At 46.8% G+C, this 57,671-nt stretch carries 55 protein-coding genes (2 of these 55 running past the window's edge); 32 read left to right on the plus strand and 23 right to left on the minus strand.

From position 1 onward, the window contains the following. Together KO501_RS08615 and KO501_RS08620 are read right to left on the minus strand one after the other, a co-directional pair. Positions 1–1,696 carry the 5' portion of a phosphocholine-specific phospholipase C gene (locus tag KO501_RS08615; RefSeq protein WP_216029249.1) on the minus strand. 332 nt of this gene lie to the left of the window's left edge, so the window shows 1,696 of its 2,028 coding nt (coding positions 1–1,696); it begins with the start codon at positions 1,694–1,696; its stop codon lies beyond the left edge, outside the window. Between the two features lie 111 nt (positions 1,697–1,807). Further along, on the minus strand, positions 1,808–4,141 hold the full coding sequence (locus KO501_RS08620; protein WP_216029250.1) for a TonB-dependent receptor: 2,334 nt from the start codon (positions 4,139–4,141) through the stop codon (positions 1,808–1,810). A gap of 197 nt (positions 4,142–4,338) precedes the next feature. Between KO501_RS08620 and KO501_RS08625 the strand changes: the two genes are divergently transcribed. Both KO501_RS08625 and KO501_RS08630 read left to right on the plus strand, forming a co-directional pair. Continuing rightward, on the plus strand, positions 4,339–5,097 hold the full coding sequence (locus KO501_RS08625) for a DeoR/GlpR family DNA-binding transcription regulator (protein WP_216029251.1): 759 nt from the start codon (positions 4,339–4,341) through the stop codon (positions 5,095–5,097). Positions 5,098–5,167: 70 nt separating this feature from the next. After that, positions 5,168–6,475, plus strand: a complete 1,308-nt coding sequence (locus KO501_RS08630; RefSeq protein ID WP_216029252.1) for a DUF5690 family protein — start codon at positions 5,168–5,170, stop codon at positions 6,473–6,475. Between the two features lie 62 nt (positions 6,476–6,537). On the opposite strand, the gene KO501_RS08635 is transcribed toward KO501_RS08630, so the two are convergent. Next, a complete protein-coding gene (locus KO501_RS08635; RefSeq protein ID WP_216029253.1) occupies positions 6,538–8,658 on the minus strand; it encodes an exonuclease domain-containing protein in 2,121 nt (706 codons plus the stop codon). A 131-nt stretch (positions 8,659–8,789) separates the two neighbouring features. On the opposite strand from KO501_RS08635, the gene KO501_RS08640 reads away from it, so the two are divergent. Further along, a complete protein-coding gene (locus tag KO501_RS08640; protein ID WP_216029254.1) occupies positions 8,790–8,981 on the plus strand; it encodes a CPXCG motif-containing cysteine-rich protein in 192 nt (63 codons plus the stop codon). A 183-nt stretch (positions 8,982–9,164) separates the two neighbouring features. Continuing rightward, the gene (locus KO501_RS08645; RefSeq protein ID WP_216029255.1) at positions 9,165–9,458 is read left to right on the plus strand and encodes a high-potential iron-sulfur protein; all 294 of its coding nucleotides are present in this window, start codon (positions 9,165–9,167) and stop codon (positions 9,456–9,458) included. A gap of 58 nt (positions 9,459–9,516) precedes the next feature. On the opposite strand, the gene KO501_RS08650 is transcribed toward KO501_RS08645, so the two are convergent. From KO501_RS08650 to KO501_RS08685, 8 genes are all read right to left on the minus strand, one after another. Then, positions 9,517–10,887: a tetratricopeptide repeat protein gene (locus KO501_RS08650; protein WP_216029256.1), complete on the minus strand. Its 1,371-nt coding sequence runs from the start codon at positions 10,885–10,887 to the stop codon at positions 9,517–9,519. A 1-nt stretch (position 10,888) separates the two neighbouring features. Continuing rightward, positions 10,889–11,515, minus strand: coding sequence for an energy transducer TonB (locus KO501_RS08655; protein ID WP_252728267.1), 627 nt, complete (start codon positions 11,513–11,515; stop codon positions 10,889–10,891). A gap of 6 nt (positions 11,516–11,521) precedes the next feature. Beyond that, positions 11,522–11,929 (minus strand): biopolymer transporter ExbD, encoded by a 408-nt coding sequence (locus tag KO501_RS08660; protein ID WP_216029257.1) that lies wholly within the window; start codon positions 11,927–11,929, stop codon positions 11,522–11,524. After that, on the minus strand, positions 11,922–12,305 hold the full coding sequence (locus KO501_RS08665; protein WP_216029258.1) for a MotA/TolQ/ExbB proton channel family protein: 384 nt from the start codon (positions 12,303–12,305) through the stop codon (positions 11,922–11,924). Before KO501_RS08665 ends, KO501_RS08660 begins: the two co-directional genes overlap by 8 nt. Then, on the minus strand, positions 12,305–13,642 hold the full coding sequence (locus tag KO501_RS08670) for a MotA/TolQ/ExbB proton channel family protein (RefSeq protein WP_216029259.1): 1,338 nt from the start codon (positions 13,640–13,642) through the stop codon (positions 12,305–12,307). Before KO501_RS08670 ends, KO501_RS08665 begins: the two co-directional genes overlap by 1 nt. 1 nt (position 13,643) lies before the next feature. Then, the gene (locus tag KO501_RS08675) at positions 13,644–14,435 is read right to left on the minus strand and encodes a DUF3450 family protein (RefSeq protein ID WP_216029260.1); all 792 of its coding nucleotides are present in this window, start codon (positions 14,433–14,435) and stop codon (positions 13,644–13,646) included. 64 nt (positions 14,436–14,499) lie between these two features. Beyond that, on the minus strand, positions 14,500–16,722 hold the full coding sequence (locus KO501_RS08680; RefSeq protein ID WP_216029261.1) for a FepA family TonB-dependent siderophore receptor: 2,223 nt from the start codon (positions 16,720–16,722) through the stop codon (positions 14,500–14,502). A gap of 192 nt (positions 16,723–16,914) precedes the next feature. Beyond that, positions 16,915–17,685, minus strand: coding sequence for a transporter substrate-binding domain-containing protein (locus KO501_RS08685; RefSeq protein WP_216029262.1), 771 nt, complete (start codon positions 17,683–17,685; stop codon positions 16,915–16,917). A gap of 168 nt (positions 17,686–17,853) precedes the next feature. On the opposite strand from KO501_RS08685, the gene prmA reads away from it, so the two are divergent. From prmA to envZ, 11 genes are all read left to right on the plus strand, one after another. Further along, positions 17,854–18,735: a 50S ribosomal protein L11 methyltransferase gene (prmA, locus tag KO501_RS08690; RefSeq protein WP_216029263.1), complete on the plus strand. Its 882-nt coding sequence runs from the start codon at positions 17,854–17,856 to the stop codon at positions 18,733–18,735. A 224-nt stretch (positions 18,736–18,959) separates the two neighbouring features. Further along, complete coding sequence (gene dusB, locus KO501_RS08695) at positions 18,960–19,958, plus strand: tRNA dihydrouridine synthase DusB (RefSeq protein WP_216029264.1); 999 nt, start codon at positions 18,960–18,962, stop codon at positions 19,956–19,958. 29 nt (positions 19,959–19,987) lie between these two features. Next, on the plus strand, positions 19,988–20,281 hold the full coding sequence (gene fis, locus KO501_RS08700; protein ID WP_018982332.1) for a DNA-binding transcriptional regulator Fis: 294 nt from the start codon (positions 19,988–19,990) through the stop codon (positions 20,279–20,281). 88 nt (positions 20,282–20,369) lie between these two features. Further along, the gene (purH, locus tag KO501_RS08705) at positions 20,370–21,968 is read left to right on the plus strand and encodes a bifunctional phosphoribosylaminoimidazolecarboxamide formyltransferase/IMP cyclohydrolase (protein WP_216029265.1); all 1,599 of its coding nucleotides are present in this window, start codon (positions 20,370–20,372) and stop codon (positions 21,966–21,968) included. A gap of 211 nt (positions 21,969–22,179) precedes the next feature. Then, a complete protein-coding gene (locus tag KO501_RS08710) occupies positions 22,180–22,950 on the plus strand; it encodes a methyltransferase (protein ID WP_252728289.1) in 771 nt (256 codons plus the stop codon). 19 nt (positions 22,951–22,969) lie between these two features. After that, the gene (gene purD / locus KO501_RS08715; protein ID WP_216029266.1) at positions 22,970–24,259 is read left to right on the plus strand and encodes a phosphoribosylamine--glycine ligase; all 1,290 of its coding nucleotides are present in this window, start codon (positions 22,970–22,972) and stop codon (positions 24,257–24,259) included. A gap of 193 nt (positions 24,260–24,452) precedes the next feature. Next, complete coding sequence (locus tag KO501_RS08720; RefSeq protein ID WP_216029267.1) at positions 24,453–25,412, plus strand: ion transporter; 960 nt, start codon at positions 24,453–24,455, stop codon at positions 25,410–25,412. Between the two features lie 86 nt (positions 25,413–25,498). Next, positions 25,499–26,401 carry a phosphoribulokinase gene (locus KO501_RS08725; RefSeq protein WP_216029268.1) on the plus strand — a complete coding sequence of 301 codons (903 nt, stop codon included), beginning with the start codon at positions 25,499–25,501 and terminating at the stop codon, positions 26,399–26,401. 195 nt (positions 26,402–26,596) lie between these two features. Next, positions 26,597–27,844, plus strand: a complete 1,248-nt coding sequence (gene nhaD / locus KO501_RS08730; RefSeq protein WP_216029269.1) for a sodium:proton antiporter NhaD — start codon at positions 26,597–26,599, stop codon at positions 27,842–27,844. Positions 27,845–28,033: 189 nt separating this feature from the next. Beyond that, the gene (ompR, locus tag KO501_RS08735) at positions 28,034–28,759 is read left to right on the plus strand and encodes a two-component system response regulator OmpR (RefSeq protein ID WP_216029270.1); all 726 of its coding nucleotides are present in this window, start codon (positions 28,034–28,036) and stop codon (positions 28,757–28,759) included. 14 nt (positions 28,760–28,773) lie between these two features. Continuing rightward, on the plus strand, positions 28,774–30,087 hold the full coding sequence (gene envZ, locus KO501_RS08740; RefSeq protein WP_216029271.1) for a two-component system sensor histidine kinase EnvZ: 1,314 nt from the start codon (positions 28,774–28,776) through the stop codon (positions 30,085–30,087). Between the two features lie 16 nt (positions 30,088–30,103). Here the strand turns inward: envZ and KO501_RS08745 are convergent, their stop codons facing one another. After that, positions 30,104–31,426 carry a Na+/H+ antiporter NhaC family protein gene (locus tag KO501_RS08745; RefSeq protein WP_216029272.1) on the minus strand — a complete coding sequence of 441 codons (1,323 nt, stop codon included), beginning with the start codon at positions 31,424–31,426 and terminating at the stop codon, positions 30,104–30,106. 210 nt (positions 31,427–31,636) lie between these two features. Here KO501_RS08745 and KO501_RS08750 point away from each other — a divergent pair, with 210 nt between their 5' ends. Then, on the plus strand, positions 31,637–32,068 hold the full coding sequence (locus KO501_RS08750; protein ID WP_216029273.1) for a hypothetical protein: 432 nt from the start codon (positions 31,637–31,639) through the stop codon (positions 32,066–32,068). A gap of 46 nt (positions 32,069–32,114) precedes the next feature. Here KO501_RS08750 and KO501_RS08755 read toward each other — a convergent pair whose 3' ends face one another. From KO501_RS08755 to hslR, 3 genes are all read right to left on the minus strand, one after another. Then, on the minus strand, positions 32,115–33,683 hold the full coding sequence (locus tag KO501_RS08755; RefSeq protein WP_216029274.1) for a phosphoenolpyruvate carboxykinase: 1,569 nt from the start codon (positions 33,681–33,683) through the stop codon (positions 32,115–32,117). A 334-nt stretch (positions 33,684–34,017) separates the two neighbouring features. Further along, a complete protein-coding gene (hslO, locus tag KO501_RS08760; protein WP_216029275.1) occupies positions 34,018–34,923 on the minus strand; it encodes an Hsp33 family molecular chaperone HslO in 906 nt (301 codons plus the stop codon). Positions 34,924–34,946: 23 nt separating this feature from the next. Then, positions 34,947–35,351 carry a ribosome-associated heat shock protein Hsp15 gene (hslR, locus tag KO501_RS08765; protein ID WP_216029276.1) on the minus strand — a complete coding sequence of 135 codons (405 nt, stop codon included), beginning with the start codon at positions 35,349–35,351 and terminating at the stop codon, positions 34,947–34,949. A gap of 124 nt (positions 35,352–35,475) precedes the next feature. On the opposite strand from hslR, the gene gspC reads away from it, so the two are divergent. Genes gspC through KO501_RS08825 form a run of 12 tightly spaced genes read left to right on the plus strand, consistent with a single transcriptional unit; the run spans position 35,476 to position 46,871 of the window. Next, on the plus strand, positions 35,476–36,426 hold the full coding sequence (gene gspC, locus KO501_RS08770) for a type II secretion system protein GspC (RefSeq protein WP_216029277.1): 951 nt from the start codon (positions 35,476–35,478) through the stop codon (positions 36,424–36,426). 21 nt (positions 36,427–36,447) lie between these two features. After that, positions 36,448–38,499, plus strand: a complete 2,052-nt coding sequence (gene gspD, locus KO501_RS08775) for a type II secretion system secretin GspD (protein WP_216029278.1) — start codon at positions 36,448–36,450, stop codon at positions 38,497–38,499. A 2-nt stretch (positions 38,500–38,501) separates the two neighbouring features. Continuing rightward, entirely contained in the window at positions 38,502–40,067 is a 1,566-nt protein-coding gene (gene gspE, locus KO501_RS08780) for a type II secretion system ATPase GspE (protein ID WP_216029279.1), read from the plus strand. A 3-nt stretch (positions 40,068–40,070) separates the two neighbouring features. After that, a complete protein-coding gene (gene gspF, locus KO501_RS08785; protein ID WP_216029280.1) occupies positions 40,071–41,291 on the plus strand; it encodes a type II secretion system inner membrane protein GspF in 1,221 nt (406 codons plus the stop codon). Beyond that, positions 41,291–41,725, plus strand: a complete 435-nt coding sequence (gene gspG / locus KO501_RS08790; protein WP_216029281.1) for a type II secretion system major pseudopilin GspG — start codon at positions 41,291–41,293, stop codon at positions 41,723–41,725. The genes gspF and gspG overlap by 1 nt, the downstream gene beginning before the upstream one ends. Positions 41,726–41,738: 13 nt before the next feature. Next, the gene (gene gspH / locus KO501_RS08795; protein ID WP_216029282.1) at positions 41,739–42,377 is read left to right on the plus strand and encodes a type II secretion system minor pseudopilin GspH; all 639 of its coding nucleotides are present in this window, start codon (positions 41,739–41,741) and stop codon (positions 42,375–42,377) included. Then, positions 42,374–42,835: a type II secretion system minor pseudopilin GspI gene (gene gspI, locus KO501_RS08800; protein WP_216029283.1), complete on the plus strand. Its 462-nt coding sequence runs from the start codon at positions 42,374–42,376 to the stop codon at positions 42,833–42,835. The genes gspH and gspI overlap by 4 nt, the downstream gene beginning before the upstream one ends. Further along, entirely contained in the window at positions 42,832–43,464 is a 633-nt protein-coding gene (gspJ, locus tag KO501_RS08805; RefSeq protein WP_216029284.1) for a type II secretion system minor pseudopilin GspJ, read from the plus strand. Before gspI ends, gspJ begins: the two co-directional genes overlap by 4 nt. After that, on the plus strand, positions 43,461–44,447 hold the full coding sequence (gspK, locus tag KO501_RS08810) for a type II secretion system minor pseudopilin GspK (protein WP_216029285.1): 987 nt from the start codon (positions 43,461–43,463) through the stop codon (positions 44,445–44,447). The genes gspJ and gspK overlap by 4 nt, the downstream gene beginning before the upstream one ends. Next, positions 44,447–45,640 (plus strand): type II secretion system protein GspL, encoded by a 1,194-nt coding sequence (gene gspL, locus KO501_RS08815; protein WP_216029286.1) that lies wholly within the window; start codon positions 44,447–44,449, stop codon positions 45,638–45,640. Before gspK ends, gspL begins: the two co-directional genes overlap by 1 nt. Before the next feature lie 2 nt (positions 45,641–45,642). Continuing rightward, a complete protein-coding gene (locus KO501_RS08820) occupies positions 45,643–46,116 on the plus strand; it encodes a type II secretion system protein M (protein WP_216029287.1) in 474 nt (157 codons plus the stop codon). Continuing rightward, positions 46,116–46,871 (plus strand): type II secretion system protein N, encoded by a 756-nt coding sequence (locus tag KO501_RS08825; RefSeq protein ID WP_216029288.1) that lies wholly within the window; start codon positions 46,116–46,118, stop codon positions 46,869–46,871. The genes KO501_RS08820 and KO501_RS08825 overlap by 1 nt, the downstream gene beginning before the upstream one ends. Positions 46,872–46,911: 40 nt before the next feature. Here the strand turns inward: KO501_RS08825 and KO501_RS08830 are convergent, their stop codons facing one another. The 3 genes from KO501_RS08830 to yrfG form a co-directional block, all read right to left on the minus strand. Further along, a complete protein-coding gene (locus KO501_RS08830) occupies positions 46,912–48,288 on the minus strand; it encodes an NAD-dependent succinate-semialdehyde dehydrogenase (protein WP_216029289.1) in 1,377 nt (458 codons plus the stop codon). A gap of 182 nt (positions 48,289–48,470) precedes the next feature. Continuing rightward, positions 48,471–49,019, minus strand: a complete 549-nt coding sequence (gene yjjX, locus KO501_RS08835) for an inosine/xanthosine triphosphatase (protein WP_216029442.1) — start codon at positions 49,017–49,019, stop codon at positions 48,471–48,473. Next, positions 49,019–49,705: a GMP/IMP nucleotidase gene (gene yrfG, locus KO501_RS08840; protein WP_216029443.1), complete on the minus strand. Its 687-nt coding sequence runs from the start codon at positions 49,703–49,705 to the stop codon at positions 49,019–49,021. The genes yjjX and yrfG overlap by 1 nt, the downstream gene beginning before the upstream one ends. A gap of 71 nt (positions 49,706–49,776) precedes the next feature. Here yrfG and nudE point away from each other — a divergent pair, with 71 nt between their 5' ends. The 3 genes from nudE to KO501_RS08855 are packed head-to-tail and all read left to right on the plus strand — an operon-like array spanning position 49,777 to position 51,750. Continuing rightward, entirely contained in the window at positions 49,777–50,340 is a 564-nt protein-coding gene (gene nudE, locus KO501_RS08845; protein ID WP_216029290.1) for an ADP compounds hydrolase NudE, read from the plus strand. 4 nt (positions 50,341–50,344) lie between these two features. Further along, positions 50,345–51,178, plus strand: a complete 834-nt coding sequence (cysQ, locus tag KO501_RS08850) for a 3'(2'),5'-bisphosphate nucleotidase CysQ (protein ID WP_216029291.1) — start codon at positions 50,345–50,347, stop codon at positions 51,176–51,178. Beyond that, entirely contained in the window at positions 51,178–51,750 is a 573-nt protein-coding gene (locus KO501_RS08855; RefSeq protein ID WP_216029292.1) for a YceI family protein, read from the plus strand. Before cysQ ends, KO501_RS08855 begins: the two co-directional genes overlap by 1 nt. A 66-nt stretch (positions 51,751–51,816) precedes the next feature. On the opposite strand, the gene mdoH is transcribed toward KO501_RS08855, so the two are convergent. From mdoH to KO501_RS08870, 3 genes are all read right to left on the minus strand, one after another. Then, entirely contained in the window at positions 51,817–53,808 is a 1,992-nt protein-coding gene (mdoH, locus tag KO501_RS08860; protein WP_354667820.1) for a glucans biosynthesis glucosyltransferase MdoH, read from the minus strand. Beyond that, entirely contained in the window at positions 53,789–55,438 is a 1,650-nt protein-coding gene (locus tag KO501_RS08865) for a glucan biosynthesis protein G (RefSeq protein WP_252728270.1), read from the minus strand. Before KO501_RS08865 ends, mdoH begins: the two co-directional genes overlap by 20 nt. 270 nt (positions 55,439–55,708) lie before the next feature. Then, positions 55,709–56,215 carry a lactoylglutathione lyase family protein gene (locus KO501_RS08870; protein ID WP_216029294.1) on the minus strand — a complete coding sequence of 169 codons (507 nt, stop codon included), beginning with the start codon at positions 56,213–56,215 and terminating at the stop codon, positions 55,709–55,711. Positions 56,216–56,367: 152 nt separating this feature from the next. Here KO501_RS08870 and KO501_RS08875 point away from each other — a divergent pair, with 152 nt between their 5' ends. Next, a complete protein-coding gene (locus KO501_RS08875) occupies positions 56,368–57,255 on the plus strand; it encodes a LysR family transcriptional regulator (RefSeq protein WP_216029295.1) in 888 nt (295 codons plus the stop codon). A 1-nt stretch (position 57,256) separates the two neighbouring features. On the opposite strand, the gene KO501_RS08880 is transcribed toward KO501_RS08875, so the two are convergent. Then, complete coding sequence (locus tag KO501_RS08880; protein WP_216029296.1) at positions 57,257–57,484, minus strand: YheU family protein; 228 nt, start codon at positions 57,482–57,484, stop codon at positions 57,257–57,259. Positions 57,485–57,490: 6 nt separating this feature from the next. Continuing rightward, positions 57,491–57,671, minus strand: the 3' end of a protein-coding gene (locus KO501_RS08885) for a hydrolase (RefSeq protein ID WP_252728272.1). 884 nt of this gene lie beyond the right edge of the window; the window shows 181 of its 1,065 coding nt (coding positions 885–1,065); its start codon lies beyond the right edge, outside the window; the stop codon is at positions 57,491–57,493.

Genomic DNA, 57,671 nt, shown 5'->3' on the forward strand with positions numbered 1-57,671 from the left:
CACTATGTGGGGCAATCGTGTACCGTCTGGGAATCGCCTGTGTATCTAGCCTGTCGTAAACATGAAAAACCGCCGTGCGGTCGTTCTGGTTGGCCAGCGCGAGTGATAATTTATCCTTTTTTTCTGCCATAGTCACCGCTGTCTGGTAAAAGTTTTTACACTGGGGGCGCAGTCCTTTTTCCTGCTCTGGCCGGGTCGTTTGTTCCGGAATAACCGGCACAGTGCGGCCGGGAAGCGCACCGGCTAAACGGGCATCAATGCGGGGGTTCGGAAAAGCCGGTAAGACAGATTTATTGGGAGAGCTAAAATCGAAAGCACTCATAAAATCGCCACATACTGCTCGTCGCCAGGGCGAAATATTGGGCTCAGCAACGCCGAAGCGTTGTTCAAGAAAGCGGATCACTGAAGTATGATCCATGACATCCGAGCAGATATAGCCGCCCCGACTCCAAGGCGAAATGACATAAGCGGGCACCCGGGGACCAAGACCATAAGGGTTACCCATTAAGTCATCACGCTCCAGTTTTTTGTCGGCAATAGAAAAATGCAGATGATATTCACCATCAGTAGCAACCTGCGAAGTACCCGCAAAGCTACCGTCTGCCTTCATTGATGGAGGGGCGGGCGGCGGCATGTGATCGAAAAAACCATCATTTTCATCGAACATAATGAATAATGCGGTTTTAGACCACACATCCGGGTTCGCTGTCAGAGCGTCGAGTACGTCGGCAATGTAGGCGGCTCCCTGCGCCGGGCTGGAAGGCCCCGGATGCTCAGACCCTTCTGCAGTTGCAATGATGTACGATACCTGGGGCAGCGAATCCTTGCGGGCATCTTCCCGTAATTTGTCCAGCCCGCGGGTAGTTAGCGCCCGTTTGGCTAATTCGGTGTCACTGTCGGGTGTGTCAACGAAGGAATCCTGAAAAGCTTTAAAGCCCACCAATGGGTTGTCTGTGAAGTTATCCGCCATGTCCTGGTAAATGGTCCAGTCGATACCCGCTTCCTGCAGCCGCTCAACATAGGTTGTCCACAAATAGGGTTCAGGGTACCCCCCTTTTTCCGGCATGTTGTCATGGGAGTTGCCAATTGCCGGGCCGCCTTGTGTGGCATTGCCATCATTGGTGCCCGACCATAAAAACAAACGGTTTGTGTTGGTGCCGGTTTGTGATGAGCAGTGGTAAGCATCACACAAGGTGAACGCTTCAGCCAAGGCAAACTGAAACGGTATATCGTCTCGTTCATAGTAGCCCATTGCATGTAGATATTTGGCGTCCGGCCAGTGGCTCATGCGGCCGTGATCCCAAGCGTCCTGGGCGTCAGGCCAAGAGTGCGGTGTGCCGTCTACGCGCATATGGGCAAAATTCTGTCGGGTATTTAACGGAAATGGTGCAATCCATTCAGGCCCTTCACGGGTGGTATTATGTTGTAGAAACACATCTCTGTTCTGTTGTTTTTCCGTCGTTTTTGCCGGTGCGGGGTAGGGATCTGAAAAACCACGCACGCCACAGAAGGTACCAAAGTAATGATCAAATGACCGGTTCTCCTGCATCAGGATCACAACATGTTCCACATCGTTTATCGTGCCGGTTTTAACACTCGCCGGAATAGCAAGCGCTCTGGCGATGGAAGGAAATGCAGCAAACAGCCCAGAAGCTCCGGCTGCAGCAAGAAACTGACGACGATTAATATCGGCCATTTGACACCTTAAATGTATTTGCGAAAAAACACTCCCCATGGGGAGATTGGGGGAATAATAGCCGGGCGGTGTTACGATATGGTTTAACCGCCCGGTAAATACGCCAAATGATTAGAAATCAGCGCCCACTGTCAGCGTGACGGTACGTGGAGAGCCGGGATAAACACTATCAGTGCCGATCCCCAGTATGTACTCACGATCCAGCAGATTGTTAACGTTCAGACGAACATGCACTTCCTTTATTTGCGGAGCTACGTCCATTACGTCTAGACCGATATAGGCATCAACCACCTCGTAGGCAGGCGCTGTGGCCGAGTTTTCAAAGTTGATGTAACGATCGCCAATATGGCGCAGCGATAAACCTGTGCTCATCAATTCGCTCTTGTAATCCGCTGCTAGGGTGAAAAAGGTTTGTGGCCCACCGTAAACCTGATTGCCGGCAACAATGCCTGAATCGGCATCTAGGCCTGCATCACCGGTACCTAGATATTCAGAGTCATCGAAAGTATACGAACCCGTCAGGCGGATAGCGCCGGTTAGCTGATAAGACGCCAGCAACTCCACACCGCGGCTTTTCTGGCCACCCGCATTGATATAAGTGCCGTCGACTTCTTCTTTATAATCTATGCCTGCAAGCACTGTCGTGTCGAGTTCAATAATACGGTTGTCGAAGTTGATGTCGTAGAACGTAACCGCGGCTTTGAAATCACGGTTATCGAAACGGAAACCCAGCTCAATGTTATCAGAGGTTTCTGGATCGATTGTGCCTAGCTCGTTGTTCGACAAACCCGAATCGATAATACTTGGAGTAATCGACTTATAGTTTTCTGAATAGCCGGCAAACACTTCCAGACCTTCAAGTGGCGTAGTGTAAGTGGCACCGACATACAGTAGCGGATCAGAAGTATTGTCCAGCTGACCTATGCGATCGTCGTTGTAGAAATGCTCGACCGTGGTATCCAGCTGAAATTGCTTCACACCCACACTGGCCGTTAACGGGCCAACTTCCAGGTTTTCCTGAATGTAATACATCAGCTCTTTGGTGTTCGATTCGGTTTTATACTGCACCCAGTATGGTGTTCCACTAAATTCGATGCTGGTTTCAGGGTTATTGATCAGATGCCATTTACGCGTCACATCGGCATCGTAGTTTTCGTACCAGAAACCGGCACGCAGTGTGTGCGACACGTCACCTGTGGTAAAGGCGTAAGAGACATCACCGGTCAGGCCATAGCGACGATTAGAGTAATTTGATGTGCGATAAGAGCTAACTGGCTCCACATTACCTTCGTAGCAGTTAGGATCCTGGGCAGCATCCAGACCAAAACGGCCTGCACAGCCATCAATCAGGGTACCCGCTGTGGTGGTTCCCGCGTTGACGTAGTAGATATCGTCGCCTTCGTAGTCGCCATAAAGGGTGTCACCAGACAGCTCAGCTTCCAGCGTACCGTCGCCATCCACATCGGTCACATAAGGCGGGATCCAGTCGCCACGTCCATCCATTCGGTGGAAATAAGCAGCGGTGTTAAAGGCGAAATCACCGAAATCTTTATCCAGCTTCAGGCTATAGAACTTGTTTTCACGCAGTGCGCGCCAGCCTTCACGGTTATTTTCGTCAAGACTGGGAATACCGGTCCAGTTGGAATGAAGCGCGTCATGACGAGGATTTTCGTAATACTGTTCAAGTGATACATACTCGTATTCATTTTCATTCGAATCATTGAACGTTGCGAATGCGGTGAGGTTGTAGCCGTTGATTTCAGAAATCAGTTTACCGGTCAGGTAGTCTTTCTCTGTGGTCGCAGCATTGTCCCATACGTCTTTGTTTTCAGCCGACGAGCCACTGATGAAGAAATACGTATTCTCCATAATTTCACCCGAATCGTAGCGAAAGCGGTATTTGCTCGCATCCTGATCACCGGCCAAGTAATACACGCTGATGTTTTCTTCTGTCATCGGGTCACTGGTAATAAAGTTCAGCGTACCGCCGAGCGCTTCATTTGAGCGCGCGCTAATATCTGCGGTGCCTTGGCTCACTTCTACGGTTTCCAGATCGAATACGTCGATAAACTTGTTGGCTTTACTACCGCCGCCGTAACCCGAACCACCGTTTGGCAAGCCATCCAATGTGGTACCAATTTGGCCATTGCTCGTATTGAAGCCGCGCATGCGGATGTTAGTCATCCAATCAGAAGAACCAAAAGTGTCGGCTTCCTGAACGATAACCCCGGGTAATTCCTGCACCACCGTGTTGACTGAGGCGTTAGCAGGACGGCGGGAAATCATGTCCATTGATACGGTATTAGAAGCAAAGGTCTGCTTCTGGCCAATAACCACAATCTTTTCAGTTTGTGATTTTTCTGATTCTGTTTCCTGAGCAACGACGGCAGAACTTGCCATGGCCAGCATGAGGGGTGAAAGGGCAAAGCAGCAAAGCGTTTTCATTTCGTTTCCTTGTGAATAGTTTTACGTGTGATTTTTTGTTTGCGAGGACAATGCCCCCTTAAAGACCAGGTCAGCGTAGAGGTAAAATGTGACACTTTGTGTGAAATGATGTGACATTTTGTTGATTTATGTGGTTTTTGCTTGAGCGGTATCAGGATGTGGATATACTTAGTTGCACTAGAAAGCGAGGTATGAAGATGACAGACAGACAAACAGGGATCCTGGAATTAGTAGAATTACACCGCTCAATGTCGGTATCAGCACTCTCCAGACAGTTTGCGGTTTCTGAAGAAACTATCCGGCGTGATATTAAGCTGCTGGAGTCTGCCGGTCGGGTGGAAAAAATTCACGGCGGCGTGCGATTACCGGCTACGCAGCTAGAACCTCCTTACTGGCAGCGTGTGAATCGCAGTGGCAAAGTTAAAAAAATAATTGGCCTTAAAGCGGCGGACATGGTGGAAAAAGGCATGACCATTTTCATCGATAGTGGTACCACCAGTTTATGGCTGGCAAAGGCCCTCACCACCACGAAAAACTTAACCGTGATCACCAATTCACTGGAGGTGGCGGGAGAAATCGCCGGTAAACCCAACTGTAAGCTTGTTGTTGTGGGCGGTGTCATTGATATGGATTACCGAGCGGCGTTCGGCATAGAAGCCATCATGCAGGCTCAGCGCTACGTTCCCGACTTGCTATTTCTCTCTGCCGGCGGCATTTGTGCAAACCACGGATGGATGGATTTCAATAGCGATGAAGCGGATTTTAAACGCGCACTGCTGTTGCTGGCAAAGCACAGTGTTGTGATCGCAGACTCCAGTAAATTTGATAGCGCTGGCACTGTGCAGTTTGCGTCGCTGGCGCAAATCGATACGTTGGTTTGTGAGCAAATGCCGGGGGATTCACTAAAAAGTGCACTGAATGAGGCCAATGTAACCCTTATCCAAGCAGATAATTGACGCGTTGCATAAATTGTTCATATTCGGCCGCTAACATGGCGCTCACAATTCGTTATCGAGTATCTCAACCATGTTATTGCAAAGCCTGAAGCGCTTAGACAAGGAACGTTTGCTTTTCATCATCAGTGCATCTCTAGCTGCCTTTTCAACTTACTTCTGTATGTATGCCTTTCGAAAGCCCTTTGCTGTAGCCAGCTATGAACAGGCTGAAGGCATACTCGGACTCGACTTCAAAAGTGCACTCATCATTGCACAGGTTTTGGGCTACGCCCTGTCAAAATTTATTGGTATCAAAGTCATTGCTGAAATGACGGCAGCAAACCGTAGTCGAGCCATTCTCATGCTAGTCATGACCTCGCAAATTGCGTTAGTTGCTTTTGCCCTGTTACCTCATAACGGCAAACTGGTGGCGCTGTTTTTTAACGGTTTGCCGCTGGGGATGATTTGGGGGCTGGTATTTAGCTTTCTGGAAGGGCGACGAACCACCGAAATCCTTGCTGCTATTTTGTCTGTGAGCTTTATTGTTTCTTCCGGGATTGTAAAATCGGTGGGGTTATATCTCATGCTATACATGGATGTGAGTGAGTACTGGATGCCGGCCGCAACTGGCGCCTTGTTTACGCTGCCACTTTTTCTGTCAGTACGCTGGCTCGCGGCTACGCCGCCACCGTCAACACAAGATATTATAGTACGGCGCGCCCGCGAGCCTATGAATCGCAACGATCGGGTGCTATTCATTGGCCGTTACTTCAGCGGACTGTTATGCCTCACCATTGCTTATATGTTGCTGTCTTCCCTACGGGATTTCAGTGATAACTTTGCTGCCGAAATCTGGCAACATTTAGGGTATGGTGATGCCCCCGGCATTTTTGCCCTATCTTCAGTATATGTTTCCGTTGTGGTTCTGGCGCTGTTGGGCGCAGTGATGTGGATAAAAAACCATTTTCGTGCGTTGATGGTTAATCATTTTATCGTTGTCGTCGGGTTCGCGGGAATGGGTATAAGCTCGCTACTGTTTCAATTGAACGCGATCTCAGGTCTTAGCTGGATGATTTCCCTCACAAGCTGCATCTATCTGGCTTATGTACCGTTTAACTGCATTATCTTTGAGCGTCTGGTGTCTCTCGTTACTGTACGTGCTAACGCCGGGTTTCTGATCTACATAGCTGATGCTGCTGGCTACGCTGGCGGTGTAGCCATACTGCTATTTAAAAGCAGCTTTGACGGAGATATGAGCTGGATGGGCTTTCTCATTGATAGCAGCTATTTTGTATCGGTATCTGGAATGATGCTAGTTGCTGTGGCAGCCGCATATTTTCGCCGTCAGTTTATTCGCTCGTCGCGATCAGCCCAGCAAGAATTACCACAACTTTCTTAAACTGAATATGAGAGGCAAGCAGTCGTAACGCCACAACGTAGTGGGTAAAAACATTTAAATAATTAGACGCGCCCCTGGGTTATTTTTAATAGCTCAGCCGCCGCTTGGGCATCTGATAATGCGCGGTGATGCTGCTCCATTGCTATATCAAAATGATGGGTTAAAGCAGCCAATGAATAGGACGACAAGCCCGGAAAATGTTTGCGACTTTCTCGTACCGTACATAGCTTTGGACGACGATAGCTTTGTTCAAGGCGCGAAAATTCCTGTCGAACAAAGCCATAATCAAAATTCACATTATGGGCTACGAAAACACAATCTTGGGTAAACCTATCGATGGCATCAGCTACCTGTTCAAATACAGGCGCATCAGCCACCATAGCATTAGTGATGCCGGTTAAACGGGTAATCGCCCCCGGGATTGCTCGCTGTGGATTAATCAGCGATTGCCACTTATCTACCACTTCACCATTGACTAATTTCACCATGCCTATTTCAGTGATACGGTGATATTGGTTATTTCCCCCGGTGGTTTCAATATCCACAACCACATAAGGCTGATTGGGATCCCGATACCAATTAACCTGAGTTATCTGCACATCAAACCCTGCTTGTCGAAGCTTTTGAATGGTCACTAACTGGTTACGTCTTAATTGGTCGCCCGGCGCCTTTATTTCCTCAAAGCGCAGCAGCCCTTTTTCTAGCACTAAGATATCCGGAAAGCCATCTTTTAATTGCGCAAAATCCTCAGCCATGGCCCGTAAAATGGTCGTAATCTGGCTATAGCTTGCGTAGGTAAATAGCGCTTTTATTGGCTCCATAATTTCCGGGCTCCATAAAAACAAGCTATTGCCCTGACCATAATAGCGGGTCGCATTACTGACCACGTATTGATCCATGGCTTTGTTATCACCATAGGTGTTAAATAACCCCTCTATGTCGCTGGCAAACGTGGCATAAAAGCAATTGTCTTGTAAGCTTTTAGGCCTCTGGTCGAATTCTGTGACTAAACTGTCTTTTTCATAAAGAAGAGGCCAAAATACCAACCCGAATAAACTACGCCAAAGCCGATTTTCAGTGCGCCATGCAGCGGCGCCATGTCGCTTATACCAACCAATCACCCCTTGCTCCACCGACTGGTTCTGACTTTCGTCTAAATCAAGCTTTCGGGTAGCGCTACGCAGCATATCCGTTACCGTGCTGGTGCGTTTTTTATGGAATTTACGTAAATAAAAGTCTTCGGCAAAGGCCAACAATGTATCTGAAGCTGGGGTATCAATAATCGCCTCTAGTACCTTTTTTACCTCATCTTTTTCACCCGCTTTGTAGGCTTCTCTTAGCCATTTTTCTTTACAGTTATCTCCCGGTGCAGACTTTAAAAAGGTAAGTGCAAGTTGGCTATCAATCGCAAGCAACGCCACACCCAACTTAAAACAATATTTTTCCGCTAGGCGCTGAGCATTCGTCGACGTCACTTTAGGTTGCGTTTCTTGACCCTTAGCCACCAGCTCGCTCTCATTTAAGTAACTAAGATCGTCAATCCCCAAGCCGTAATAAAAGCCAGCCGCGGCATCGTCGGCAGAATCAAAATGGCTTTGTTCACCAGCCCCTTGTTCACGAGTACGCATCACGCCTAAATCCCGCAGTGAAAACTGATTTAAGCGACCTTTGGTGTTGCCAAAATAAACAAACAATAAAAAACGCATTACGCCATCAAAACGACAATACAAGTAATCATCAACCGGCAGCTTGGTAGGCCAACCGCTATGCTGGATACAGGTAAACAAGGTATTGAGTAGTGAGGCTTTTTTCGCTGTTTTATTAACAGTCGCTTGGGGATATTCGGCTAAGCAGCACAAAATATCCTCTTTTAACAACATGCCAGCTAAATCACGTTTCGGCGCTTCTTTCACACTACCAAACCAACCGTCATCTGTGAGTGAGTCAAGCTGCTGTCTAGGCGAAGGGATCTCTTGATAATTAAAGTGGGTGGCATTTATCACGCCATACTTTCTGTTCGCGGCACGCGCTACAATACATTGCTTCGGTTCAGATAGGGCGCGAAAAGCGTGAATAAAAGCCCAACTGTCGTTATCCAGTAACCCACCACTACAGCCCTCAAAGAAATTAAGAAACTCGTGGAAATGATCCAAATAATATTTTTCGGGCAACACTTTACGCATGATGATCTTCAATATACTGTACACTCGAACAGTGTATATTTGTACAGACCGACCAATCAAGTTAAATTAAGAGAATCCACCTAAGGGTATTGTCCGTATTCTTAATTACCTAATGCTTATTTGGAGCCCTTATGAGCCTGACTAGAACCATGTTATTTCATTGCCCCTATTGTATGGAGCCCAACGAAATAGAAGTGGATGAAACCAGCGATATTAACGTTATGCAGGTAATCGATTGTCAGGTTTGCTGCCAACCTATTGAAATGACAGTGACTGGTGATAGCGAGAACTTAACCGTTGATGTTAAACAAGAAAATGAATAATCACCCTCGGTAGCGAGATTAAAGATCCTTAATCTACATCAATTAAATGGTGTTTGAGTTTGGCAGATGCACCAGAGTAACGTATAAATACTTCATCAAAAACCTGCCCCTTGGCAGGTTTTTTACGTTTTAACAGTTAGTGAAAAACAATCATTATCGTTTACGCTTAACAGGAGCATGCTTATGAGTAACTTTAATCGGCGAGATTTTATTAAGTTGTCAGGGACATCACTGATCGGGATGACATTGGGCGGTGTTGCGCTAAAGGCTCAAGCTCAAGAAAAACTGTCTACCGATGATCCTACAGCCAAGACCCTGAAGTACACGCCGAAGTCCGAAGTAGCGGGAGCAGAATGTGCCAACTGCATGTATATTCAAGGTGAGGCAAGTGCAACACATCGCCCCTGTGCCATCTTCCCTGGCAAATTGGTTAATGCCAATGGCTGGTGTAGCGCATGGGTAAAACGTCCAGGCTAATCAATTCCCTGTTGGGCACGTCAGTGGAGCAGCTTGTCCACTGACGTTCAGCGCCCCCTTAGGAAGCGTTATTGACGATGTTCTCCAACGACTGAATATTACTAAGCAAATCGTTCCGACTTGGATTGTCTTTATAAACCTGCCTAAGTAGCGTCAATGCTTCTGCATAACTGCGTTGATTGATGGCTATCTGCGCCCGCCCTAACACGGCTCGGGTCTTATAGTCGGGTAGGGCTTCTGCTCGAAGATAATACATTTTCGCCCGTTCATCTTTATTCTGCTGTCGCAGCAAGCCTGCAAGGGTAAGCAGCGCATCACCATTAGCCGGTGAGGTCTTTAGCGCCGAAAGTAAGTACTTTTGTGCATTGGTTATTTGCTGTTTAGCCATAGCTAAATTGGCTTTCATGACGTTTAACGCCGCCTTAGACGCACTGGAAAACGCCTCACTATGGCTATCGCTAACCTCCACAAGCACAGACAAATTTTGCCAATCTTGATTAGCTACCAACCAGTTACCAATACTCAAAATGGCATCGCTACCATCTTTACCTGATGCCAATAAACTACCGGCATGGGTTTTCAACAATGTTACCGCGCGATGTGGACTTCCTGATCGTACGTGAAGTTTGGTTAGCATTACCAAATTAGCCACGTTCTTTTCACCCAGCGACACTGCCGTTTCCAAACTGCTAATTGCGGTCACATCGTCGCCGGCTTTCATGGCGATCTGACTTCTTTGCAACCATAAACGCCGATCATCCGGTTGGGCAGCAAGCATCTCATCAGCCAAAGATCTCGCCTGAGGCAGGGCATCACTTGCAATCAGCGCAAACAAAAGGCCTTGTTTCCACTGGTTATTATCAATATCCAGCATCATGGCATTTTGATAGGCGGCAATGGCACTGCGGGGGTGTTCGAGTTGTAAGTTTAAGTAACCAAGTTGCCCATACATCTGACTATCTGTCATGCCTAAAATAAGGGCCTGCGAAAGATGTTCCCTCGCTTTTGCATAATTTTGTTCTAGCATGTAAATCATGCTCAACCCACGCTGTGCCGCAGGCATAGAAGGGCCTTTTTTTAACGCGGCGAGAAAGTGTTGCTTAGCTTGCTCGTTTTGTTTTGCACTTAAAAACACCTGCCCCATCATTTCGTGAAGCATAGGGCTTATTTGTTCTTGAGCCTTAGCAAAAGCATCAAACGCGGTTATCACCGCCGTGTAATTTTGTGCATCGAGATCTTTTTGGACCTGACTAAAAAACTCCCCCTCTTGTCGATTAACCCGCGGTCTCGCTGTGTCACCTAATGGCTGCTTTAACGTGAAAGACCAATTGGGCTCATCAAGACTTACCGTAACGCTGGCCAAGGATGATGGGCTTAAAAAAGCCACTAATACCAATAATAATCCGTAATTTTGTTTGAGTGCGTTCATATTATGCTTCTATCTCCACCGGCCAAATAAATCTGGCTTTTACCGCCTCATGGGCTTTGTGTGGGGCAGTAAACTTACTGCCTCGTACAAAGCGGTGTATTTCTTTGTTAAGTTCATGATGAGGGTTATCCAGAATGCTAATTAAGGTTACATCTCCCTTCTCATCAATTAACACATCCAGCTTTATCACCACCTTGTTAATGCCGCGGCGTTTCAACTTCTTAGGAAAGTGTATTTTTACGGGCGTCAATAACGTGGGTTTATCGTCTAATTCACCGAGTCCGTATGCCTCCCAATCAATTTCTGGGGCTTCCCATTGTGGCTGACGCATGGCCACGTTAGGCATGTCCGGCTTATCAATGTCGATGGTAGGATCAATATGCATATCAGCCATAGACACAGCGGCACCAGCACCTTCTACTTGCATATTTACATCGGCTTGCTCTGTCACTTGCTGACTTTGTGGCGGCGGAGGTGGTGGCGGTTGTAACATGGCAATGTCTAGTTTACGTACCGTTAGTTCCGGGCTGTTATCGGCTGATAACATATAGCCAAGTGCAAGCACACCTAGCGATGCCCCCATTACGGCACCGCTTAACAGAAAAGCTGAAAGCTGTTGTTTCATCATTTATTCCTACATTTTCGCAGTGGCAATATTAACGTCAACAGCACCGGCCAGTTTGGCCGCATCAATCACTTCCACCAGCAACTCTGTGGGTACCATTTTATCAACTTGCAGTACCACCGGCCGGTCTTCTTTCACCAGCAATTGCTCTACTGTGCCGCGCACCCCGGCCACCCCAATATTGGCCCCGTCGTACACCACCTCACCACTACTGGTAATGGCGATAAGAATAGACATCTGGTCAAGTTTCTGGGCAGAAATAGCTTGGGGTTTATCCACCTCAACGCCGGTTTCTTTTACAAACACCGTAGAGACAATAAAAAAGATAAGCAGAATAAACACCACATCTAACAAGGGTGACATATCGATAGTCTGCATGGGCTGGGCTTCTAACCTGCGCTGTAATCTGCTAGCCATGTGTGAGTATCTCCGATTGCGGCTGGGGCAACTGCCCTTTTACCCAGGTTAAACATAGCCAGCCGGGAATGGCCATAACGAGTCCAAGCTGAGTGGTAAATAAGGCATCGGCGATCCCTGCTGACACGATCTGACTGTCAGCTCCTTCGGTCATCATACCGGTGAAGCTGCCTTCTAACCCCATAATGGTGCCTAACAGCCCCATTAGCGGCAACGCGCCAACCAGAACAGAAGGCAACATTAAAGGGGTCGATTCTATGGATTTTTCTGCGTGTTCAAACCGCGTAAAGTACAGCATCCAAATTTGCTGAAACGCAAACCAACCAACTATCACCATCGCCCAACATAGTGGGTTACCCATAAATAGCGTCATCATTAACCTGCTCCCGCCGGATGCCCTGAGCTCATCAATCCCTCTTCGTTATTCTTGTCCTTCCTTTCTTCAGCGCCATGATTTGCTGTATCGTCATCGTCGCCACTGAGTACCAGAGCAAAATTTTCCAATTCAGTGTAATACTGTCTGGCTTTTCGGCTTAATAGCGCATTTAAAATCAGGGCCGGAATGGCAACAATTAAGCCCAATTCTGTGGTCACCAATGCTTTGGCAATACCGCCAGAGATCACCTCAGGATCGCTGGAACCAAAAGAGGTCATCATCCGAAAGGTTTCTATCATGCCGCTGACGGTGCCTAGCAAGCCTAAAAGCGGTGCAACCGCGGCGGTAACCGCCACCGCGTTTATCCATTTATCCAGCTTTTGGCGGTCTTGCTGTAACTGAACAAACAACTGATCGTCTCGCTCTCGGGTAGAGTTAGCCTGTTCTGTAATGGTTAACAAGGTCGCCTGCATGCCACTAAACTGCTCCCTCGCCGCACTGCCCGCCTGTAACAGCTTAGCGAGCATCGCTTTAGAACGTACGGGCACAACTTTAGGTAATCGAAGCAATTGCACAATTTTGACTACGCCAATAACAGTCGCAATGAAGGCAAACAGTAAAATAGGGACTACCCAAATACCGCCTTTCACCACATGTTCGATAACCCCTTCTTTGGCTGTCTCCCGGGTTAGCGCCCGCCCTAATGTAGGATCTAGCACTAGCCTATTCTGGTTATCCAACATCGTGGTAGCATACCCGCCCGGCAGCATGCCACTAGCCTGAAGACGGCCAGAAATCTGTTCTGCAATGCCTACTTCATCTTGATGTTTAAACCAGGTCACCGGCCCTATGGTAAGTGCCTGTGCGTCGGCAAGTTCACCGTTGTTTAATACGAGGGTACTAACCTTCCAATCAGGTAATGCCGAGGTACGCTGGGCCGCATCCATAATTGCCGCCATTTTATCTACCGTCGCCATTTCATTAACGTCAGTAAAGCTTGTGCCTTGCTGCTGCAAAAAACGATTAAGTAGGTTTTGTTGATAAGTTTGCTGTTCTTTCCATTCTGATAGCCGGGCTTCAAGCTTGCTCAAACTCAAGGTTTTTTCGTCTGCTAGTCGACGTGCCACGGCGGTTTTTTCCCGCAGCGCAATCACCTCGCTTTCAAGTTGGCGTAAGGTTGAAGACAAAGCCATTCGCGCTTTAACAATACGACTTTCGCTGCTATTTAATTGCTGCTTTGCCGTTTCAATTTTACTCACCATTGCCTGTTGCTGAGCCCAAGACGTCGGTGACAACATCACACCTACAACACACAATAAAACAGAGAATAATTTCATATTAAAGATCTCCACCAGCAACGCTAGCCGGCGCATTAAACGGCAAAGGTAATGTGATAAATGCAGGTTGTTGACGACGCTCAAACACCGCAAGGGCCTGATTAATGGCTTCGCCGTTGTCATTACCATCAAAATGCCACGTCCATTTACCATCTATGGCATAACCGCTACCTGCCACCGTACCGTCGCTGTTAGCAAACCACGCCAATTGACTGCCTAAATACAGCTGCTTAACAACAATATCCTTACCTTCAGGGGTAGTAAGTACTTCTTCATTAACCGTGAGTTTGGTATCGAATTGGGATAACCGAGATAACTTAGCCAGCGTCACTTGGAGAATTTTTGACGGGTTATCGCCGTCTTCACCCGCAAGGGCGCCGTCTTCTTTATCCCAGGTAATTTGAAGCGGGGGTGGCAAACTGTCGTACAAGCTGTTTACTCGAGAAACCAACGACGTTAGCGCATTGGCCACATCTTCTTGCTGACTTTCCAAGGTATTTTGTTCTGCTAGCAAGGCGTTGCGACGCGCTTCCACATCGTCTTGAGAGTCAGTACTTTTTGCCAGAATAGACTGCAACTGGGCCTTTTCTTTTTTAAGCAATGCAATACGCTGGCGAACCACAGGTTCCTGCTCTTGCCAGTCGAGTACCAGCTTTTGCTCCTGCGCTTCTATCTGTAACCATTCACGGGTTAGGTTATCAACCTCATCGGTCACATTTGCCTTTACGTAGGGTATGGTTGCCAACATCAGGAGCAACCACACGCCAGTACGACCCCAATTCATTTTCTTCATTTATGCCTTCCTTTCACTACAAAAATCCGGCGCACCACCAGCGGTGGCACGTCGGTATGCCTTATTAGAAGTGATAGGTTGCCGACAGCAACCAACTACGACCCGGCTCGTTGTATGTATTTGCACCTGCGTTTGTTTGTGTACCTTCTCGGTAGATCTCTTTATCCAAGAGGTTTTTCACTGACAGGGTGAGATCTATATTTTGATAGGTATAAACGCTGTTTAAGTTAACGATGGTGTAGGCGTCACGCGGTTCAGGGTTCTCAATCACCGCGCCACTACTACTGCTTAAATTAGGGCTATCTGTCTCACCATAATGCTGCGCGCTAGCAACCAGCTCCCAGCTTTCATTTACCTGCCATGAAAGCAGGGTGTTGACGGTGTAATCCGGCACAATAGACAGTGGCTGCCCAGTGGCTTTGTCCTTCGATTCCAGCATCACAGTGGCGTTAGTTACCCACTCTAGATTGTCAGCAACCGGTACGGTCAACGACCCTTCTAACCCTTCGACCACCGCTTTTGGGGTATTCGACCAACGAAAAACCTGCACCAAAGCATCTTCGCTGGTTCCTTGCAAGATCAAGTCGGGAGGATAATTACCTGTTATTATTTTATTTTTATAATCGTTGTGGAAGTAGGTTATGCCTGCCATGAGGCCGTTGTCGCCAGCGTAATTAATTCCAATTTCCTTGTTCACCGACGTTTCGTGCTCTAAATCAGGATTACCCAGAATATTACAGCCTCCACCTAGGCTCTGATAATCCACAGGACAGCCATTGCCGTTAGTGGTATACACATAATTGGGATTTAATTGATACAGGTTGGGGGCCTTAAAAGCGCGGCTGATACCGGCTTGCACCGTCACGTTAGGCGTGGCCTGCCAACTGGAATTAAAACTGGGAGAGACATTGGTTCCCGCTTCACTGTGATGATCAATTCGTACACCCGGCGTTACCATTATGCTGTTGGTCAGCATGATATTGTCTTCAATATATACGCCAAACAATTCTGCGCTAGAGTGTGGATTTCGATTTTCAGGATCTATGTCAGTGCCGTCAATGACCACACCGTCAGCCACATTGATGCCGCCTTGGAGGGAAGAGGGATCGTCCATTCTTTCGCCGCGGAATTCTGCACCTAGCGTCAAGGTTTGGTTTTTTCCAAACCAATCTACCGGGATGTTCCATTCTGACTTTGCAGTGACGTTACGCAAAGTAATGGTTACCCTCTCTCCTTCGTCGGTGTTGATAACTCCCTCACCACCGCCAGCTAACCCTTCACTTAAGCGGGTATTGTCTGTTTCTTCGTACTGAAGATAGGAAAAAGAATCTCCAAAATCGAACGCCCCGTAATGGGTTGCCGATAGGGTTTTACGGCGTACCACATTGGTTTCTTCACCAATGTATAACTGGGTATTGCCGTTATCTACTCCCTGAAACGCGTTATCGCCAGCGTATTCATTACCTTGCCGGCTATACGCGGCTTCCAGTTCCCAAGTGTTTATATCGTTTTGATCAAAACGAAGTAACGAGCGTAAATCGATGTTTTCTACACCTTCTGCGCCCGCGGCCACGTTACTACCTTCAACGGTATGTTCTCGGTTTAAATCTGGGGAATCCCCTTCTTGATCGTTATAATTAAGCACAGTACGGTGAGAAAGGCGTTCAGACAAAGGCCCGCTTAACACCACGTTTGCTCGGGTGTTACCGCCCTCTAATGAATTCTCAGGGATTTCCCCTTGCAGGGTAATGCTGCCTGCTGCCACATCCGGCTTTTTAGTGATGATATTAATAACACCACCTGATGCACCAGAACCATAACGAGCCGCCGCTGGGCCTCTTATCACTTCAATACTTTCAATCGCTTCAGGTGGTACCCAGTTACTATCGCCGCGGGTATTACGTTCTCCCGAGCGGCCCATTTTCACACTATTGCGAGACAGCACAGGCTTGCCATCGATAAGAATAAGGGTATTTTCTGGGCCCATGCCCCGAATGTCGATCTGACGGTTGTTACCGTACTGACCCGTACTGGAATTACCGGATAAGTTAATTCCCGGCATGGTTTTTACAAGCTCTGCAATATCGTTACTGACTGGGCGTCGTCTAAAATCCTCAGCGGTAATAATAGAGACACCTTGTGCTTGCTTTAGCTCTTGAGATGCAGCTTGAACCACGGTGATATCTAAGGTTTCCAAGCCGTTATCAGGTTGTGTTTGAGCCACAACATTGGCCGTCAAACCTGGGAACAAAGCAGAAAGCAGTACAATCTTACCTAAATCAGGCATAATTTTTCCTTGGTACTCATGTGTTTATAATTTGAAATGTGACGGTCGAAATGAATGGCGCAATGATTGCGCTCTTGTTGTGGGAGTAATTTAAACACATACCTCAATGAGAATCATTATCATTGATTATTATTTTTTTTCAATACTCTTTTTATAAAAAGTACACAACAAAACCCAAGGCAGGGAAAAATATCAGTTTAACGAGGCAGAAACGGGACGATTATATAACTCTAATAAATCAACTAATTCAAAACGGTGAATGAGTTTTTCGTAATCACCGTTATCAATCATGTTTTTCAGTTCCCGATTGAAGGTTTCCCGCAGCAGGCGGTCGGGGATCACAACATGGTAGGGATTGGCAGGAAAGAGTTGGTGGATGTTAACCGTAGTGAGGTTATCCGGATCCAACTGTATTTTAAGCATTTGAAAAATATTATAATCCATTACAATGGAATCGACACTACCTAGCAGCAGCATTTTGACTTGCCGATGGTGATCGGCCATTTCCAAGTATCCAGAATGGGTTCTCACGGCCTCAGCGTAGCGTTCACCTAAAACGTTGGATGCAGTCTGAAACCCCACCAAGGTGTAGTTATTAAGGTCTTCAATGGAATTGATAATCACATTTCTGTCGGCCAACGAAATAACCACATTTTGATAAACCACATAAACATCGCTCAACCAGCTTTCTGGTAAATTAGCTTGGTTATCAAGGGATAAGGCCGCGTCCACACTTTGAGCTTTGATAAATCGAATAGAACGCCCCATGGGCACATATAACATATTCACTTTATAACCGGCTGGTGCCAGTGCCGCTTTTATAACCTCTACCTCAAACCCAGTATCATCCTTTACAATAATATAAGGTGGTTTGTCTAACCCTGCCACAACATCAACGGTCTGCGCTGAAGCGAAACCGATACAAAGTATAAACGTGCAGATAAAACCATAAATAGAGGTCATAAAAATCCTAGTAATTAGCTCTGTAAATTTAGCACCTCTTATCTGCTTAAAAAATTAGCTTTTAGACTAATAAAGCCGCAACTAAAATGGGTTTTATTGTCGTTCACTGGTAAAGTACGCCGTTTAAAGCTGACGCATTGTCATCGACCATTTTTCTCAAGGGTTTACATGTCTTGGATACAACTGAAAATCGACTCTAATTCAGAGCAAGCAGAACAAATAGGCAATATGCTAAGTGCGAACGGCGCCCAAGCGGTGACCTTCGTAGATGCCCAAGATACGCCCATGTACGAGCCTAAGCCCGGCGAAACACTGTTATGGCCAGATACCCAAGTGGTGGGGTTATTTAATGCCGCCGACGACATGAAAAAAGTGATTCAACGGTTGGAAAAGTCGAAAATATTAGGCGTCGGTTTTAAGTACAAGTTAGATCAACTTGAGGATAAAGACTGGGAACGGGAGTGGATGGATAATTTCCACCCTATGCAATTTGGCCAACGTCTTTGGATTTGTCCAAGCTGGCGTGACGTGCCCGATCCTACAGCGGTGAATGTGATGCTTGACCCTGGATTAGCTTTCGGAACCGGCACCCATCCCACCACAGCCTTGTGCCTTAGATGGCTCGATGCCTTAGATTTAACGGGCAAAACTGTGGTGGACTTTGGTTGTGGTTCGGGTATTTTAGCGTTAGCTGCATTAAAACTTGGCGCAAAAGAAGTCATTGGTATTGATATCGATCCTCAGGCCCTTCAAGCATCAATGGAAAATGCCCGACGCAATGGAGTAGAAAACCGTCTACGGGTTTATCTGCCTGACGATCAACCCACCCTAGAAGCCGACATCGTAATGGCAAATATTCTTAGTGGCCCCCTTATCGAATTGAAATCCGTTATTACTGCATATTGTAAAAGGGGCGGAAAGCTCGTTTTATCTGGCATTTTAAAAGAACAAGTAGAAAAAATTGAAGCTGCTTATGCCCCCGCTTTCGCCTTAGACAATAGTGCGATAGAAGGCGATTGGGCTAGGGTAAGCGGAACAAGAACTCACTGAAAATATTCATAAAAATGTCAAACTGGTGACAAAAAAATGCCATTTTGCATGGCCGTTATTGGTGCAACAATTACACGGCTCACGCAAATCTTGTATTTCCTGTCAAGAGTCCAGACACAAATTTTGTGCGATTTTTAGCCTTTTCAAGGCTTGTGAAAACACGTAAACTTAGCGCCCCGTTTTGGCCTGGTGTATAAATTCTGCGCAACGGTTGATGGTAAATTATGCGAATTGGACCTCACACACTCCAGAACAATTTGATGCTCGCGCCTATGGCGGGCGTAACAGACAGGCCCTTTCGACAGTTATGTCGTCGTATGGGGGCAGGCCTGGTTGTTTCTGAAATGCTGTCGAGCAATCCAAGGGTATGGAAGTCAGTGAAATCGATGCAACGCATGGATCACACTGGTGAAGAAGGTATTCGTTCTGTACAGATCGCAGGCGCAGATCCTGAGTTAATGGCTCAGGCGGCGCAATTTAATGTAGGTAATGGTGCGCAAATCATCGATATCAACATGGGTTGCCCGGCCAAGAAGGTGAATAAGAAGTTAGCTGGCTCCGCCTTACTACAGTTTCCGGCACTTGTTGAAAGTATTGTCCGGGCCGTAGTAAACGCGGTTGATGTGCCAGTCACCCTAAAAATCAGGACAGGGTGGAATACAGAAAATCGTAACGGGGCAGAAATTGCCCGTATTGCGGAACAAAACGGCATACAGTCATTAGCGGTTCATGGTAGAACGCGGGCATGTATGTACCGGGGAAATGCTGAATATGACACAATCAAGGCCATTAAACAGGCAGTGTCTATTCCCGTCATAGCCAATGGCGATATTACCTCCCCGGAAAAAGCACGTACCGTGCTCGAGTATACCGGTGCAGACGGCATTATGATTGGCCGTGGCGCACAGGGAAATCCTTGGATTTTTAAACAAATTCAGCATTTCCTTGAAACAGGTGAGAACCTGCCTTCGCCATCGTTGTCTGAACAGCATGCGGTACTCCACGAGCACGTTAGTAATGTGCATGCCTTTTACGGCGACATTATGGGCGTGAGAATCGCGCGTAAGCACGTAGGGTGGTATCTCGCGGAGCATGACAAGGAAAATCAGTTCCGCCGAACGTTCAATGGTCTTGAGCAAGCTGATATACAGCTTGAAGCCCTTGATGACTATTTTCAATCGCTGCTAAAAAGAGATAAGCGACAGATCTCGCCGGCAGCTTAGTAATGACTAACAAAGAGCAAGAAAGTATTATGTTCGATCAAAATGTGACTTCACCTTTTACTACGACAGTAACCACTCCTTCACAAACACAGGCACAGAAACCCCTGCGTGATTCAGTAAAGCAAGCGGTTAATAAATACCTCAAGCAATTGGATAACGCGAATATCGATAATTTGTACGAACTTGTTCTGGCTGAAGTAGAAGCCCCGTTACTTGAAGAGGTAATGACTTACACTCGTGGTAACCAAACTCGTGCAGCCATCATGATGGGAATCAACCGTGGCACACTGCGCAAAAAACTGAAGCAGTACGGCATGAACTAAGATTTACGGGCTTAGCCCAGTTTAAAGAGCACCAAATGGTGCTCTTTTTGTTTCTCACGTCAACTAACGCAAAGAGCTCAACACCACTATGCAAACACCTAAACCTATCAAACGCGCCCTGCTAAGTGTGTCCGATAAAACGGGCATTGTAGATTTTGCCCAAGCACTACATAACAGCGGCGTTGAACTGCTATCCACAGGCGGTACGGCAAAATTATTAGCGCAAGCGGGTCTGCCGGTGAAAGAGGTTTCTGAACATACGGGACACCCTGAAATTATGGATGGCCGGGTAAAAACCCTTCATCCTAAGATTCACGGCGGTATTCTTGGTCGTCGTGGCCAAGATGAAGCGGTAATGGCAGAAAATCACATTGCCCCAATCGACCTTGTGGTCGTTAACCTGTATCCCTTTGCTGCCACCGTAGCGAATGAAGATTGTACTTTGGAAGATGCCATCGAAAATATTGATATCGGCGGTCCAACCATGGTGCGCGCTGCGGCCAAAAATCATAAAGATGTGACCATTGTGGTAAAAGCCGGTGATTATTCTCGCGTATTGGCCGAAATGAGCGAGAACCAAGGCTCTCTGACTTATCAAACTCGCTTCGATTTAGCCATTAAAGCATTTGAGCACACCGCGGAATACGATGGCATGATTGCGAATTATTTCGGCACCCGTGTTGATGCCGGTTGTTGTAACAACGCCTGTGAGTGCGAAGAAAGCGAATATCCACGAACTTACAATATTCAGATGACCAAGAAACAAGATTTACGCTACGGCGAAAACAGTCATCAAACTGCGGCTTTTTATGTAGAAAATGCCGTTCAAGAAGCCTCCGTGGCCACCGCAGAGCAATTACAAGGCAAAGAGTTGTCCTTTAATAATATTGCTGATACCGATGCGGCCCTTGAATGTGTAAAAGAATTTGATGAACCGGCTTGTGTCATCGTTAAACATGCCAACCCTTGTGGTGTGGCCATTGGCGACTCAATACTGACTGCCTACGATCGTGCTTTTAAGACCGATCCTACCTCTGCCTTTGGCGGCATCATTGCCTTTAACCGAGAGCTAGACGAAGCCACAGCCAAAGCCATTGTTGAACGTCAGTTTGTTGAGGTGATTATCGCTCCTGCGGTAAGTGACGAAGCGAAAGCCGTGGTTGCAGCCAAGAAAAACGTGCGCTTATTAGCCTGCGGTGACTGGCATGGACAACTTACCGAAGGTCGCGATTTTAAACGGGTTAACGGTGGTCTATTAATACAAGAGCGTGACTTCGGCATGGTAGAAGCCGAAGACTTACAAGTTGTATCTAAAGTCAAACCCACAGCAGAACAGATGCAAGATCTAATGTTTTGCTGGAAAGTGGCAAAATACGTGAAATCCAACGCCATTGTCTATGCCAAAGATAGCATGACCATTGGTGTAGGCGCAGGTCAGATGAGCCGGGTTTACTCCGCTAAAATCGCCGGTATTAAAGCCGCTGATGAAGATCTGGAAGTGGCCGGTTCAGTGATGGCCTCTGACGCCTTCTTCCCGTTTAGAGACGGCATCGATGCTGCTGCAGCGGCGGGTATTAAAGCGGTGATCCAACCCGGTGGTTCTATGCGCGATGATGAAGTCATTGCTGCCGCTGATGAACATGGTATCGCCATGGTCTTTACCGGTATGCGTCACTTCCGTCATTAAGCGGACACCTTGTTAACGGTAAAGGTTGTGGTAATAACCACAACCTTTTTGCGTTTTCTTCCTCTTCTACCTGGGTTAACCTAGTCCGACCCTATTTGGTAGTACTGGGTATAAGTGTAAGAAAACTCAAAGCACCGTTTCGATAAAAGGACCAACCATGAAAACCACAATGCGAGTGATTGCCGCCTCATTTCTTGCCGCTACCACTGCCATGACTACCGTCAATGCCAGTGCAGATGCCCTTCAAGATGCCGCAAAAAATGATCTTCGTAGTGCTGATGCAAAAGCACGCGATGAATTTCGTCACCCCCAGCAAACACTGCGATTTTTTGGCATAGAGCCCGACATGACAGTAGTGGAAATCTGGCCAGGCGGTGGCTGGTATACTGATATTCTGTACCCCTTACTTAGCGATGACGGTGAATACATCGCAGCCCACTTTTTTATTGATGAAGAATCTGGCGGATATTACAAGAAATCCCTGGCCAACTTTAAACAAAAAGCCATGGCCGGTGGCCCATACGAAGGCGTAACCATCACCACATTCCATCCACAAAAAGCATTAGACATTGCGCCACAAGGCAGTGCTGATGCGGTACTAACATTTAGAAATATTCACAACTGGTATATGGGTGGAGAACGTGACGCCGTAGTAAGCGCATTTTCGTCCTTTTATAAAGCCCTTAAGCCGGGTGGAACCTTAGGGGTTGTAGAACACCAATTACCTGAAGGTGCTGCCGATGAGGACATGAAAAGCAGCGGTTATATGAAAAAATCCTTTGTCATTGATGCCGCAAAAGCAGCAGGTTTTGAACTGGTAGCAGACAGTGCTGTCAATGCCAATCCGCTGGATACTGCTGATCACCCTCGTGGTGTATGGACCCTACCTCCTTCCCTTCGTTTAGGTGAAGAAGATCAGGACAAGTACATGGCCATCGGGGAAAGTAATCGAATGACCTTAAAATTTGTTAAACCTGAATAATGAGTAACGGAACGCTTTGATGAACGTACTAGTTATTGGCAGCGGTGGCCGTGAACACGCTTTGGCGTGGAAAGCCGCACAATCTGAAGCTGTATCAACGGTTTTTGTTGCACCGGGTAATGCCGGTACAGCCACCGAACCCAAAGTTCGTAATGTGGCCATTGGTGTCACAGATATCGAAGGCTTATTAGCCTTTGTCCAAGACAATAAGGTTGAATTAACCATAGTGGGCCCAGAAGCACCGTTAGTAGAAGGTGTGGTGGATGCATTTACTGAGGCCGGCCAAACCATTTTTGGTCCCACTCAAGCCGCCGCCCAACTGGAAGGTTCCAAAGCGTTCACCAAGGATTTTCTGGCTCGTCACCAGATCCCCACCGGAGAATACGAGAACTTTACCGATATTGAGCCGGCTATTGCTTATGTGCGAGAAAAAGGCGCCCCGATTGTGGTGAAAGCCGATGGTCTCGCGGCAGGTAAAGGCGTGATTGTTGCCATGACCTTAGAAGAAGCAGAAACCGCCATTCGCGATATGTTAGCCGGCAATGCGTTTGGTGATGCAGGCAGCCGAGTGGTAATTGAAGAATTTCTTGATGGCGAAGAAGCCTCGTTTATCGTGATGGTCGATGGCAAAAACGTGGTACCTTTTGCCACCAGCCAAGATCATAAACGGGCGGGTAATGGCGATACCGGTTTAAACACCGGTGGCATGGGGGCTTATTCACCAGCTCCTGTGGTTACGCAACAGATTCATGATCGCGTTATGCAAGAGGTAATCCTTCCCACTGTGGATGGCATGGCAGCGGAAGGTAACCCATATACGGGCTTTTTATACGCTGGCTTAATGATCATGGCCGACGGCACACCAAAAGTGATTGAATACAATTGCCGCTTTGGCGATCCAGAAACCCAACCCATTATGATGCGTTTACAATCGGATTTAGTGGCTTTATGCCAGTCAGCCTGTAAGGGCGAACTGGCGGGTAAAACCATTGATTTTGATGAACGCGCCGCCGTAGGTGTGGTATTGGCCGCCGGAGGCTACCCGGGCAGTTATGATAAAGGCGATGTGATCAACGGGCTGGAAAAAGCCGCCGCCGAAGACGCCAAGGTGTTTCACGCCGGCACGGCAATGCAAGACGGCGAGGTTGTCACCAGCGGTGGACGGGTGTTGTGCGCCACAGCCTTAGGCAATAATGTTACCGAAGCTCAGCAAAAAGCCTATGAACTGGTAAACACCATCAGTTGGAAAGACGTGTACTTTCGTACTGATATTGCTTATCGGGCCATCGCCAGAGAAGCAGAAGCCTAAACAAGGCAAGCAATCTAAACACCCAGGGCGCACAAAGCGCCCTTTTTTAGGTCTGGGTACAGGAAAACACAAAAAATCTTTCTTTACCTATGTAAGGTGTAATTTCCCGGTAGGTAGGTTATAAGTAAAAGTCTTATATTTTCCATTTCAGATGGGATAACCCAATGAAGTTGCACGAACCGAAGGCAACACAATGAGTAAATTATCGCTGCGGGCAAAGTCGTACCGTATTTTGCGTCCCTATTTAGAAAGCCAAGCCGGTGAGTGGCCTAGCCGCCTGTTTGATTATTCCCTTATTGTACTTATTATTGCCAATGCCATCGCCATGATGCTGGAAACGGTGCCTCACATTGTTGTTCAGTGGGGCAATGCGCTTAATATTTTTGATGCCGTCTCGGTGGCCGTTTTTACCGCAGAATATGTAACCCGAGTTTGGTGTTGCGTAGAAAAACCTGAGATTAAACACGCCGACAAATCGCTTTTTAAACAACGTGTACATTACATGCTATCGCCGATGGCCATTGTCGATCTATTGGCTATCTTGCCGTTTTATTTAGGCATGTTTATTAACCTAGATTTACGCATACTGCGTATTTTGCGTCTCACTCGGTTAATAAAATTAGGGCGATACTCCCACTCTGTGCAATTACTATGGCAGGTGTTGCGCAACGAAGCCCGTACTCTGTTTGCCGCGATGAGCGTATTGGTTATTGTTATGACCTTCGCAGCAACAGGGATATACTATTTGGAACGGGAGCTACAGCCCGAGGTGTTTGGTACCATTCCCAATGCCATGTGGTGGGCACTGGTCACTCTCACTACCCTAGGCTATGGCGATGTGATTCCGGTTACTGCCACCGGCAAGGTGTTTAGTGGTCTAGTAACTTTACTTGGCGTAACCTTATACGCGTTACCGGCCGGTATTTTATCATCCAGTTTTACAGCCCAGTTACACCTACGCAGAGAACGCTTTCGAGCGCTGGTGAATGACGCCATGGAAGATGGCTACCTAAGCGGGAATGATTATCAGCACATCGAAAAAATTCGTGAATTATTGTATCTGGATAAAGAAGAGGCCGAATTGATTGTTCAACTGCTCAAACACAGGCAGGGCGGACATTCACAGGCTAATGACGATAATTCCTCAGACTAATGACAGGGCCTGCTAGGGTATGACTTCACTTGATTCTTGGCGCAAGCCAGCTTATAACAGTACTCCAATACTACCGAACGTCGATTATGTCAGCTAAACATCCTATTATTGCTATCACCGGTTCATCGGGTGCTGGCACCACCACAACCACTAATGCAATCAGGCATATATTCAGAAATTTGAGTGTAAATGCTGCCGTTGTTGGGGGTGATAGCTTCCACCGGTTTACACGGCCTGAAATGGAAGTGGAAATCCGTAAAGCGCAGGAACAAGGCCGTCATATCAGCTACTTTGGTCCTCGGGCAAATGATTTTGAGCTTTTAGAAAGCTTATTCCGCGAATACAGTAATACCGGTACCGGACAATTTCGTCAGTACCTTCACACCTTTGACGAAGCCGTTCCCTTTAATCAAATGCCCGGCACCTTTACGCCTTGGCAAGCGCTGCCAGAAAATACCGACCTATTGTTCTACGAAGGTTTGCACGGCGGTGTTGTCACCGACGAAAACGACGTCGCCAAACACGTAGACTTACTGGTTGGCATGGTGCCCATTGTTAACTTAGAGTGGATCCAAAAAATTGTCCGTGATACCACCGACCGAGGCCATTCTCGTGAAGCGGTAATGAGTAGCATTGTGCGCGGCTTAGATGACTATTTTCAGTACATTACCCCCCAGTTTTCCCGCACGCACGTGAATTTTCAGCGCGTGCCTACGGTAGACACTTCTAACCCCTTCAGCGCCCGTGAAATTCCGACTCAAGACGAAAGCTTTGTTGTGGTGCGATTCCGTCGTGAAATGAGAAACGTAGACTACCCGTACCTATTACAAATGATAGACGGTGCGTTTATGTCTCGGGTAAATACCATTGTGGTACCCGGCGGCAAAATGGGGTTGGCCATGGAACTCATTCTCACGCCATTAATTGAAGATATCTTAGATCAGAAGCGCAGAGCAGGTAGCCAAATGGACTGGGTCGGCGAAAACTAACACTTTACAGGCCCGCTTTTGCGGGTCTTTCCCTCCGCTATCATGCAGTACTTTCACAATTTGTTATCACTACGTTTTCATCACTGTGCTGCATTATGAATATAACTCGCAATACAGGGTTTCTAACGTACGCCCCGTTTAGTTCAGCGCCCGAACTATCTATAATTGGCCTCTTTTGTTTCAGAGAATAAAACCATGCTGGATATCCTGCTCATAGGCATTGCAATACTTGCCCTAGTGGGCGTTATTTTTGAAGAAGCCCTGCATATCAACAAAGCGAAAACCACCCTTTTTCTTGGTACATTAGCTTGGATAATATTGTTTGTAGACGCTAATCGCGGGCCTGAACTTGGCGCCATTACCGAACACTTGAAAGAAAACATTACCGAAATATCCACACTCTGGCTGTTTTTGGTAGCGGCAATGACCTTTGTTGCCTATTTAAACCGTAAAGGCTTGATTGAAAATATGTTGAATATCATCATGCCAACGGAAATTAGCCTGCGAAAACTCATTTTCTTTACTGCCATATTCAGTTTTTGTTTTTCTTCTTTGGCAGACAATATCACCGCTACGCTAGTCTCCATCGCCATGGTGCTGTCTTTGGGTTTACCGTTTAATCAAACCATGCGGTTTGCCGTTTTAGTGGTGTTCGCGGTGAATTCTGGTGGCGTTTCGTTGATCACCGGTGATGTCACTACGCTGATGATTTTCCTAGATGAGAAAGTCACCATCACACAGCTTTTACTGCTTATTATTCCTTCGTTAACAGCCGTACTCTTCTTAGCCGCCATGTTAAGTATTGGCTTAAAAGGCAAGGTAAAAATTAAAAAGACACGCCATGATATGCGTCCGGTAGATTATGTCATCGCGTGTATTTTTCTTTCCACCATTATTCTTACGCTTATTGCCAATGTGCTGTTTGGCATTCCGCCTATGCTATGTTTCTTGTCTGGCATGGCCGTTATGTTCTTGGTGGCCACCTTCATGGGAGAAGAAAAATACGATGATCCCATTTTAGATTATATTCGCCTCATTGAGTTTGATACGCTGCTGTTCTTCTTAGGCGTATTGCTATTAGTGGGCATGCTCGATCATATTCATGCCTTAGGTGCACTGTTAGAAATATACAATGTATTGCCTGCAGCCGGCGCCAATTTCGTTATGGGTATGCTGTCTTCGATGATAGATAATGTGCCGTTAACTGCCGCCTTATTAAAAGCCGATATTGCCATGTCTACTGCAGAATGGATGGCCTTTACTTATGCGGTGGGCGTAGGTGGCTCGTTGCTTATTATCGGTTCTTCCGCGGGTATTGTTACCATGAGTAAGGTGAACGGCTTAACTTTTGCAAAGTATGCTAAATTTGCCGCACTCCTTTTGATGGCCTACAGCTTAGGCTTTTCTTTAGTGCTATTGATGGCAAACCTGGTCCTTAACTGACATTTTTTGTAACACTCAAGATGTGTCAGTTACATCTCTTTGCTTTTGTCTGCCCGCTGGTGTAGTTATAGTTAACTATGCGGGCAGCAAAGCACAATAAATACAGTTATACCTTCCTGTTAGCTTGTTGCGCTTCCTGCCCCAATTTCAAACCATCGCGATAGGTTTAAATACAATGAGTATGGGAATATGAGTCAGGAAACGTCGAAAATATTGGTAGTTGATGACGATATGCGCTTACGCAGTCTGTTAGAGCGCTATTTAGTCGAACAGGGTTTTCAAGTCCGTTCTGCTGCCAATAGCGAACAAATGGATCGTCACCTTGAGCGCGAAAACTTTCATCTCATTGTCTTAGATTTAATGTTACCCGGTGAAGATGGCCTGTCTATTTGCCGACGACTACGGCAATCGGACAATGATGTGCCCATTATTATGTTAACCGCCAAGGGCGACGAAGTGGATCGCATCATTGGTTTGGAAATGGGCGCTGACGACTACTTACCCAAACCCTTCAACCCAAGAGAACTGCTTGCCCGAGCAAAGGCGGTATTGCGTCGCAAGATAGCCGATGCCCCTGGCGCCCCCTCTAAAGAACAGCAAATTGTGGCATTTGGTAACTATCGACTAAATCTAGCAACACGGGAAATGACCGGTGCAGGCAAACCTATGCCACTAACCAGTGGAGAATTTGCGGTATTAAAATCTTTAGTCACCCATCCCCGTGAGCCCTTGTCCCGTGACAAGTTAATGAATCTTGCCAGAGGACGGGATTACAGTGCCCTTGAACGAAGCATTGATGTGCAAGTGTCTCGTTTACGACGTATGCTAGAAAAAGATCCTGCCAGCCCACGTTACATTCAAACCGTATGGGGCTTAGGCTATGTTTTTGTTCCCGATGGTGAGGAACAGAGTTAGAGGGTATCACCGTCATGCGCCTTATTCCCGCCAGTGCGTTCGGCCAAACTGCGTTATTAATTGGCGTACTATTACTTATCAATCAGATCGTCTCGTATCTGTCTGTGACTTATTATTTTGTGCGCCCTACCACCCAACAAATAAGCAGTTTGCTTGCCACCCAAATGCAAAGCATTATTAGCCAAGATCTCCTCAACAAGCCTTTGGTTTCCCGCTTACAATATGCCGACCAAACAAACGTGGACATCATGACCACCGAACAGGCGTTGCAACAGGGATTGCAGCAGGCAACCCATTACAATTTTATGTCTGATCAAGTGTCAGCCAATATTGGCATAAGAACCGACGTACGCATTAGCAGTAATGACAGCCCAGTGGGCACGCCTTATCGCGTATGGCTTTCCCTTTCTACCTATCCTGAGGTATGGGTGAGTATTCCGTTAGGCAATGACAACGATTCAGGGTCCTCACCGCCACCAGGCATGTACTTAATGGTAATAGGCATACTAAGCGTTACCGGCGGTTGGTGGTTTGTCAGGCATTTAAACCGCCCCCTTAAAGCCTTACAGCAAGCAGCATTACAAGTGGGGAAAGGGCAATTTCCGCTGCCCCTTAAGGAACAGGGTAGTTCGGAAATGCGTGAGGTGACTCGGGCGTTTAACCGGATGAGCCAAGGCATTAAACAGTTGGAAGATGAACGCACCTTGATGACAGCCGGCATCTCCCACGATTTACGTACCCCCTTAACACGGATCCGTCTTGCCTCGGAAATGCTACCGGAAAATAGCCAATGGGTAAGCGAAGGCATTAACAATGATATTGAAGACATGAATGCCATCATTGATCAGTTCATTGAATACGCCCGCAACGACCGAACTGAACACTGGGAACAAGGTGATCTCAATGAACTCATAGAGAATATAACGGCTTCTCATCACCGCCAAAGCGACCACCACATCACCTTAAAATTACACGAACTACCGCAAATTTCTTTGCGCAAAACGGCCCTTAAACGTGTGGTTGAGAACTTACTGGAAAATGCATTTCGCTATGGCAGCAATGCCATTACTGTCACCACGTATTTCGACAACAAACAAAAACAGGTTTATTGCCGTGTTCGCGACTTTGGCCCCGGTATTCCCGAAGCCGCTCTTGATGATGTATTTATGCCATTTAAACAGGGAGATAAAGCCCGAGGTAGTATTGGCTCTGGCTTAGGGCTGGCCATTACCCGAAAGATTATCAATATGCACTACGGTGGCATTTCCCTGCGTAATCATCCAGAAGGGGGGCTGGTGGCCGAGTTTTGGTTACCTCTACGTCACTAACGCCCATTTCCGATAGTTAGATATCTGTAGAGTAAGCAGAATCGCTGGTGACAAAGCGGGGGAAATTAAAGCCGATGGCCAGTAATCCACACAACAGCAGTAGCATGGGATACCACGCATAAACCGACACCGCCAAAGGCGAAATCCCCCCCACGGCGGAAATGGTTAATATTTGCGCCCCGTAGGGAACGATCCCCTGGAAGCTACAGGAAAACACATCCAATATACTGGCTGTGCGGCGAGGATCCACACCATATTCACCATTCAGCTTACTGGCAATGGGGCCTGCCGCCACAATAGATATGGTGTTATTGGCGGTGGATAAATCTAAAATACTCACTAACGCTGCAATACTAAATTCGGCGCCCCGACGACTTTTGACCCGATAAGTCAGTACGCGAATAAGCCAAGCAATGCCACCATACGCGTACATAAGGCTGACAATGCCGCCAATGGTTAAAGCAATCATCGATAAGTTTTGCATCCACCCCATACCGGTTTGAATACTTTGCCACATAGCCATCACGCCAAAACTGCCACTGCCTAACCCAATAATACCTGCTGCCCCAATGCCCAGCGCCAAAACGAGGATCACATTTAGCCCTGCTAGCGCACTGATAATGATCACCAAGTAAGGCAATATGCGCACAAGATCGTAATCAGCCTGCTGCAATGCACTGCCTTCAGACACAGGAACAAACGTTAGAATAATGAGGGTAATTACACAGGCGGGTAATGTAATTAATAAATTAGCTTTAAATTTGTCAGTAAGCCGCACTCCTTGGCTACGGGTAGCGGCAATGGTGGTGTCAGAAACAAATGACAGGTTATCACCAAACATGGCGCCCCCCACAACCACACCAGCCAATAAGGCTTCAGACACACCCAATCCCTCGGAGAGCCCCAACCCTATGGGAGCAAGAGCGGTGATGGTGCCCGTGGATGTCCCCATGGAAAAGGAAATAAAACAACAGATTAAAAACAATCCAGGCAGGATCATGGGAGTAGGAATAACGCTAAGGGCTAAGTTTACCGTGGCATCTCGAGCCCCAATATCAATGGTCAGAGAATAAAACGCCCCAGCCAGTAAAAATATCAGTACTAAAAGTACAATATTACGATTACCGGCCCCTTCACAAAACAGGTTGAGCTTTTCCGACAAGGTAAGGGTTTTATGTTTAGGGTTAAGCAACAAGGCATACCCAGCGGAAAGAAAAAACGCCACAAGCACGGGCATGGAAGTAATATCATCAGTGGCGATACCCGCTACCAATACGGTGATAACGAAAAAGAGGATAGGCGTAAGCCCTAAAAAATTAGCAGGCGCGTGATGTTGCACAGTTCCCCGTCACGAAGGCAGCAAGTTGAATGCGGCGCAGTGTAGCCTAAACAAGAATGAAATTTTACTGCCTTATGAGAAAAAGTCATACCCATTTTATATCGATTGCCGATAAGATATGCCCTCGGCCATTAAACGTACAAAGCCCCACGCCTGAAAAGCGTATCGACGACATGCAGGCTAACGTAAATTTTTAATTAGGGAAAAATAATGAAAAAACTCATCGGAGCGTTAATCTTAAGTGTCAGCAGCATGGTATCCATGCAAGCGTCTGCTAACGCCTTAGGGGAATGTTTGGTAGATGCGCTCAACGGAAAAGAACGAAAAGAACTGGCTAAGTGGATCTATTTTTCGATGGCTGCCCATCCGGATATCATTGAGTTTGCCAATATTGCAGATGATGCCAGATTAAACTCAGACAAAGCCGTCGGGGCCCTCGTTACTCGTCTACTTGGCGAAGATTGCCCAGCGCAATTTAAAGCTGCGGTGCAAGTTGATCCAATGGCGACCCAACGTGCTTTTGAATTGGTAGGTCAGGTTGCCATGGGCGAACTCATGCAAAACATGAAAGTGACCCAAGCGATTAGCAATTATGCAAACTATATGGATATGTCAGTTATTCAAGCCGCTGCCACACAGTAAAAAAAAGCCCGCCTTTGCCGGCGGGCTTGTTATCAATGACATACCACTAATCGCTATAGCCAGGACCGGCCTTCACAATACTGTCACTAACATCGTATTTAGCAAAATTTGCCTGAAACTCAGTGATCAGGTTGTCTAAATACGTTTTATATTCGCTTTTGTCAGCCCACGTTTGCGAAGGCACTAACAATGCACTGTCTACACCGGGAACGGTTATAGGCACATCCACATTCAATCCATCAATATGCTGAGTAGGCACTTCGGCAAGGGCACCAGTAACAATAGCATCGACGATTGCCCGAGTAGTCGGAATGTCAAAGCGGGTTCCTTTCCCGTAAGGGCCTCCCGTCCATCCAGTGTTCACCAAGTACACTTTCGCCCCAAAGGATTTTACTCGCTTGATGAGTAAGTCGGCATAAACGCCGGCAGGTCGCGGGAAGAAAGGCGCACCAAAACACGTAGAAAAGGTAGATTCGATATCGCTTGTAGAACCAATTTCCGTTGAGCCGACTTTTGCTGTGTAACCACTTAAAAAGTGATATGCCGCCGCTTCTTCACTCAGCACCGAAACCGGTGGTAGTACACCACTTACATCACAAGTAAGAAAGACCACCGAACGGGGTTCACCGCCGCGATTTTCCGCGACTCTTTTTTCAATGTGTTCAAGGGGGTAAGCAGCACGGGAATTTTGTGTTAACGACACATCCGTATAATCAGGGGTGCGCGTGTCGGTTAACACCACATTTTCCAATATGGTACCAAACCGAATGGCATCCCAAATTACCGGTTCGTTTTTCTGCGATAGGTCGATGCATTTTGCATAACAGCCGCCTTCTATATTAAACACGCTGCCCGGTGCCCAGCCGTGTTCGTCATCACCAATAAGAAACCGCTTTGGATCAGCAGATAAGGTGGTTTTTCCTGTACCAGACAAGCCGAAAAATAAGGTTACATCACCACTTTCACCGACATTGGCAGAACAATGCATCGGCAAAACCTCTTTGCCGGGTAATAAAAAGTTTTGTACGCTAAACATGGCTTTTTTCATTTCACCGGCGTAACGCATTCCTGCAATCAGCACTTTTTTCTCGGCGAAATTAATGATAACCACACCATCACTGTTAGTGCCGTCTCGCTCAGGTTCACAGCAAAAACCCGGCACATTTAACACATCCCAAACATCATGGTTTTCACTGTTCCAAACCGTTGGTCGTATAAATAAATTACGGGCAAAAACATGTTGCCAGGCGGTTTGTGTTCTTACTTTAATGGGTAAGGCATGCTTAGGATCGGCTCCCACCTGTAAGTGAGACAAAAAATGCTCTTGTTCACCAAGATAAGATTCTACCCGTTGCCACAGAGCGGCGAACTTATCTGGCGCAAAAGGCCGGTTCACATTTCCCCAGTCAATATCGGCTTCAGTTGACGGCTCACGAACAATAAATCTATCTGCAGGAGATCGGCCTGTTCGGTGCCCGGTTTCAACCACAAGGGCGCCATTATCGGCTAATTTGCCTTCGCCTCGTTGTAATGCAATCTCGATGAGCTCTGCCGACGTTAAATCGGTAAGCGGTTGTACTGAATTGTCGGTTTGAATACGTGGTGCCGCCGTCATTTGTAAGCCCTTTGGTAAATTTTCAGATTAACTTTCAAAAATACTTCTACTTTTGATTGTATATAAAATAGGGCTTTGAGCAACATCAAAGTGGGAAATAGTGACTATTATTTGATCTAAATTACAGTTTTTATGCGCTTTACTTTCAGCATTAAAAACCAATTGAAGAAGTGAATGAAATATTTCTATATATATCTGGCAGCTACAAAAATTAAAAGACTTGTAATCAAGCATGTAACAAAACAAAAAAAGCGGCTTGCAGCCGCTTTTTCTTCGTTTTTAATGTATTTACATCACCGCTGAGATTACTTTTGCCTGAGCTAAGCGACCAGCCTTACTGATCTTTACGGGTTTCAGTAAAATGTCCGGCATGTATGGCTTCTACATCCACACTGTCGAAAATATATTCAGCGTGGCAATATTGGCAATTCATTTTGATTGCGCCGTCTTCTTCCACAATTTTTAACAGTTCAGCTTTATCTACATTGCGTAAAGCGTCTGCACTGCGTTGTTTTGAGCATGAACAGGCAAAGGTTACCTCTTGGGGTGAAAATACCTCAACCTCTTCTTGGTGAAATAAACGATAAAGAATATCGTTTACCGGTAATTCAAACATTTCTTTGTCAGACAGGGTTTCGGCAAGTTTACTGACATGCTCAAATTCGGTGTCCTGATCGACGTCTGTATTTGATGCCTGCGTGGGGAGTACCTGCAATAACATACCTGCCGAGCGCGCACGGTCAGCATGTTGTAAATCGGTCATCAAGATCACTTTCGTGGCCAATTGCTCAGACTGGGTAAAATACCCCTCTAAGCATTCAGCAAGGGTGGGTTTATCTAGTGGTACCACACCTTGATAACGCTCGCCTTCTTCTGGCGTAATGGTAATGACCATGACAGCGTCACTTAACAGGTCTTGGAAAGCCTCTGGCAGCTCAGAAAGGGTTTCATCCCATCTTGCCACCCCTCGCAAGGTGAAATCATCCGTGGCATTAATCACTGCATAGCTAACAGGGCCTTTACTTTGGATCTGAATCCCGATTTCGCCTTTGAATTTCAAAATCGCGGTGAGTAAACAAGTTGCCGCGGCCATTTCACTAAGTAAGTACTGGATTTGCAGCGGATACTCATAACTGTGGACAATTTTTTGTAAGCTATCTTCAAGACGTACCAGTTCGCCTCGCACATTAGCGGCGTTCAACAGATAGCGGTGAAGTTCATCATATTGGTTATTGGTCATGCCTGTTATCCTGTTCTAACAGCTTATTGCTGCTTAAATTTAATAATCTGTCGACGCTGTTTTTTGTCGGGTCTATGCTCTGGTCGAGGACTGTGAAAGGCACTCAACTTTCGCGCGGTCTGATTCGCTTCTCGCTGGGCAATGCTTTTTTCCGTTTCTTTATATAACGCCTGTGCTAGTGATGCACTAAGGCGTTTATCGCTGGTTTTAAGTACCTCTACTTCTTTAATATCCCACCCCGCGGGAACTTTTACCATGGCACCAGGCTCTACTGTTTTACCTGGCTTTGCACGCTGGCCGTTATAATGAACTTTTCCAGCCTGGACCATTTCTCTGGCGATCCCTCGCGTTTTAAAAAAACGTGCGGCCCAGAGCCATTTGTCGAGGCGAACATTAACGCCCGTGTCATCAGGATTACCTTTGCTCATGTAATATTTTTGTCACTCTTTCGTTTTACTGTTGTGACCCCCGCCTCGACTAGGCTATGATGAGTCGGCTATCGTGTGCATAATTCTAAATCAATGATTAAAAAAGCAGTATCTTCGACAACACATGACACTCGACAAATTTAATACCCAATCTCTGGCTCTCTTCTTCAGCCGGCATCAAAAACAACTTCATTTTGTCGTTGTCGTATTGCTGAGCCTGTATTTATTGGCATTTGCTGCACGACTAGTTTGGCAAATTATACCTGAACCAGATACCGCTGCCATACCTGCTGGTTTATCTTCCGGCCCACAACTTGTTCAACGAGGGCAAGGTGGGGTCAATTTAGCCCAATTACAACAGTTAAATTTATTTGGCCAGCCAATACAAAATGAATCGGTGGTTGACGAAAAACCCATCACCGATGCCCCAGAAACCAAACTTAAATTAACCCTTACCGGTGTAGTCGTAAGCTCAATAAAAGAAGAAGCCACTGCCATCATCGAGCATAAAGGGGTGCAAAATGTGTACGGCTTAGGGGAAAAAATTGAAAGAACCAATGCAACCTTGCATCAGGTTCATAGCGATCGGGTCATCATTAAAAATGGCATTCGTAAAGAAACCCTTATGTTGGACGGAATCGACTATGATGATGCCAATAAACAGGTAGCCAGAAACGAACCACCGCCACCACGCCGAGCCGGCCCACCGCAAAGAACCAATGTTGGCGACGCGCCCCAAGGCAAAGAAGTGAAGATCGACCAGGCCCTTGTCTCTCAATTACGCAAAAAACCTGGCAGCTTTACCGATTACATCGCTATTTCGCCAGCCATCGAAGAAGGCCAGCTAATAGGGTATAAAATTAAGCCAGGAAACAACTCTGCGTTGTTTGAATCGTCGGGACTTAAACCGGGCGATGTGGTGATACAAATAAACGGGCTGGATTTGACAGACACCCAACAGTCGTCAGCCGCGATGAATGCACTTCGTCAGGCCAGTACCATTGAATTAACACTGACCCGTGACGGTGAGTACATTACCGTGTATCTGGATATGCCAGAGCCGGATAATGCATAATAAAAGTAGGAAGATAGACTCATGAGGCAAAAGCGCCGAACCTTATTTTCGCGGATTACAGCCGCAATGTGTGCTGCTGCGCTGTGTGTTTCGGCAACAGCCGCAGAGTACATGCCAAATTTTAAAGATACAGATATCAACGAGTTCATTACCATCGTTGGTAAAAATCTGAAAAAAACCATCATTGTTGAGCCCAATGTTCGGGGCAAAATCAGCGTACGTTCATACGATATGCTCACCGAAGATCAATATTATCAATTCTTCCTGAATGTCTTGCAGGTGTACGATTTTGCCGTAGTAGAAATGCCCAGTGGCGTACTAAAAGTGGTGCGTTCTAAAGAAGCGAAAACCTCAAATATTCCCGTGGTCGAAGGCGATGCCCTAGACGGCGACGAAATGATTACCCGCGTAGTGCCAGTGTACAACGTTCCCGTTCGCGAACTGGCGCCTATTTTGCGCCAATTAAACGACCAAGCTGGTGGCGGCAATGTGGTAGCCCACGATCCATCAAATGTAATGATGCTGACCGGACGCGCTGCCGTGGTAAACCGCTTGGTAGAAATTATAGAGCGTGTTGACCGTGCCGGTGACGAAGAAGTAGAGATTGTTAAGTTACATTATGCGTCAGCCTCAGAAATGGTCCGTATTGTAGACAGTATTAACAAGTCACAAAGCAAAACCGCCACCACCGCTAAATCGAGTCCTCGCGCCGTGGCAGATGACCGTACCAACTCGGTTATTGTTAGTGGCGATGCGCAATCCAGAGCCCGTATTGTCAATCTTATCCAGCGCATGGATCAAGAATTAGAAACCACCGGCAATACCCAGGTTATTTTCCTTAATTATGCCAAAGCTGAAGATGTCGTTAAGGTATTACAAGGGGTTTCATCCAGTATCCAAGCTGAAGATAAAGGCTCGACACAAACAGCCCGCACCTCGGCGAACCGTGAAATTAGTATTGAAGCCCACGACCCCTCCAATTCAGTGGTAATTACCGCAGAACCGGACATGATGCGTTCGTTGGCAGAGGTTATTCGCCAACTGGATGTGCGCCGAGCCCAGGTTCAAGTAGAAGCCATTATTGTAGAAGTCTACGAAAGCAACGGTGCCACCTTAGGTGTGCAGCTCGTTTCCGAAGCCGGCGGCGGTACCCAATTTAGTAACGGCATCGTCCCTGTAGGCTCGCTAGCCGTAGCCATCAAGGAAGCCGAAGATACCACCGATACCGAAGCCTATATCACCGACGATGGTGATGTTGTATCGGTGACCACCACCGATGATGGTGACTACAGTTCCCTTTCCAGTTTACTTAGCGGGACCAACGGCTTGCTCGCGGGTATCATCAAAAACGGGTGGGGTGCGGTTATTCAAGCGGTCAATACTGACACCAATTCCAACGTACTTGCGACGCCCCATTTAACCACCATGGACAATGAAGAAGCCTTTTTCATTGTGGGTCAGGAAGTTCCGGTTATCACTGGCACAACCACCGGCGACAATAACTCCAATCCGTTCCAAACCGTTGATCGTCAAGAAGTCGGTATTAAGCTTAAAGTCACGCCGCAAATTAACGAAGGCGATGCCGTTCAGTTAACCATCGAACAAGAAGTCTCTTCGGTAAGTGGAACCACGGCAGTGGATATCTCCATCAATAAAAGACAGATCAAAACCACGGTTATAGTGGATGATGGCGGTACCATCGTACTGGGTGGTTTAATAGATGAAGACGTACAAGAGAGTGTCTCTAAGGTGCCAATTCTTGGTGATATTCCGTATATCGGCAACTTGTTTAAGTCTACCTCGTCAAGTAAGCGTAAGCGTAATTTGATGGTCTTTTTAAAGCCCACTATTATTCGTGATGGGGTAACGGCCAACGAAATTAGCCATAGAAAATATAATTACATTCGTGCTCAGCAATTAAAACGCCATTCTGAAGGTGTTTCACTGATGCCTGGCGCAGAACAACCTTCCATGCCAAAGTGGGATGACGCCCTTTCATTGCCGCCATCCTTTGAAGATTATATTTTGGAAAAAGATAAGCAAAAAGAGAGCGAAAAAGAGGACAACGAGTAGTCATGGCTGCAAATCAAGATCCGCTTGAGCAGGCTATCGAGGCACAAGAAGAAGCATTAGATAGTCTTGCTGATGACAACGTAGTTGAAGACGCTGGCGGGCCCCGTCAGTTGAGCTTTAGCTTCGCAAAGCGAAATCATGTTTTGCTTGAAACCAATAGTGATCCTGTCACCTTGTATTATACCGAGGCGACACCTTTTAGCATTTTTGCTGAGGTAAGACGGTTCTTTGGCGAACCTTTCACGCTGGTTGAAATTCCCCAAGACCAATTTGAGAGTTTACTCACACAAGCTTTCCAACGGGATTCTTCCGCGGCCAAGCAATTAATGGAAGACTTAGGCAACGAAAGTGACCTCTTTGCCTTGGCAGAAGAACTTCCCGACACTGAAGATCTGCTCGACAGCGAAGACGATGCGCCGATTATTAAATTAATCAATGCCATGTTAGGGGAAGCCATCAAGGAAGGAGCCTCAGACATACATATCGAAACCTTCGAAAACCAATTGGTGGTGCGCTTTCGTGTTGATGGCGTACTGCGAGAAATATTACGGCCAAACCGTAAATTATCCTCTATGTTGGTGTCTCGAATTAAGGTTATGGCGAAGCTAGATATCGCAGAAAAGCGGGTTCCTCAAGATGGCCGGATTACACTACGTATTGCCGGTCGAGCGGTGGATGTTCGGGTGTCAACCATGCCATCGAATCACGGTGAGCGGGTGGTATTACGTTTACTGGATAAAAATAATGCGCGATTAAATCTTGCCGATTTAGGTATGACAAAAGCGAACCGGGATATTTTCTCTTCGTTAATTCGTAAGCCCCACGGCATTATTTTGGTCACCGGCCCCACAGGCTCAGGGAAAAGTACCACCTTGTATGCAGGTCTTACTGAAATAAACTCTAAAGATCGCAATATTCTCACCGTTGAAGACCCCATTGAATTTGACCTGCCCGGCATTGGCCAAACCCAGGTCAATCCGCGGGTGGATATGACATTTGCGCGGGGGTTACGGGCGATTCTTCGTCAGGATCCCGATGTAGTAATGGTAGGGGAAATTCGTGATATTGAAACCGCTCAAATTGCGGTGCAAGCCAGTTTAACCGGCCACTTAGTATTGTCCACCTTACACACCAATACAGCAGCCGGTGCCATTACCCGGTTAGAAGACATGGGCATTGAACCCTTCTTAATGTCTTCCAGTTTGCTGGCCGTACTTTCACAACGCTTAGTGAGAACCTTGTGTAAAGAGTGTCGTAAGCCAACCACTGCAAATGAACAGCAAGCGGCCTTATTAGGCGTAGCCGACGGCGACCCCTTGCCCACCATTTACCAACCTTCAGGTTGCGCTGCGTGTAATCAAACCGGCTATCGAGGTCGAACGGGTATTCACGAGTTACTGCTAGTGGATGAACCTATTCGAGATATGATGCACGAAGGCAAAGGTGAACAAGCAATCGAACGCTATATCCGCAAAACCACACCGAGCATTCGTGATGACGGATGCCAAAAAGTACTAGCCGGAGAAACATCTCTTGAAGAAGTTCTGCGCGTAACGCGGGAGGACTAATTAATGGCTGCGTTTTCCTATAAGGCCCTGAATGCCAGCGGTCGTAATAAACAAGGGGTATTAGAAGGTGATAATGCCCGCCAGGTACGTCAACAATTACGTGAAAAAGGGCTGATCCCTCTTGAAGTAGAGATTGTGGCGGAAAAGTCCAGCACCAAAGGTAGTGGCTTTAGCTTTTTTAAACCCCGAATTTCTGCCTCAGACCTAGCCTTGCTGACTCGTCAAATTGCAACGTTGGTGGAATCGGCACTGCCCATCGAAGAAGCCTTACTTGCTGTTGCCGAGCAAAGTGAAAAACCCCGGCATAAGAACATGATGATGGCGGTGCGCAGTAAGGTGGTTGAGGGCCATGGTTTGGCTGACGCATTGGGACAGTTTCCTAGCGTGTTTGACGAATTGTATCGCGCCATGGTGGCCGCCGGTGAAAAATCCGGCCATTTAGACGTGGTCTTAAACCGATTAGCCGACTATACCGAGCGTCGACAACAAACCCGTAGCCAAATCACACAAGCCATGGTGTATCCCGCTATTATGCTGATATTTGCCGTGGGGGTCATTTCTTTACTACTTACCGTTGTGGTACCTAAAATAGTGGGGCAATTTGAGCACATGGGTCAGGATATCCCTGTGATCACGCAAATTCTTATTAGTATTAGTGAGTGGATGCAGAACTACGGCCTTTTACTACTATTATTTATTGTCATCATGGTAGTGATATTTAATCGGGTTGTGCAAAAGCCGGCGATGAAGTTGAAATACCATCACGCTATTTTACAAATGCCCGTACTGGGCAAAGTGAGTAAAGGGCTTAACACCGCCCGTTTTGCCCGAACGTTAAGCATTCTCTCTTCCAGTGCCGTTCCTTTGCTTGAAGCCATGCGTATTTCGGCAGATGTTTTACAAAACCAACATATTAAGAACCAAATCACTGAAGCTGCGGTCAATGTTAAAGAAGGCAGTAGTTTACGCGCTTCGTTGGAGAAAACCCGAATCTTTCCCCCCATGATGATGCACATGATTGCATCCGGTGAAAAATCCGGAGAACTCCAACAAATGCTTGGACGGGCAGCGGACAATCAAGATCGTGAGTTTGAAACTCAGGTCAGTATCTCTCTTAAAATTTTTGAACCTATGCTGATAGTTGTCATGGCCCTTGTGGTGCTATTTATTGTGATGGCTATTTTGCAACCCATATTAGCAATGAATCAAATGGTGAATATTTAATGAAAACGATGAAAAGACACTCCGGTTTTACCCTTATCGAGGTGATGATCGTACTGGTGATCATCGGTATTATCGCGTCAATGGTGCTACCTAACGTCATTGGTAATCAGGAAATCGCGCAAAAGAAAAAAGCCGCGGTGGATATCCAGCAGTTAGAAAGCGCCATGGCCATGTATAAAATGCAGGCCAATCGTTATCCCACCTCAGAACAAGGGCTTGACGCACTGGTAGAAAAGCCTGCGGTTGATCCTGTACCAAGAAACTATCCCACCGGCGGCATTATTCAGCGCTTACCGGAAGATCCTTGGGGTAACCCGTATCAGTTTATCAGTCCTGGAGAAGTGGGTGATTACGATATCTACTCCAACGGTCCCGACGGCGAACCCGGCACTGATGATGACATTGGTACCTGGAACGTGAACGAATATTTGTAACTCGGACACCGTCATGAAGCAGCCTCAACAACCATTATCAACGCGTGCCATGCAGGGTTTCACCCTGCTGGAAGTCATGTTGGTAATGGTGCTGATGGGGCTGGCTGCCAGCTTTGTGGTATTCAATGCCTTTGGGGTCAATCAATCTGATCAGCTAAAAAAAGAAGCCAATCGTTTGCAGGTGCTTATGGACATGGCCAGCGATTATGCGGTGTTAAACCAACGTCAACTGGGCGTACGTTTCGAAAAAGAGCGCCGCGAATATTACTTTGTTTATCTTGACGATGACGACAAATGGCAAAAAATAAATAACGAAAAACTCTATGCCCCTCACACCTTAGCGGACCAGTTTACCTTTTCTCTTAACTTAGATGATTTGCCTTGGGATACGGAAGATCAGCTGTTTGAACGGGATGTGTTTGACGAAAACTTTTCCCTTGATGATACCAGTACAAACATTGGCGACGAGGAAGAGAAAGTTTTACCACCACCACAAGTGTTAATTATGTCCAGCGGTGAGATCACCCCTTTTAGCCTCGCCTTTATCTATGAGCCTGGTTTAAGTAGTGAACAGCCGGTTTACTTCGAATTGCAGAATAAAGATATACCGCCGTTATTGTTAAACGGTCCTTTAGAGAACCTCCCAGAATGATCCTGTCACCAACCAAACAGTCCGGTCTTACCCTACTGGAAGTCATGGCAGCGATTGTGATTTTTGCCCTTGCCGGCACAGCGGCGTTAAAAGCGGCGTCAGATCATTTACTCAGTGTGGGTAAAATTGAAGAAACTACCTTTGCCACCTGGGTTGCAAATAATCGCATTAACCAAGTAAAGCTAACGGGAAGCTGGCCACCACAAAATAATGTTCGTGGTACCACCGAGATGGCTGACCGCACCTGGTATTGGCAACAAGCTGTACAAAAAACTGCCAATGAGGAACTACGCTCATTGGAAATCAGCGTGGGCTTGGACGGCGACTATAACGCCTTTACCACCACAGTAGTAACCTTTGTTGCAGAGCCCGCATCTGTGGCCGACACCGATGACGATTCGGCTAACGATGCCGATGATCTCAATGATGACGACGATGATGAGGATGATAACTCATGAAGCAACAGGGTTTTACCCTCATCGAGATCCTCATTGCCATCGCCATCTTTGCGTTTATTGGGGTGGCATCAACATCGGTACTCACTACGGTTTTAGACAGTGATGAGCTGTCATCAGCTCGGTTTGACAAATTACAGCGCTTGCAGCGGGCCGTCACCATCATTGAACGTGACATAGAACAAGCGGTGCCCCGGGCGGTACGAGTAAATGGTGAAGCGTCTGAAACCGTTATGCGTGGCGGCGATCCTGATGAGTCTGATGGTCTTGCCATCGCTTTTGTCCGTAGTGGCTGGCAAAACCCTCAAATGATGTTGCCTCGTAGTACCCTTCAAGCGGTGGCGTATCGATTGCGAGACGACAAATTAGAGCGTTTGTACACCAATTATGTTGATAGCGTCAGCGGCACTGAACCTAAAGTCCGAGAATTACTCGACAACATTACAGATTTTAAAGTGGAATTTGTGGTCGATCTTGAGCAAGAAGACGACGCCCTATCCGATGATGATGATCTAGATTGGCGCGACACCTTTGTGGGCTCGACGTTACCGAAAGCCGTTGCCTTTGAATTTGTCAGCAAAGACTTTGGCAAAATACGCCGCGAATTTACCCTAAGCGGAGCCTCCTTATGAGAGTGCCATCACAGCAGCGAGGCGTAGCACTGCTTATTGTGTTGATGATTGTCGCCCTTGTAGTGATCGTAGCTGCAGACATGGGCTCACGGCTACAGATTCAAGTGCAGCGTACCATTAATATAAAAGACAACAACCAAGCCTATTGGTATGCCTTAGGCGCAGAAGCCTTTGCCCGTACGTCCATTGCTACCTTGCTCGATGAAAGCGACGATAAGGTGGTACTAAGCGAAGAATGGGCGCAGGAATTTATGTACCCTGTAGATAATGGAACGATAAAAGCGCAATTAGAAGATGCCCAAAGTTGCTTCAATTTAAATGCTTTGTCACCTAGCGATAATGACAGAAGCAGCCAAACCCAAGCCTCGGAAGAAATGGAAGCTTTTGCGGCAATGCTTGAAGCCACCGGCGATGACATCGACAGTTACACCGCAGAAACCGTGAGAGACGGACTTGCAGACTGGCTAGATAGTGACACCAGCATGCGCACATACGGTGCGGAAGATAGCGAATATGAAAGCTTAGAGCACCCTTATCTTGCCGCCAATAGCCTGATGACGAATCAATCGGAATTACGCTTAATTAACGGTGTAAGTCCTACTTGGCTAAACGATATCTTACCGCTCATTTGCGTGATCCCCGATGAAACCACCTTGGCGATTAACGTCAATACGTTAACCGAAGAGCGGGCCCCTATTCTTGCCGGTCTTACCGGATTATCATTGTCACAGGCAAGTAACCTGATTAGCAGTCGCTCGGAAGACGGGTGGAGCACCATTGACGATTTTTTAAATGAACCTACTATGGCAGCGTTGGATTTAAGTGACACACAACGAGATTGGTTTACCGTTACCACGAAGTATTTTATCTTGCATATTAAAACCAGTTATAACAACGCTACATTTTCTTTAACCAGCTTGTTTAGCGCCGAAGGTGGCGAAAGCGTACAGGTAGTACGCCGTGAATTCGGAGGAGTAAAGTAATGGAACAACTTCTAGTCAGATTGGGTTCCCGGCATGACGCACCTGTACAATGGCTGGTTTGGTCAGCCAGCGAACGTGAAATTATCGCTTCAGGAGAATTACCTGATGCGGCGCACCTTGCTTCGCTAAAAGAGCGGGCCGGGCAACGTCCAGTGATTGCTCTTGCCCCCGGCAGCGACATCTTGCTGAAATGGGTTAATCTACCGCCTAGAGCCGGCAGAAAAATTCTATCTGCACTGCCTTTTATGCTGGAAGACGAGTTAGCCGAAGATATTAACCAACAGTTTTTTGCCATTGGGCCAAAACGAGGTGATAAACAAGCCGTCGCGGTGGTTTCCCATGAAAAAATGAATAATTGGCAGCAGTGGCTAAAAGATGCGGGTTTACTTTGCGACAGACTGATACCTGATGTCCTTGCCGTGCCGCTGACCCAAAACGGTTGGTCGGTATTAACCCTAGGTGAAGACATATTATTGCGAGAAGATGAATGGCAAGGGATGCAAGGCGAAGCCTCGTGGGTCTTGCCCGCCTTCACCCACATCCTGCGACAACAAGACGCTCAGGTGGTGGTGCGTAATTATTCTGATCATGATCTCAGTGCCTTGCCCAACGCCACCGTTGAACAAGAACAGCTTGAATTACCGATGCACGTATTAGCCATGGAAGCCTCCCGCGCCGACTTCAACCTTTTACAAGGGGAATATCGTGCAAAACGTAAGCGAGCGGGTCAATGGTATCAATGGCGTGTGGCAGCCGTATTGGCCGTCATTGCATTAACCACATCGCTGATTGATAAGGGGGTTACCCTTTATCAACTTAAACAAGCCAATGCCAAACTCAGTCAGAACATCGACAATGTGGTAAAAGCCGGGTTTCCTAATTTAGGAACCTACCGAGATGTGAAGCTTAAAATTCGAAGTGAAATGGCCAAGTTAGAGCAGGGCGGCGGTGGTAGCTCACTGCTGGTGATGATGGAACAATTAACCCCAGCATTTTCGACTTCGCAGATAAAACCGCAAACCATTCGTTTCGATTCCGTGCGAACCGAGCTTAGAATGCAGGCTCAGGGCAAGAGTTTTGAGTCCCTTGAGCAGTTTCGTCGTCAGGCCGAAGGTGCGGGTTTTGAGGTGGAACAAGGCGCGATCAATAACCGCGATGACATGGTCATCGGTACCGTATCCATTCGGGGTTAAGCATGAAGAAAATAATCGAAAAATACAAAGAACTCAGCGAACGTGAACAGCGCCTAACACTCATTTCAGGTGTGGTGATTATCATTGCCCTTTTTTATTGGGTAATTTGGCAGCCACTTACCGTAGGCGTTGCTCAACAAACCGCACGATTGGAATCCCAGCAAGCGCTGCTGACATGGGTAAACGAGCAAAGTAATCGCGCACAACAACTACGCCGCAGTAGCGGTAAAACCCCATTTAACGGCTCGTTAGCCCAAGGGGTCAATAATGCCGCAGAACGCTTTAATATTGCGATTGCACGTATGCAGCCCCAAGACGATGAGCTACAAGTAACGGTTGATGAAGCACCTTTTAACCTTGTTCTTGATTGGCTACAAGCGATGGAAGCGATGGGGATCCGTATTATTCAGGCCGATTTTGCCGAGGGAGATGATCCCGGGATGATCAAAATTCGTCGACTTCAGTTAGGTAAATAATGAAAGCTAAGATTTTATGGACCTTCGCCGCCGTCGTGGTGTTTTTGTTTTTTGTTGTCCTTTATATGCCCGCCAGTCAGGTGATTAACCCTCAGATGCTGCCTAAAAACGTGAACATCTATGGGGTTAGCGGCACAGTCTGGCATGGAAAAGCCCAAGCTGTCGTCATCGACGGCATTCCTGTCACTGATGTGGCATGGGATATTGCAGGCTTCCCCCTTTTAATCGGCCAACTCAGCGCTGACGTAAAAGGTGGCAATTTACGTGATGCCAACGAAGTCTCCTTTAAAGGGGCGGTAAATGTAAGTGCCTTTTCACCGGAACAAGTTAATGCTGACGATGTGCTTTTATTTCTTCCTGTGGATAGAATTCTAGCGCACATACAGTTGCCCCTACCGGTGGATGCCGGTGGCCGTTTTCGCGTGCGCTTAGACGATTTTTCTTTTGGCCCAGAATGCCAAAGCATGGCGGGACACGGCGACTGGTTAAATGCCACCGTAGCAGGTACACGTGGTCCCATCGATTTTGGTAATTATTCGGCACAGTTAAGCTGTGAAGGAAAAGATATCGGTATAACCGTCACCGAGCCTAACAAGCTAGGGTTAACCCTTCAGGCGGTGTTAGCGGCAAACTTTAATGGATTTTCAGTTCAAGGTAAGTTCAAACCAGAGGCGGATTTACCAGAAGAAGTGCATCAAGCAGCGGCCATTTTTGGTGCGCCAGATGCTGATGGCTATATTTCCTTTTCCCTGTAAAAAAAGGGCGCTGAAGCGCCCTTTTTTCTAGCTTATTGATTTACTCGGCAATGAAAATTGCTTTTTCATTCACAAACTCCTTCATGCCAAAGCCGCCATGTTCTCTGCCGTACCCACTGTCTTTAACGCCACCAAATGGCAAATTAGGCTGGGCCAGTGAGTAACCATTGATGTTTACCATACCGGTATCAAATTCTTCCCGCGCCAAACGGATGGCCTTTTCTTTGTCTGTGGTAAAGATACCGCCACCTAACCCGTAGCGAGAGTCGTTGGCGATCTTCATCGCTTGGGCATCATCTTGGGCACGGATAAAAGACGCCACCGGACCAAATAATTCATCATCATAGGCTGGCATACCCGGCGTAATCTCTTCTAAAATGGTCACCGGATAAAACCACCCGGTTTGCTGAGGAACTTCGCCGCCCATTACCAGCTTGGCGCCATTTTCCACTGAGGTTTGCACTTGCTCGTGTAGCTTATCCCGTAAATCTTCACGGGCCATTGGCCCTAAGTCAGTGCCCTTCGCTGCAGGATCTCCCATGGTCAATGCTTTGAATGCGGCCACAAACTTCTGCTTAAAGTCGTCATACACAGCATCCACAATAATAAAGCGTTTTGCAGCCACACAGGTTTCACCATTATTGATGATGCGCCCCTGCACACAAGCTTCTACTGCCGTATCAATATCGGCGTCTGAAAGCACCACAAAGGCATCGTTACTACCTAATTCCAGCACGGTTTTCTTGGCTAAACCCGCCGCGGTTTCGGCCACGGATTTACCCACATTGTCGCTACCGGTGAAGGTCACGCCGCGCACCTTGTCGTGCTTGATTAAAGCGCTAGCGGTCTTACCGTCAGCTAACAACGACTGGTACACGTACTGGGGGAAACCGGCGTCTTCGTATAAGGTTTGAATCATTTGCGCCATGCCAAACACGTTTTTAGCATGTTTTAGCACCGTTGTGTTTCCGGCCATAATATTGGCCGCACTGTAGCGGATCACCTGATAAAGCGGAAAGTTCCAAGGCTGGATCCCTAAAATCACCCCAATTGGCTGGTAGGTAATAATGGCGCTACCACCGTCATAAACCCTATTTTCATCTTCCAGCAAAGCCTCGCCATTGTCTGCGGAGTAGCGACAAATATTGGCGCAAAGCTCTACTTCTTGCTTGCCTTGCTCGGCAACTTTTCCCATTTCTTTTACCATAAGGGCGGTAATTTCATCACTCCGTTCGGTGATAAGATCTGCCAACTTATGTAGACACTCAGCCCGTTCGCTAAAGGACGTTTTTTTCCACGATAAAAATGCTTGGTGGGCGTTATCTACGGCTTTGTTAGCATCGGCCTCAGAAAGTAAGCCATACTCGGCGATGGGCTGTTCTGTGACCGGATTAATGGTGACTATTTTATCTGACATTGGATAAACTCCTGTTTTTCACTATGTGAAACAGAAGTTGCAACTATAACGCCAAGTAAGTAAAAACCATTTTTTATCTATTTTTCATATAGTTAAAAATTTCACACCGATTCGATAGTTCGACGTTTCAACACCACCCTGCGTTCTATTCACGGTGGTCACCCATTTTTTCATGGTAGGCATTATTGCGGGTAATATAGCGAGGGATGATTAAATTTTGCCATGGCCAGCAACAAGGCAATTTCATAAACGCTTTGCCGTGTAGCGAGGTGATTGGTGAGTAATCCAATGGCCCCGCCTTTCTGTTTAATATTGTGCGTATTAAAGAGCCTGTCCATAACGGTGCCAAGCTCTTCACCTTGCTGTAGTGCATGGTACACCGATGCTGGTAGCGGCAAATTGGCACTGCGTCCCACCGACCATTGCTGCTGATGACAAATCGCCACATAAGCAAAGGTCGCGGGGCCATCGATAAAGTTATCCACGCCACCTTCAATGGCGACAAACCAGTGATTCTCACGCCCATGCTCATCGCTTCTGGCAATCGCTTCGTTCACTCGGTTAATGGCTCCCTGGCGCGTCTGTGCACTATCCATTGGCTGATCTGGCACACCACTAGGCACATTAACGCCTGTCACCGTTAATTCAGGTAAAGCTAACGACTGGCTCAATGCTGCTTTCGCTGCGTTTAACTTCACCGGGTTTTTCGACCCCACAATACACGTTGTCATCATTTGCCTTTTACTGGATTTTCTCGTACCACATCTACAATAGTGCGGTAATCACTGATCGCTGGGAACTCGTCAATATTGCGCAATGGCTGCTTACTGTCAGGGTTATTCACCGCAAGTAAATGCCCAATACCGAATCGTTTTGCGGCGTGCAATATAGGTACGCTATCATCAACAAATAAAGTGCGGGCAGGATTGAAATTCAACCGCTGTTGTAGTTGTTTCCATAATTGCTGAGATTCTTTGGTAACGCCAAACTCATGGGTAGAAATTAACTCATCAATATGAGTATCTAGCTGGGTATGCTCTACTTTTAACGACAAGCTACCAGGGTGGGCATTGGTAACAAGCACCACTTGTCGACCACTGTCATGTAGCGCGTCTAAAAAGGGAAGAGTGTCGGGACGCATACAAATGAGGTGTTCCACCTCCCGTTTCGCCGCCATAATATCCATGTTCAGTTGGTCGGCCCAATAATCGAGGCAATACCATTGTATCTGCCCGAACACCTGTTGATAATGGGCAAGCATGGTCGCTTTACATTCATCTACCGACTTACCGCTACGTTCAGCGATTTTTTTCGGTAAATGTTCGATCCAAAAGTGATTATCGAAGTGTAAATCTAATAAGGTTCCGTCCATATCAAGCAGAACCGTGTCTATTTCACTCCAAGGTAGAAATGGCAAGCGATTTTCCTTCAAATACATTAAGCTTAAGTCATTGGTAGCCATGATAACGAAAGTTCTAACGGATAAAAATGAGTAAAATTGATTCCGCCAAATCACTTCCCCTTATCAAGCATCGGGAAATTGTTGCTCGCAGCCGTTTATTTAAGGTCGAGCAGTTGGATCTTAAATTTTCAAACGGTGCTGAACGTCAGTTTGAAAGAATGGCGGGAGGCAATCGGGGCGCCGTGATGATTGTCCCCATGCTTGATGATGCCACCATGGTGATGATCCGCGAATATGCCGCCGGCACTCACTCCTATCAGCTTGGTTTTCCGAAAGGGTTAATCGATCCTGGCGAAACGCCCATCGAGGCGGCCAATCGTGAACTCCAAGAAGAAGCCGGTTACGGCTCAAAGGATTTACAAGTTATCCATACCGTCAGTATGGCGCCGACATTTTTCAATGCACAAATGACCATCGTTGTTGCCCGTGATCTTTATCCAAGTTCATTGGAAGGTGATGAGCCTGAACCATTGGAAGTTGTCAATTGGCCACTCAGTCAAGCAGACGAACTCCTCGCTCGCGAAGATTTCACTGAAGCCCGCTGTGTTGCGGCCCTATTCTTAGCTCAAAAGTGGTTAAAGGAGCGCTAAAAACATGCCCGACGAAACCCGAGATTCTCTTTTAGAATTGGCAAAAAGTGCTGCCATCGAAGCCGGAGAAGCGGTGCTTTCCATCTATGACAAAGGCGATTTTGACGCCTATACCAAAGATGACAACTCGCCTGTCACCAGTGCCGATTATCTCGCCAACGACATCATTAATAAGCGGCTAACAGAAGCCACCCCGCACATTCCTATTTTGTCGGAAGAAAACAAACATGCGGATTTGGACGAGCGGCGTAACTGGGACAAATATTGGCTTATCGACCCCATTGACGGTACCCAAGAGTTCATTGCCCGTAGTGGTGACTTTGCCGTTAATATTGCCCTTATCGAAAACAACGAGCCAGTCATTGGTGTTATTTTCTGGCCCCCAGGACAGTCACTGTACTATGCCAGTAAGAACAAAGGGGCGTTTAAACAAACCCCCGATGAACACCGCAAAATCCATGTTCGCAAGCTTGAGGATCCTCTCGACAGCGTGGTGATGATTGCTATCAGTCGCCGTCAGTCTAGAGAAAAAGTATTTTCACGGATGTCAGCCAAGCGCATTTACCAAACACTTCCTCTTGGCAGTTGTTCGTTAAAATCCTGCTTTATTGCAGAAGGCCGGGCCGATGTCTTTATGCGCCTAGGCATTACCGGCGAGTGGGACACCGGCGCTTCCCAATGTATCGTTACCGAGGCCGGTGGCAATATCTTGGCCGCCAATTTTCAACCTCTTACCTACAATCAGCGTGAAACGCTGGAAAACCCTGACTTTATCGTTCTCGGCGATCAGCGCGTGCCGTGGGAAGATATCGTTCAATATGAAAAAGGAGCGAAATAATGATAAAACGCACGTTGTTAGCGTTAACCGCTTGTATTGCAGCACTGCCTGCTGCGGCAGATTGGAGCATTGATAGTGAGCATTCCAGTCTCAATTTTTTAACCACAAAAAATGCACAAGTCACCGAAGTTCATAGCTTCGATGCTTTATCTGGCGTGTTGTCAAATGATGGCGAATTAACGGTTAAAGTGCCTTTAAGTAGCGTGAATACGAATATTGATATTCGCAATACTCGCATGCAAGAAATGTTGTTTGAAACAACAACATATCCAGACGCCACTTTCACGGCAAGCATCCCAGATGACCTGTTAACCATGAGCGCCGGCGACAGCAAAACCGCGTCAGTCAGTGGCGAAATTTCATTACATGGCGTTACCGCCCCTGCCACGTTCAACGTAGTGGTTAATCAACTGTCGGATCACACTATTACCGTGGCAACCACAGCCCCTACGGTCATCAATGCCGCCACGTTTAACTTAGACGGTGGCGTAAAAGCACTACAGACCGTTGCGAAACTCTCAAGTATCACCTTGGCTGTCCCCGTCTCGTTTTCCATTTCCTTAGTCAATTAAGCTATCAATAAAAATGGCGTGACATTTCTGTCACGCCATTCCCTCATTTGTGGCTCGTAAAGGCTTTTACGCTGCCGATTTTGCCTTAGAATTTAATTTTAGCACTTCTGCTTTAGGCAATGCCGACTGCCGTTTAGGCAGAGGGGCCTTCTTTAGATCTTGTTCTTGCATCACGGCTGGGCATTCCGGTGGTAACGCTGGCACATCGGCACTGAATTGAGCCAACGCCGCCATATCGAATTTATCCATTTCCACCCGCACCTCTTTTAATACGTCAGCTTCACGTATCTCTTCTTGAATAACAAAGATGCCCATTTTTCGGCACAGACGCCCCAATGTGGCGCTACTGGTTAAGCGGATAATAGGTGCTGCGAATACCATTCCGGTTAATACCGGCAGTAACCACAAGAATAAAGACGGCGTATAATAGAACGTCGCGCCGCCCCAAGCCGCGGCTAGCAAGGTCATTACCGAGGCTTTAGAAATAACCACCTTCCACGGTACCATACGACCTTCGCGTGCTTGGGCTTCCCATTTAACCTGATGACCAATGAACACACTGATCACAAAGTAACTATGGTAGAACATCATCATAGGTGCGATAAGCACAGCCATAAATAGCTCTACCACACTGCCGAACAGTAATCTGAACATCCCACCAAAATCTTTGCGGCGCTGAATGAGGGTTAATAGCAATCCCAACATTTTAGGCATAAATAGTAAGGCGATAGTGCCCCATAAGGTCACAATCATTAACCCTTCCCGGGCAATTTGCCAATCAGGGAAAAGCTGATGCGCTGATGTAAAATACACCGGGCTTACCAAGGCCTTCACTAAGGCGTCGGCGGTGCCGGCCATGAGCATTAAAAACAACAACAGCGATGACATATAAGCAAAGGCGCCAAAACTAAAGTGCAATCGGTTGGTTAGCTTTAAGCCTTTTGTGCCTAATAAGCCTAGGTGTTGAATATTTCCCTGTACCCAGCGACGATCACGAATAGCATAATCCACCATATTACCGGGAACCTCTTCATAGGAACCATCGGTGTCGGTGATCAGGTAACACTCCCAACCCGCGCGGCGCAGCAATGCCGCTTCTACAAAATCATGACTGAGAATATCGCCACCAAAGGGCGCTCGTCCTTTTAAGTGGGGTAAACCACAGTGCTCCATAAACGGCTGCACACGAATAATGGCATTATGGCCCCAATAATTGGCACTGTCGGTCTGCCAAAAAGACAATCCGGTAGCCAACATCGGACTATACAAATGGGCCGCAAACTGTACAAAGCGACCAAAAAACGTGTCCTGACGCACAGGCATAGGGATGGTCTGAATCATGGCCGCTTCGGTATTGAGTTCGATGCGACGGGTCATGTCTAATATCCGGGCCTTGGACATAACGCTATCGGCATCTAACACCAACATGGACTCGTACTGACTGCCCCAGCGCTCGCAAAAATCAGTGATATTACCCACTTTACGGCCCCAGTTATCTTCCCGTCTACGATAATAAGTTGCAGGAGCTTTGGCCCCTAAACGGACTTGTAAACGCTGCCAAGCTTTCAACTCGGCCTCAGCTAGTTGTTCATCTTGGGTGTCGCTGAGCATGTAGAAATCGTATTTATTGGCATACGCCGAGGCCATGATTTCTCTCACGCAGGCTTCAAACCCCACCATAATGCGCTGGGTATCTTCGTTGTATACCGGCATAACAATGGCGTGACGCTGACGTATAGGCAGGGATGTATCGGATTTTGGCACTTCACGACGTAACGACAGCGGGTCGATATGAAACAGCTTCAACAAAAAGCCGATGACCGCAGTCCAAAATGACATGGTAAGCCATACAAATAAAACCATGGCCAAGCCGAGTTGGATCATTTCCAACTCGGTAAAACGATTAGGACGAAAGATTTCAAACATGCTGTATCCCGCTAGCGCGGTAGATACTGAAACCAATATAAACATGAACATTAACCGCCAGCTGCGGCCTCTCACGCCCAATCTAAATTGCTTTACGGATGGTGTACCCCGGTTACTGTGGCTCATATACATAGCTCCATATTTCACTCATCTGGGTTTCGTCCTGATTCAAAAACATACGCATATCGACAGCGGCGTCGCCTTCTGGGATCACTAAGAAAGTGACGCGTACGCTGTTACCTCCATCTACATCAAGCACTTTGGCTTGCTCTACTTGTGCATTAGTGGCGTCTAGAATAAGGTCTACGTCGTCAGGTCTGATTGTCATTCCTTCGGGGATCTTAAAATCCACCACAAAACGACGCACGTTCCGATCTTCGGTTGTCTCAAAGCCCGGCAGTAAACTTCTACCCTGACGGGTGCGTTCTACGGTTGCCAGCCCATAACGCATGGGTTGCTTTTCAACGGTCTTAAGGTTGTATTCGTAATAGCGGCTTTCTCCGGCTAAGAACGGCTTATCCGGTACCCAGTAGGCAACAATGTTATCGTGTACTTCAGAATCTGTTGGAATCTCAACAATCTCTAACTTACCGTTTTCAAAACCGGCTTTGGGTGTCACCCATAAACTAGGACGTAAATGGTAGTTAGCTTCAGCATCGAGATAGTTTGCAAAATCCGTATCACGCTGCAACATACCAAAGCCTTGGGGCTTGACGTCACTTAAGGACGTCACCTGCAGACGACTTGGATTAGTTAGCGGACGCCAGATCACTTCACCGGCCTGGTTCAGCATAAGCACACCATCGCTGTCATGGACTTCGGGGCGATAATCATCGTGACGTTTTTGCGTGTTTTCGCCATACAAAAACATACTGGTGAAAGGGGCTACCCCTAACTTATCCACGTCTTCACGGGCAAAAATCCAGCTTTTCACTTCCATGGTCGTGTCTTCACCTGGCATCAGCACGAAGCTATATGTACCTGACACAGAGGGACTTTCTAGGCGAGCGTAAATCTTTATTGGTTGGCCTGCACGGGGCTCGATTAACCAAAACTTGGTAAAGTGAGGAAATTCTTCCCCTTCTGGCATCGCGGTATTAACGGCCAGTCCTCGGGCTGAAATGCCGTAAACCTGATTTTTACCCACTAAGCGGAAATAAGACGCGCCAAGAAATACGGCAAATTCGTCTTTGTACTGACTGTTTTTGAGAGGGTAGTGAATACGAAAACCGGCATAACCAGACTCTTCGGTCGTCAGGTCTGCTAAAGATTGCGCATTTTTTTCATAAATAAACTTATCGCTGTTAAAGGGGAGTAAATTTTCACTGTTATCCGGCGCGATTGTCACCACTGAAACCGGCTCTTGATACAAGAAGCCAGGATGAAAAAACTGCACTTCATAATCGTGTTTGTTTTTCCATAGTGCTTTATCCGGGTTGAAGCGAATTTGTCGATAGGTTTCGTAATCTAATTCTTTTAGCGTTGGGTCTAAGTTGTGATCGTTAACCACATAATCTTGTTGAGCACTGATGCGCGCATCTTCAATAACACGATTTAGGATGGGTTTACCACCAGGTAGGTTAGCATCGCTGACTTCGTCGGCCAGGCTGAGGGCACTAAAGCCAAAACAGATGCAAAAAAGAAAAGCCCGAAAAACAGCAGGACTGACAGAAAAAACCCTACTGGACGCTGCACCCATTGAAAATAAAAATTCCGTATTTGTCGCTAACAGATTTCGCGGCAACATAGGTTCCTGCTCCATTTAAGATCCCAAAGGATGTAATTTTATTAAACTTTAGGAGGGTTAATGCAAAACTTGAACCATAATGAATTTATTACAAATTAGCCTTTGAAGAGCAAGACGGACGGGGCTTTGCTGGATTGCGGGAATGTGCGGAAGATTTACATCTTGTGGAAAAATTACAATGTGGCAGGTAAATAAGGGTTTGTGTTGCCTTTAGCAGACACATAAGCAAACAATGTGGAAAGGACCCTCATCATTCACCGATGAGAGTCCTTTTGATAACGTCAGTTAACCGGTGTATGCCCCACTGCCGTAATGCAATTCATAACTATGGCTGTAGATTTCAAGAATATTGCCAAAAGGGTCTTCCATGTAAATCATACGATAGGGTTTTTCGCCGGGATAATAATATCGTGGCGCTTTCATCCGTTTTTTACCACCTGCCGCGACAATTTTTTCTGCTAATCCTTCTACATCAGGATCTTGCACACAAAAATGGAAGATACCGGTTTTCCAATACTCAAAATTATTTTCTGGATTTTGCTGATTTTTAAATTCAAAAATCTCCACCCCGATACGATCACCCGTAGATAAATGGGCGATGCGAAATTTATCCCAACCGGCCCCAAAAACATCGGTACACATAACACCGATGGCTGAATTATCTTCAGTGACTTCGGTAGGTTGCATAATTAAATACCACCCCAGAACTTCTGTGTAAAATTTCACCGCAGCCTCTAAGTCTGGAACAGAAAGACCGATATGAGAAAAGGTGCGAGGGTATACTTGAGCCATTGTGCTCTCCTATTAATTGATCAAAATAGGTGAAGGGAACCATTTCCCTTCACCTTTCTTGCTTCTCGATAATCAGGAGTGTAGAAAACTCATCGCAAAACATAAAATTATCATTTATTCTTAAAATGATAATTTTTTGTTATGAGGCCAGTATGCTGAATCCAGTTTGGTTAGACACATTTTGCACCTTGGTTGAAACCGGCCACTTTACCCTTACCGCAGAAAAGAAATTTATGACCCAACCTGGGGTAAGCCAGCATATTAAAAAGTTAGAACGCGCCTGTGGTTATGTGCTTCTAGAACGGGACAATAAACAGTTTCTGCTTACCGAAGCCGGCCGTAAGCTCTATCGTTACGCCTGTAAATTACAGGATGAAGAAAAGCGCTTACTTGACGAACTAGGTGAAGACAGCCCTTATGCAGGCCAATGCCGATTGGCCTGTTCTGGTGCACTAGCCACCCGCTTATACCCGGCTCTTTTAGGGTTACAGCAAATGCACCAAGACTTAATTATCCACTTAGAAGCCGCGCCCCACGGTCGAATTTTAGAGGCCATACAGTCGGGTCAAACCGACATAGGTATCGTCACCCAGCCTCCGGCGGCCACCCATTTTGCCATCCAAGCTTTAGGCAAAGAGCATTTATGTTTGGTGTTACCCCCGACAATGGCAAATACCCCTGTCACTCCCCAACGGTTAACCGAGCTGGGGTTAATACGCCATCCAGATGTTCTACATTACTTAGGGTTATTTCTTTACGATTGTGGTGATGAGGCCATTGCTTCAATACGACCGGATAAGCTTAAAACAAAAGGGTATGTGAATCAGATAGGACAAATATTGCTGCCGGTACAACAAGGGTTTGGATTTACCGTACTGCCGTTCTCGGCGGTAGAAAGTGCGAAAGTTGCCAATAAGGTTTATGTGCCCTCATTTCCTAAGGACGTGGTAGAACCGCTTTACTTAATATCCCAACATCGCCGGGCACTTCCTCAACGATTCAACACGATTGTTGATAAACTGCGGGAGTTGGCCAGCTAACCTAGTCGTCCGCCTGACGATATTCCTGCTTATCTTGGATATTCACCGAGTCATGTAATTCAGAATACACAAGAACCGTATCGCCACTTTTTAGCGACTGTAGCACCTGAGTGACTTTATCTTCAAAACTCGCTTCAATTGCGCCGTAATCGGTGCCTTCCCGTAGCACAAAAGACTCAGCAATATTGGTCAGGGTGTCTTTGTCTAATTCGTCGATGGGTATGATCATATTTGGTTAGCCTTTTTCAGTTAAATAGGAGGAAAAGTAATCAATGGCACGCTGCTGAAGCCACACAGTGGGGTTAAGCACTCCGCCCAGCATAAAGCCAACATGGCCTCCATACTCGCTAAGTTCAAGGGTAACCGCCCGCGACAAGTCTTCTGCATGAGGCACAATATCCGGGCTCATAAAGGGA

Origin of the sequence: Alteromonas sp. C1M14, assembly GCF_018860965.1 — a bacterium.
Classification (GTDB): domain Bacteria; phylum Pseudomonadota; class Gammaproteobacteria; order Enterobacterales; family Alteromonadaceae; genus Alteromonas.

Excerpts from the sequence above, each read along its gene's own strand:
- gspK (WP_216029285.1), top strand. The coding sequence starts at position 43,461 with ATGAGAGTGCCATCACAGCAGCGAGGCGTAGCACTGCTTATTGTGTTG.
- KO501_RS08875 (WP_216029295.1), top strand. The coding sequence starts at position 56,368 with ATGCTGAATCCAGTTTGGTTAGACACATTTTGCACCTTGGTTGAAACC.
- yjjX (WP_216029442.1), bottom strand. The coding sequence starts at position 49,019 with ATGACAACGTGTATTGTGGGGTCGAAAAACCCGGTGAAGTTAAACGCA.
- mdoH (WP_354667820.1), bottom strand. The coding sequence starts at position 53,808 with ATGTATATGAGCCACAGTAACCGGGGTACACCATCCGTAAAGCAATTT.
- hslO (WP_216029275.1), bottom strand. The coding sequence starts at position 34,923 with ATGACCAATAACCAATATGATGAACTTCACCGCTATCTGTTGAACGCC.
- KO501_RS08820 (WP_216029287.1), top strand. The coding sequence starts at position 45,643 with ATGAAGAAAATAATCGAAAAATACAAAGAACTCAGCGAACGTGAACAG.
- KO501_RS08880 (WP_216029296.1), bottom strand. The coding sequence starts at position 57,484 with ATGATCATACCCATCGACGAATTAGACAAAGACACCCTGACCAATATT.
- KO501_RS08710 (WP_252728289.1), top strand. The coding sequence starts at position 22,180 with ATGACTACCGTCAATGCCAGTGCAGATGCCCTTCAAGATGCCGCAAAA.
- envZ (WP_216029271.1), top strand. The coding sequence starts at position 28,774 with ATGCGCCTTATTCCCGCCAGTGCGTTCGGCCAAACTGCGTTATTAATT.
- KO501_RS08720 (WP_216029267.1), top strand. The coding sequence starts at position 24,453 with ATGAGTAAATTATCGCTGCGGGCAAAGTCGTACCGTATTTTGCGTCCC.
- KO501_RS08685 (WP_216029262.1), bottom strand. The coding sequence starts at position 17,685 with ATGACCTCTATTTATGGTTTTATCTGCACGTTTATACTTTGTATCGGT.
- KO501_RS08675 (WP_216029260.1), bottom strand. The coding sequence starts at position 14,435 with ATGAAGAAAATGAATTGGGGTCGTACTGGCGTGTGGTTGCTCCTGATG.
- KO501_RS08655 (WP_252728267.1), bottom strand. The coding sequence starts at position 11,515 with ATGATGAAACAACAGCTTTCAGCTTTTCTGTTAAGCGGTGCCGTAATG.
- purD (WP_216029266.1), top strand. The coding sequence starts at position 22,970 with ATGAACGTACTAGTTATTGGCAGCGGTGGCCGTGAACACGCTTTGGCG.
- KO501_RS08625 (WP_216029251.1), top strand. The coding sequence starts at position 4,339 with ATGACAGACAGACAAACAGGGATCCTGGAATTAGTAGAATTACACCGC.
- KO501_RS08865 (WP_252728270.1), bottom strand. The coding sequence starts at position 55,438 with ATGGAGCAGGAACCTATGTTGCCGCGAAATCTGTTAGCGACAAATACG.
- gspD (WP_216029278.1), top strand. The coding sequence starts at position 36,448 with ATGAGGCAAAAGCGCCGAACCTTATTTTCGCGGATTACAGCCGCAATG.
- KO501_RS08750 (WP_216029273.1), top strand. The coding sequence starts at position 31,637 with ATGAAAAAACTCATCGGAGCGTTAATCTTAAGTGTCAGCAGCATGGTA.
- KO501_RS08620 (WP_216029250.1), bottom strand. The coding sequence starts at position 4,141 with ATGAAAACGCTTTGCTGCTTTGCCCTTTCACCCCTCATGCTGGCCATG.
- cysQ (WP_216029291.1), top strand. The coding sequence starts at position 50,345 with ATGCCCGACGAAACCCGAGATTCTCTTTTAGAATTGGCAAAAAGTGCT.
- purH (WP_216029265.1), top strand. The coding sequence starts at position 20,370 with ATGCAAACACCTAAACCTATCAAACGCGCCCTGCTAAGTGTGTCCGAT.
- KO501_RS08670 (WP_216029259.1), bottom strand. The coding sequence starts at position 13,642 with ATGAAATTATTCTCTGTTTTATTGTGTGTTGTAGGTGTGATGTTGTCA.
- gspC (WP_216029277.1), top strand. The coding sequence starts at position 35,476 with ATGACACTCGACAAATTTAATACCCAATCTCTGGCTCTCTTCTTCAGC.
- gspH (WP_216029282.1), top strand. The coding sequence starts at position 41,739 with ATGAAGCAGCCTCAACAACCATTATCAACGCGTGCCATGCAGGGTTTC.
- gspI (WP_216029283.1), top strand. The coding sequence starts at position 42,374 with ATGATCCTGTCACCAACCAAACAGTCCGGTCTTACCCTACTGGAAGTC.
- KO501_RS08645 (WP_216029255.1), top strand. The coding sequence starts at position 9,165 with ATGAGTAACTTTAATCGGCGAGATTTTATTAAGTTGTCAGGGACATCA.
- hslR (WP_216029276.1), bottom strand. The coding sequence starts at position 35,351 with ATGAGCAAAGGTAATCCTGATGACACGGGCGTTAATGTTCGCCTCGAC.
- gspJ (WP_216029284.1), top strand. The coding sequence starts at position 42,832 with ATGAAGCAACAGGGTTTTACCCTCATCGAGATCCTCATTGCCATCGCC.
- KO501_RS08755 (WP_216029274.1), bottom strand. The coding sequence starts at position 33,683 with ATGACGGCGGCACCACGTATTCAAACCGACAATTCAGTACAACCGCTT.
- KO501_RS08630 (WP_216029252.1), top strand. The coding sequence starts at position 5,168 with ATGTTATTGCAAAGCCTGAAGCGCTTAGACAAGGAACGTTTGCTTTTC.
- KO501_RS08855 (WP_216029292.1), top strand. The coding sequence starts at position 51,178 with ATGATAAAACGCACGTTGTTAGCGTTAACCGCTTGTATTGCAGCACTG.
- KO501_RS08825 (WP_216029288.1), top strand. The coding sequence starts at position 46,116 with ATGAAAGCTAAGATTTTATGGACCTTCGCCGCCGTCGTGGTGTTTTTG.
- gspG (WP_216029281.1), top strand. The coding sequence starts at position 41,291 with ATGAAAACGATGAAAAGACACTCCGGTTTTACCCTTATCGAGGTGATG.
- prmA (WP_216029263.1), top strand. The coding sequence starts at position 17,854 with ATGTCTTGGATACAACTGAAAATCGACTCTAATTCAGAGCAAGCAGAA.
- KO501_RS08830 (WP_216029289.1), bottom strand. The coding sequence starts at position 48,288 with ATGTCAGATAAAATAGTCACCATTAATCCGGTCACAGAACAGCCCATC.
- KO501_RS08635 (WP_216029253.1), bottom strand. The coding sequence starts at position 8,658 with ATGCGTAAAGTGTTGCCCGAAAAATATTATTTGGATCATTTCCACGAG.
- gspF (WP_216029280.1), top strand. The coding sequence starts at position 40,071 with ATGGCTGCGTTTTCCTATAAGGCCCTGAATGCCAGCGGTCGTAATAAA.
- gspL (WP_216029286.1), top strand. The coding sequence starts at position 44,447 with ATGGAACAACTTCTAGTCAGATTGGGTTCCCGGCATGACGCACCTGTA.
- KO501_RS08725 (WP_216029268.1), top strand. The coding sequence starts at position 25,499 with ATGTCAGCTAAACATCCTATTATTGCTATCACCGGTTCATCGGGTGCT.
- gspE (WP_216029279.1), top strand. The coding sequence starts at position 38,502 with ATGGCTGCAAATCAAGATCCGCTTGAGCAGGCTATCGAGGCACAAGAA.
- KO501_RS08665 (WP_216029258.1), bottom strand. The coding sequence starts at position 12,305 with ATGATGACGCTATTTATGGGTAACCCACTATGTTGGGCGATGGTGATA.
- ompR (WP_216029270.1), top strand. The coding sequence starts at position 28,034 with ATGAGTCAGGAAACGTCGAAAATATTGGTAGTTGATGACGATATGCGC.
- KO501_RS08650 (WP_216029256.1), bottom strand. The coding sequence starts at position 10,887 with ATGAACGCACTCAAACAAAATTACGGATTATTATTGGTATTAGTGGCT.
- nhaD (WP_216029269.1), top strand. The coding sequence starts at position 26,597 with ATGCTGGATATCCTGCTCATAGGCATTGCAATACTTGCCCTAGTGGGC.
- KO501_RS08660 (WP_216029257.1), bottom strand. The coding sequence starts at position 11,929 with ATGGCTAGCAGATTACAGCGCAGGTTAGAAGCCCAGCCCATGCAGACT.
- fis (WP_018982332.1), top strand. The coding sequence starts at position 19,988 with ATGTTCGATCAAAATGTGACTTCACCTTTTACTACGACAGTAACCACT.
- KO501_RS08680 (WP_216029261.1), bottom strand. The coding sequence starts at position 16,722 with ATGCCTGATTTAGGTAAGATTGTACTGCTTTCTGCTTTGTTCCCAGGT.
- KO501_RS08870 (WP_216029294.1), bottom strand. The coding sequence starts at position 56,215 with ATGGCTCAAGTATACCCTCGCACCTTTTCTCATATCGGTCTTTCTGTT.
- dusB (WP_216029264.1), top strand. The coding sequence starts at position 18,960 with ATGCGAATTGGACCTCACACACTCCAGAACAATTTGATGCTCGCGCCT.
- KO501_RS08640 (WP_216029254.1), top strand. The coding sequence starts at position 8,790 with ATGAGCCTGACTAGAACCATGTTATTTCATTGCCCCTATTGTATGGAG.
- nudE (WP_216029290.1), top strand. The coding sequence starts at position 49,777 with ATGAGTAAAATTGATTCCGCCAAATCACTTCCCCTTATCAAGCATCGG.